This window comes from Asanoa sp. NPDC049475 (genome assembly GCF_040676915.1).
Classification (GTDB): domain Bacteria; phylum Actinomycetota; class Actinomycetes; order Mycobacteriales; family Micromonosporaceae; genus Asanoa.
Genome location: NZ_JBFAPY010000009.1, coordinates 170348 through 226941, shown reverse-complemented (window position 1 = coordinate 226941; position 56594 = coordinate 170348). Strand labels below are relative to the sequence as shown.

The 56594-nt window shown below is 70.9% G+C and carries 53 protein-coding genes and 1 tRNA gene (2 of these 54 running past the window's edge); 33 read left to right on the top strand and 21 right to left on the bottom strand.

Going from position 1 to position 56594, the window contains the following annotated elements; genetic code table 11:
* Nucleotides 1–316 carry the end of a carbohydrate ABC transporter permease gene (locus AB0J88_RS33125; RefSeq protein ID WP_364356911.1) on the top strand. The gene continues 518 nt to the left of window position 1, outside the view, so 316 of the gene's 834 nt are visible here — the last part of the coding sequence; the start codon falls outside the window, past its left edge; its stop codon occupies nt 314–316.
* A 5-nt stretch (nt 317–321) separates the two neighbouring features.
* Here the strand turns inward: AB0J88_RS33125 and AB0J88_RS33120 are convergent, their stop codons facing one another.
* Nucleotides 322–1104 (bottom strand): GntR family transcriptional regulator, encoded by a 783-nt coding sequence (locus AB0J88_RS33120; protein WP_364356914.1) that lies wholly within the window; start codon nt 1102–1104, stop codon nt 322–324.
* Nucleotides 1105–1293: 189 nt separating this feature from the next.
* On the opposite strand from AB0J88_RS33120, the gene AB0J88_RS33115 reads away from it, so the two are divergent.
* Genes AB0J88_RS33115 through AB0J88_RS33100 form a run of 4 tightly spaced genes read left to right on the top strand, consistent with a single transcriptional unit; the run spans nt 1294 to nt 6526 of the window.
* Nucleotides 1294–3183 (top strand): primary-amine oxidase, encoded by a 1890-nt coding sequence (locus tag AB0J88_RS33115; protein ID WP_364356917.1) that lies wholly within the window; start codon nt 1294–1296, stop codon nt 3181–3183.
* Nucleotides 3184–3212: 29 nt separating this feature from the next.
* On the top strand, nt 3213–4229 hold the full coding sequence (locus AB0J88_RS33110; RefSeq protein ID WP_364356920.1) for an SIS domain-containing protein: 1017 nt from the start codon (nt 3213–3215) through the stop codon (nt 4227–4229).
* Entirely contained in the window at nt 4226–5122 is an 897-nt protein-coding gene (locus tag AB0J88_RS33105) for a BadF/BadG/BcrA/BcrD ATPase family protein (RefSeq protein WP_364356922.1), read from the top strand. The genes AB0J88_RS33110 and AB0J88_RS33105 overlap by 4 nt, the downstream gene beginning before the upstream one ends.
* A 9-nt stretch (nt 5123–5131) precedes the next feature.
* Entirely contained in the window at nt 5132–6526 is a 1395-nt protein-coding gene (locus tag AB0J88_RS33100; RefSeq protein ID WP_364356924.1) for an aldehyde dehydrogenase family protein, read from the top strand.
* 48 nt (nt 6527–6574) lie between these two features.
* Here AB0J88_RS33100 and AB0J88_RS33095 read toward each other — a convergent pair whose 3' ends face one another.
* The 3 genes from AB0J88_RS33095 to AB0J88_RS33085 all read right to left on the bottom strand — a co-directional run bounded on the left by AB0J88_RS33095 (nt 6575) and on the right by AB0J88_RS33085 (nt 8201).
* Nucleotides 6575–6946 carry a YciI family protein gene (locus AB0J88_RS33095; RefSeq protein ID WP_364356927.1) on the bottom strand — a complete coding sequence of 124 codons (372 nt, stop codon included), beginning with the start codon at nt 6944–6946 and terminating at the stop codon, nt 6575–6577.
* A gap of 49 nt (nt 6947–6995) precedes the next feature.
* Nucleotides 6996–7154 carry a hypothetical protein gene (locus AB0J88_RS33090; protein WP_364356930.1) on the bottom strand — a complete coding sequence of 53 codons (159 nt, stop codon included), beginning with the start codon at nt 7152–7154 and terminating at the stop codon, nt 6996–6998.
* Nucleotides 7155–7292: 138 nt separating this feature from the next.
* Nucleotides 7293–8201 carry a sigma-70 family RNA polymerase sigma factor gene (locus AB0J88_RS33085; RefSeq protein ID WP_364356933.1) on the bottom strand — a complete coding sequence of 303 codons (909 nt, stop codon included), beginning with the start codon at nt 8199–8201 and terminating at the stop codon, nt 7293–7295.
* Nucleotides 8202–8287: 86 nt separating this feature from the next.
* Between AB0J88_RS33085 and AB0J88_RS33080 the strand changes: the two genes are divergently transcribed.
* The 3 genes from AB0J88_RS33080 to AB0J88_RS33070 are packed head-to-tail and all read left to right on the top strand — an operon-like array spanning nt 8288 to nt 10365.
* A complete protein-coding gene (locus AB0J88_RS33080) occupies nt 8288–8680 on the top strand; it encodes a VOC family protein (protein WP_364356936.1) in 393 nt (130 codons plus the stop codon).
* 18 nt (nt 8681–8698) lie between these two features.
* The gene (locus tag AB0J88_RS33075) at nt 8699–9133 is read left to right on the top strand and encodes a YdeI/OmpD-associated family protein (protein WP_364356939.1); all 435 of its coding nucleotides are present in this window, start codon (nt 8699–8701) and stop codon (nt 9131–9133) included.
* A gap of 56 nt (nt 9134–9189) precedes the next feature.
* Nucleotides 9190–10365, top strand: a complete 1176-nt coding sequence (locus AB0J88_RS33070; protein WP_364356942.1) for a glycoside hydrolase family 3 N-terminal domain-containing protein — start codon at nt 9190–9192, stop codon at nt 10363–10365.
* A 464-nt stretch (nt 10366–10829) separates the two neighbouring features.
* Here the strand turns inward: AB0J88_RS33070 and AB0J88_RS33065 are convergent, their stop codons facing one another.
* Together AB0J88_RS33065 and AB0J88_RS33060 are read right to left on the bottom strand one after the other, a co-directional pair.
* Nucleotides 10830–11282, bottom strand: a complete 453-nt coding sequence (locus tag AB0J88_RS33065) for a nuclear transport factor 2 family protein (RefSeq protein WP_364356945.1) — start codon at nt 11280–11282, stop codon at nt 10830–10832.
* Nucleotides 11227–12264 (bottom strand): hypothetical protein, encoded by a 1038-nt coding sequence (locus AB0J88_RS33060; RefSeq protein WP_364356948.1) that lies wholly within the window; start codon nt 12262–12264, stop codon nt 11227–11229. The genes AB0J88_RS33065 and AB0J88_RS33060 overlap by 56 nt, the downstream gene beginning before the upstream one ends.
* A 172-nt stretch (nt 12265–12436) precedes the next feature.
* On the opposite strand from AB0J88_RS33060, the gene AB0J88_RS33055 reads away from it, so the two are divergent.
* Both AB0J88_RS33055 and AB0J88_RS33050 read left to right on the top strand, forming a co-directional pair.
* On the top strand, nt 12437–13150 hold the full coding sequence (locus AB0J88_RS33055) for an MBL fold metallo-hydrolase (protein ID WP_364356951.1): 714 nt from the start codon (nt 12437–12439) through the stop codon (nt 13148–13150).
* 107 nt (nt 13151–13257) lie between these two features.
* Nucleotides 13258–15495, top strand: a complete 2238-nt coding sequence (locus AB0J88_RS33050; RefSeq protein WP_364356954.1) for a tetratricopeptide repeat protein — start codon at nt 13258–13260, stop codon at nt 15493–15495.
* Between the two features lie 48 nt (nt 15496–15543).
* Here the strand turns inward: AB0J88_RS33050 and AB0J88_RS33045 are convergent, their stop codons facing one another.
* The gene (locus AB0J88_RS33045) at nt 15544–15708 is read right to left on the bottom strand and encodes a hypothetical protein (RefSeq protein ID WP_364356957.1); all 165 of its coding nucleotides are present in this window, start codon (nt 15706–15708) and stop codon (nt 15544–15546) included.
* Nucleotides 15709–15884: 176 nt separating this feature from the next.
* The gene (locus AB0J88_RS33040; protein WP_364356960.1) at nt 15885–16532 is read right to left on the bottom strand and encodes an NAD(P)H-dependent oxidoreductase; all 648 of its coding nucleotides are present in this window, start codon (nt 16530–16532) and stop codon (nt 15885–15887) included.
* Nucleotides 16533–16650: 118 nt separating this feature from the next.
* Here AB0J88_RS33040 and AB0J88_RS33035 point away from each other — a divergent pair, with 118 nt between their 5' ends.
* On the top strand, nt 16651–17115 hold the full coding sequence (locus tag AB0J88_RS33035) for a MarR family transcriptional regulator (RefSeq protein ID WP_364356964.1): 465 nt from the start codon (nt 16651–16653) through the stop codon (nt 17113–17115).
* Here the strand turns inward: AB0J88_RS33035 and AB0J88_RS33030 are convergent.
* Nucleotides 17087–18118, bottom strand: a complete 1032-nt coding sequence (locus AB0J88_RS33030; protein WP_364356967.1) for a hypothetical protein — start codon at nt 18116–18118, stop codon at nt 17087–17089. The genes AB0J88_RS33035 and AB0J88_RS33030 overlap by 29 nt on opposite strands.
* A gap of 506 nt (nt 18119–18624) precedes the next feature.
* Between AB0J88_RS33030 and AB0J88_RS33025 the strand changes: the two genes are divergently transcribed.
* From AB0J88_RS33025 to AB0J88_RS33015, 3 genes are read left to right on the top strand one after another with little or no spacing between them, the layout of a single operon-like run.
* Complete coding sequence (locus tag AB0J88_RS33025; RefSeq protein WP_364356969.1) at nt 18625–18816, top strand: hypothetical protein; 192 nt, start codon at nt 18625–18627, stop codon at nt 18814–18816.
* A gap of 17 nt (nt 18817–18833) precedes the next feature.
* Nucleotides 18834–19010 (top strand): hypothetical protein, encoded by a 177-nt coding sequence (locus tag AB0J88_RS33020; RefSeq protein WP_364356972.1) that lies wholly within the window; start codon nt 18834–18836, stop codon nt 19008–19010.
* Complete coding sequence (locus tag AB0J88_RS33015; protein ID WP_364356975.1) at nt 19007–19510, top strand: NAD(P)H-binding protein; 504 nt, start codon at nt 19007–19009, stop codon at nt 19508–19510. The genes AB0J88_RS33020 and AB0J88_RS33015 overlap by 4 nt, the downstream gene beginning before the upstream one ends.
* Before the next feature lie 101 nt (nt 19511–19611).
* Here the strand turns inward: AB0J88_RS33015 and AB0J88_RS33010 are convergent, their stop codons facing one another.
* A complete protein-coding gene (locus AB0J88_RS33010) occupies nt 19612–20484 on the bottom strand; it encodes an oxidoreductase (RefSeq protein ID WP_364356978.1) in 873 nt (290 codons plus the stop codon).
* Between the two features lie 61 nt (nt 20485–20545).
* On the opposite strand from AB0J88_RS33010, the gene AB0J88_RS33005 reads away from it, so the two are divergent.
* From AB0J88_RS33005 to AB0J88_RS32985, 5 genes are all read left to right on the top strand, one after another.
* Nucleotides 20546–21484: a LysR substrate-binding domain-containing protein gene (locus tag AB0J88_RS33005; RefSeq protein ID WP_364356981.1), complete on the top strand. Its 939-nt coding sequence runs from the start codon at nt 20546–20548 to the stop codon at nt 21482–21484.
* Between the two features lie 60 nt (nt 21485–21544).
* Nucleotides 21545–22039: a nuclear transport factor 2 family protein gene (locus AB0J88_RS33000; protein WP_364738109.1), complete on the top strand. Its 495-nt coding sequence runs from the start codon at nt 21545–21547 to the stop codon at nt 22037–22039.
* A 205-nt stretch (nt 22040–22244) separates the two neighbouring features.
* Nucleotides 22245–25016, top strand: a complete 2772-nt coding sequence (locus AB0J88_RS32995) for an AAA family ATPase (RefSeq protein ID WP_364356987.1) — start codon at nt 22245–22247, stop codon at nt 25014–25016.
* Nucleotides 25017–25125: 109 nt separating this feature from the next.
* Nucleotides 25126–26205: an aldo/keto reductase gene (locus AB0J88_RS32990; RefSeq protein WP_364356990.1), complete on the top strand. Its 1080-nt coding sequence runs from the start codon at nt 25126–25128 to the stop codon at nt 26203–26205.
* Between the two features lie 21 nt (nt 26206–26226).
* Nucleotides 26227–27087, top strand: coding sequence for an MBL fold metallo-hydrolase (locus tag AB0J88_RS32985; RefSeq protein ID WP_364356993.1), 861 nt, complete (start codon nt 26227–26229; stop codon nt 27085–27087).
* A gap of 383 nt (nt 27088–27470) precedes the next feature.
* Here AB0J88_RS32985 and AB0J88_RS32980 read toward each other — a convergent pair whose 3' ends face one another.
* Nucleotides 27471–27809 carry a DUF6225 family protein gene (locus tag AB0J88_RS32980; protein ID WP_364356996.1) on the bottom strand — a complete coding sequence of 113 codons (339 nt, stop codon included), beginning with the start codon at nt 27807–27809 and terminating at the stop codon, nt 27471–27473.
* Nucleotides 27810–28066: 257 nt separating this feature from the next.
* On the bottom strand, nt 28067–28354 hold the full coding sequence (locus tag AB0J88_RS32975) for a hypothetical protein (RefSeq protein ID WP_364356999.1): 288 nt from the start codon (nt 28352–28354) through the stop codon (nt 28067–28069).
* A gap of 786 nt (nt 28355–29140) precedes the next feature.
* Between AB0J88_RS32975 and AB0J88_RS32970 the strand changes: the two genes are divergently transcribed.
* Nucleotides 29141–30349 (top strand): right-handed parallel beta-helix repeat-containing protein, encoded by a 1209-nt coding sequence (locus AB0J88_RS32970; protein ID WP_364357002.1) that lies wholly within the window; start codon nt 29141–29143, stop codon nt 30347–30349.
* A gap of 221 nt (nt 30350–30570) precedes the next feature.
* On the opposite strand, the gene AB0J88_RS32965 is transcribed toward AB0J88_RS32970, so the two are convergent.
* A tRNA-Pro gene (locus AB0J88_RS32965) sits at nt 30571–30644 on the bottom strand.
* A 105-nt stretch (nt 30645–30749) separates the two neighbouring features.
* Here AB0J88_RS32965 and AB0J88_RS32960 point away from each other — a divergent pair.
* The gene (locus AB0J88_RS32960; protein WP_364357005.1) at nt 30750–31646 is read left to right on the top strand and encodes a cysteine synthase family protein; all 897 of its coding nucleotides are present in this window, start codon (nt 30750–30752) and stop codon (nt 31644–31646) included.
* Here AB0J88_RS32960 and AB0J88_RS32955 read toward each other — a convergent pair.
* Nucleotides 31615–32898 carry a serine hydrolase gene (locus tag AB0J88_RS32955; protein WP_364357008.1) on the bottom strand — a complete coding sequence of 428 codons (1284 nt, stop codon included), beginning with the start codon at nt 32896–32898 and terminating at the stop codon, nt 31615–31617. The two genes, AB0J88_RS32960 and AB0J88_RS32955, sit on opposite strands and share 32 nt — an antisense overlap.
* Nucleotides 32899–32985: 87 nt before the next feature.
* Nucleotides 32986–34188 (bottom strand): acyltransferase, encoded by a 1203-nt coding sequence (locus AB0J88_RS32950; RefSeq protein WP_364357011.1) that lies wholly within the window; start codon nt 34186–34188, stop codon nt 32986–32988.
* Between the two features lie 196 nt (nt 34189–34384).
* Here AB0J88_RS32950 and rho point away from each other — a divergent pair, with 196 nt between their 5' ends.
* Nucleotides 34385–35722: a transcription termination factor Rho gene (gene rho / locus AB0J88_RS32945; RefSeq protein WP_364738106.1), complete on the top strand. Its 1338-nt coding sequence runs from the start codon at nt 34385–34387 to the stop codon at nt 35720–35722.
* Nucleotides 35723–35841: 119 nt separating this feature from the next.
* Nucleotides 35842–36396 (top strand): hypothetical protein, encoded by a 555-nt coding sequence (locus tag AB0J88_RS32940; protein ID WP_364357017.1) that lies wholly within the window; start codon nt 35842–35844, stop codon nt 36394–36396.
* Between the two features lie 55 nt (nt 36397–36451).
* On the opposite strand, the gene AB0J88_RS32935 is transcribed toward AB0J88_RS32940, so the two are convergent.
* A complete protein-coding gene (locus AB0J88_RS32935) occupies nt 36452–37555 on the bottom strand; it encodes an FAD-dependent oxidoreductase (RefSeq protein WP_364357020.1) in 1104 nt (367 codons plus the stop codon).
* Nucleotides 37556–37663: 108 nt separating this feature from the next.
* Between AB0J88_RS32935 and AB0J88_RS32930 the strand changes: the two genes are divergently transcribed.
* A complete protein-coding gene (locus tag AB0J88_RS32930) occupies nt 37664–40540 on the top strand; it encodes an EAL domain-containing protein (protein WP_364357023.1) in 2877 nt (958 codons plus the stop codon).
* On the opposite strand, the gene AB0J88_RS32925 is transcribed toward AB0J88_RS32930, so the two are convergent.
* Entirely contained in the window at nt 40537–40878 is a 342-nt protein-coding gene (locus AB0J88_RS32925; RefSeq protein ID WP_364357026.1) for a hypothetical protein, read from the bottom strand. The genes AB0J88_RS32930 and AB0J88_RS32925 overlap by 4 nt on opposite strands.
* A 194-nt stretch (nt 40879–41072) precedes the next feature.
* On the opposite strand from AB0J88_RS32925, the gene AB0J88_RS32920 reads away from it, so the two are divergent.
* Nucleotides 41073–42539: a von Willebrand factor type A domain-containing protein gene (locus AB0J88_RS32920; RefSeq protein WP_364357029.1), complete on the top strand. Its 1467-nt coding sequence runs from the start codon at nt 41073–41075 to the stop codon at nt 42537–42539.
* Between the two features lie 89 nt (nt 42540–42628).
* Here AB0J88_RS32920 and AB0J88_RS32915 read toward each other — a convergent pair whose 3' ends face one another.
* Nucleotides 42629–43690 (bottom strand): Gfo/Idh/MocA family oxidoreductase, encoded by a 1062-nt coding sequence (locus AB0J88_RS32915; RefSeq protein ID WP_364357032.1) that lies wholly within the window; start codon nt 43688–43690, stop codon nt 42629–42631.
* Nucleotides 43691–43744: 54 nt separating this feature from the next.
* Between AB0J88_RS32915 and lpdA the strand changes: the two genes are divergently transcribed.
* From lpdA to AB0J88_RS32900, 3 genes are all read left to right on the top strand, one after another.
* Nucleotides 43745–45133 carry a dihydrolipoyl dehydrogenase gene (gene lpdA / locus AB0J88_RS32910; RefSeq protein WP_364357035.1) on the top strand — a complete coding sequence of 463 codons (1389 nt, stop codon included), beginning with the start codon at nt 43745–43747 and terminating at the stop codon, nt 45131–45133.
* Between the two features lie 91 nt (nt 45134–45224).
* Nucleotides 45225–48218: a pullulanase-type alpha-1,6-glucosidase gene (pulA, locus tag AB0J88_RS32905; RefSeq protein ID WP_364357038.1), complete on the top strand. Its 2994-nt coding sequence runs from the start codon at nt 45225–45227 to the stop codon at nt 48216–48218.
* A 340-nt stretch (nt 48219–48558) separates the two neighbouring features.
* Complete coding sequence (locus tag AB0J88_RS32900; protein WP_364357041.1) at nt 48559–49899, top strand: MFS transporter; 1341 nt, start codon at nt 48559–48561, stop codon at nt 49897–49899.
* A 312-nt stretch (nt 49900–50211) separates the two neighbouring features.
* Here the strand turns inward: AB0J88_RS32900 and AB0J88_RS32895 are convergent, their stop codons facing one another.
* The 3 genes from AB0J88_RS32895 to AB0J88_RS32885 all read right to left on the bottom strand — a co-directional run bounded on the left by AB0J88_RS32895 (nt 50212) and on the right by AB0J88_RS32885 (nt 53825).
* A complete protein-coding gene (locus AB0J88_RS32895; protein WP_364357044.1) occupies nt 50212–51576 on the bottom strand; it encodes a glycoside hydrolase family 43 protein in 1365 nt (454 codons plus the stop codon).
* A gap of 495 nt (nt 51577–52071) precedes the next feature.
* A complete protein-coding gene (locus AB0J88_RS32890) occupies nt 52072–52716 on the bottom strand; it encodes a M15 family metallopeptidase (protein ID WP_364357047.1) in 645 nt (214 codons plus the stop codon).
* On the bottom strand, nt 52713–53825 hold the full coding sequence (locus tag AB0J88_RS32885) for an acyltransferase (protein ID WP_364357050.1): 1113 nt from the start codon (nt 53823–53825) through the stop codon (nt 52713–52715). The genes AB0J88_RS32890 and AB0J88_RS32885 overlap by 4 nt, the downstream gene beginning before the upstream one ends.
* A gap of 143 nt (nt 53826–53968) precedes the next feature.
* On the opposite strand from AB0J88_RS32885, the gene AB0J88_RS32880 reads away from it, so the two are divergent.
* The 5 genes from AB0J88_RS32880 to budA form a co-directional block, all read left to right on the top strand.
* A complete protein-coding gene (locus tag AB0J88_RS32880) occupies nt 53969–55009 on the top strand; it encodes a LacI family DNA-binding transcriptional regulator (protein WP_364357053.1) in 1041 nt (346 codons plus the stop codon).
* 67 nt (nt 55010–55076) lie between these two features.
* On the top strand, nt 55077–55253 hold the full coding sequence (locus tag AB0J88_RS32875) for a hypothetical protein (RefSeq protein ID WP_364357056.1): 177 nt from the start codon (nt 55077–55079) through the stop codon (nt 55251–55253).
* The gene (locus AB0J88_RS32870) at nt 55253–55792 is read left to right on the top strand and encodes an NUDIX domain-containing protein (protein ID WP_364357409.1); all 540 of its coding nucleotides are present in this window, start codon (nt 55253–55255) and stop codon (nt 55790–55792) included. Before AB0J88_RS32875 ends, AB0J88_RS32870 begins: the two co-directional genes overlap by 1 nt.
* Nucleotides 55777–56154: a DinB family protein gene (locus AB0J88_RS32865; protein ID WP_364357059.1), complete on the top strand. Its 378-nt coding sequence runs from the start codon at nt 55777–55779 to the stop codon at nt 56152–56154. Before AB0J88_RS32870 ends, AB0J88_RS32865 begins: the two co-directional genes overlap by 16 nt.
* A 51-nt stretch (nt 56155–56205) precedes the next feature.
* Nucleotides 56206–56594, top strand: the 5' portion of a protein-coding gene (gene budA, locus AB0J88_RS32860; RefSeq protein WP_364357062.1) for an acetolactate decarboxylase. 382 nt of this gene lie beyond the right edge of the window; only the first 389 of its 771 coding nucleotides appear in the window; the start codon lies at nt 56206–56208; its stop codon lies beyond the right edge, outside the window.

Below are 56594 nucleotides of genomic sequence, written 5' to 3'. Positions count from 1 at the left end.
AGCCGCGCGCATCGACGGCGCGGGGGAGCTGCGTACCCTCTCGATCGTCCTGCCGCTGGTGCGTCCGGGGCTGGCCGCGGTCGCGTCGGTGACGATGCTGCCGATCTGGAACGACCTCTGGTTCCCGCTGATCCTGGCGCCCAGCCAGGAGAACCAGACGGTGACGCTCGGCGTGCAGCAGTTCGTCGGCCAGTTCCTCAACGACTACCCGGCGCTGCTCGGTGCGCTGACGCTCGGCGCGGTGCCGCTGGTGGTGCTGTTCGTGGTCTTCTCGCGGCAGTTCATCCAGGGCCTGAGCCAGGGCATCGGAAAATGACGGTTCTAGCGTGGTCCCCATGCCGGCCGGGTCGGCGCGCTGCGCAGGAAGAAGGTCCGCAGCCGGTAGCGGTCACCGCGGTAGCGCACCACCGAGGAGAACAGCGGCCGGTCGGTCGGGCTGAACACGAGCTGGCGCATCACCAGCACCGGTTTGCCGATCTCGAGCTGGAGCTGCTCGGCGAGGTAGGCGTCGGCCTGCTGCGCCTCGACCGTCGCGTCGGCCTTGACCGGGTCGAGGTTGGCGGCGGCGAGGTGGTCGTAGAGCGAACCGGTGCGGAAGTCGACGTCGGTGATCCCGGGTACGAACTCGGCCGGCACCTGGGTGAGGTCCAGCGCGATCGGGACGTCGTTGAGGAGCCGGACCCGCTCGAGGACGAACAGCGGGGTCCCGGGCGCGATCGAGAGGAGCTCGGCCTGGTCCAGGTCGGCCGCGACGACCTCCTGCCGCAGCACCGTGGAGCTCGGCGCGAGGCCCATCCGGCTGGCGGTCTCGCTGAACGACTCCAGGCTGTTCGGCCACTCGCGTGCGGTGGCGCCGGCCGCCACGTACCAGCCGCGGCCGTGCGACGAGCTCAGCGCGCCCTCCTCGACCAGGGTGGTCAGCGCCTTGCGCAGCGTGACCCGGCTGATGCCGAGCCGCTCGCACAGCTCGCGCTCCGGAGGGAGCCGGCTGCCCGGTTTCAGCGCACCCGTAGCGATCTGTTCTTTGATCAGGTTCACGGCCTGGATCCACAGCGGTTCCGGGTGGTCGGCGCGGATCGACGTGGACATCGCAGCCTCGGTCACCTCCGCATCATCGCGGAAGATCACGGTTTGTGCAAACCACAGAAGACCAGAGGGTTCCTGCGGTTCGGCCATTTTCCAGGGATTCGTCCTTGTCTCGTGATTGCTTAACTGGCCACCCTGTACCAGCGAGGCAAAATTGGTATTGTGTGGTCGACATTGGGTATCCCACTGGTCAGAGGAGGATTCGCCGTGGTTGAACCATCGAGGGCGCTCGGACCGCTTCGAGCCGAGGAGATCTCGGCCGCCCGCGAGCTCCTTGTCCACAGTGGCCTGCTGACCTCCACGACCCACGTGGCGTACCTCGGGCTGCTGGAGCCCGACAAGCGGCTGCTCCTTGACGCCGCGCCGCCGCGGCGGTTGCGCGCGATGCTGATCGACATGGCCGACGGCACGTCGCACGACGTCGTGGTGTGCCCTTCCGAGGATCGGGTGGTCTCTTCGGCCCGGCTCGAGCCCGCCCGCGACGGACAGGTGCCGGTCGTGATGCTCGAGTTCGCGATGGTCGAGGAGATCGTGCACCAGGACCCGCGCTGGCTCGCCGCCATGCACCGCCGGGGCCTGACGGACCTCTCGGTGCTGCGGGTGCAGCCGCTGTCGGCCGGCGCGGCGATGACCGAGGCCGAGCGCGGCCGTCGCCTCCAGCGCACCTTCACCTTCCTGCAGAAGCACCCCCAGGACCTGCCGTGGGCGCACCCGGTCGACGGCGTAGTCGCGTACGTGGACGTCATCGCCCGGGAAGTCGTCGACGTGGTCGACGCGGCGCTGCTGGCCGTCCCGCAGGAGGACGGCAACTTCCACCTGGCCGAGTTCAACGGCCCGACCCGCGAGGGCTTCCGGCCGATCGAGATCACCCAGCCGGACGGCCCGAGCTTCACGATCGACGCGGACAACGTGCTCGAGTGGCTCGGCTGGAAGCTCCAGGTGTCCTTCGACTCCCGCGAAGGCCTGGTGCTGCGCGACATCTCGATCGCGGGGCGGCCGGTCCTCTACCGGGCGTCGATCGCCGAGATGGTCGTGCCGTACGCCGATCCGAGCCCGCAGCGCTGGTTCCAGACGTTCTTCGACGGCGGCGAGTACCTGCTGGGCAACTTCGCCAACTCGCTGGAGCTCGGGTGCGACTGCGTCGGCGACATCACCTACCTCGACGCGGTCGTGGCCGACAACGCCGGCCGGCCGCGCACGATCCCGCAGGCGATCTGCATCCACGAGGAGGACGCCGGCGTGCTCTGGAAGCACACCAGCAGCTTCACCGGCTCCAGCGACGTGCGCCGCAACCGCCGGCTCGTCGTCTCCTTCTTCGTGACCGTCGGCAACTACGACTACGGCTTCTACTGGTACTTCTACCTCGACGGCACGATCGAGCTGGAGGTCAAGGCCACCGGTGTCGTGTTCACCTCGGGCCACCCCGGCGGTGACTACGCGTTCGCGAGCGAGGTCGCGCCGGCGCTGGGCGCCCCGCACCACCAGCATCTGTTCAGCGCGCGGCTGGACTTCACCGTGGACGGACCCGCGAACTACGTCGAGGAGGTCGACGCGGTCGCGGTGCCGCGCGGGCCGGACAACCCGACCGGGACGGGCATCACCCAGCGGGTGACCCGGCTGCGCCGGGAGAGCGACGCGCCGCGGCTCGCGGACGGCAACCGTGGGCGGGTCTGGCGGATCGGCAACCCGTCGGTGCCGAACCGGCTCGGCCGCGACGTCGCCTACGTGCTGCACCCGGAAGGCCAGCCGGTGCTGCTCGCCGACGCCTCGTCGGATCTGCACGCCCGGGCCACCTTCGCCACCGGGCACCTGTGGGTCACCGCGTACGACCCGGCCGAGCAGTATCCGGCGGGGGACTTCGTCAACCAGCACCCCGGCGGCGCCGGGATGCCCGCCTGGATCGCTGCCGACCGGGACGTCGACGGCACCGACATCGTCGTGTGGCACACCTTCGGGCTGACCCACTTCCCGCGGCCGGAGGACTGGCCGGTCATGCCGGTCGACACCACCGGTTTCGTCCTCAAGCCGGCCGGGTTCTTCGGCCGCAACCCGACGCTGGACGTTCCCGCCAGCGGCGGCGACCACTGCCACGCCTGATCAGCCCTTCACACGTACGGAGAACAGCTATGTCAACGCCGGAGGGTCACATCACCTTCGCCGCCGCCCGCGCACAGCAGGTGGGCGTGCTCGAAGGCGCGCTGCGACGGTTGAGCACCGAGGTCGCGGCCAGGCAGGCCGACGGTTGGTTCCGCGGCCCAGGCCCGGTCTTCGTCGCCATCGGCGCGAGCTTCGCCGCGGCCTGCGCGCCGACCTGGACCTTGCGCTCGAGGGGCATCCACTCGTGGCGGCTCAGCGCCGGGGACCACCCGGTGCCGTATCCGGCCAGCCGTCACCCGCTGCTCGCCGTGTCGCAGAGCGGTCGCAGCGCCGAGACCCTGGCCGTGCTCGCGTCGGTTGACGAGCCGCTGCGCTACGCGGTGACCAATGTGGACCCGTCACCCATCGGCGCCGCAGCGGCCCGGCACCTGTCGTTGGGCGACCTGCCCGACAGCTACGCGTCGACGATCGGCTACACCGCGACCGTCGCCGGGCTCGGCATGATCGCCGAGGCCTGGGACGGCGGGCGGGTGGACCCGCAGTGGGCACTGTTGCCGGAGCGGATCAGTGCTCTCGAAGCGGTGCTCTCCGAACGGGCCGACGATCTCGCCGCGACGTTCGCGGGCGCAAGGTCCGCGGACTTCGCCGGCGCCGGCCCGTCGGTCGGCTCCGCGGAAGCGGGAGCGCTGCTCTTCCGCGAGGTCGTGCGGCTGCCGGCGACGGGGATGAGCACGCGGCAGTACCTGCACGGCGCGATGGAGTCGGCCGGCGGCACCGCGCACGTGCTCATCGGCGAGCAGCGGGAGATCGCGGTCGCCCGCACGCTGTCGGGCGCCGGGAACCCGGTGATCCTGGTGACGACCGACGACGTGCCGCCGTCGCCACTGCTGCAGGTGGTGCGGCTGCCCGCGGTGCCACCCAACCAGCGGGCGATCCTCGAGGCGATCGTGCTCCAGGTGCTCGTCGGCCGGGCCGCGGCCCAGGCCGGCGTCGACATCGAGGAGTTCGTGTTCCACCACGACGACACGAAGGTGCCGGTGTCGTGAGCCTGTTGGTCGGCCTCGACATCGGCGGCACCAAGACCCATGTGCGGGTCGAGACCGTCGACGGCTCCCGGTTGGTGGACGTGGTCGAGCCCAGCGGGGACTGGGCGGCCTCGCCGGTCGCCGCTGCGGCCGGTTGGATCGCGGGCGTGGTTTCCCGGCACCTGCCGGCCGGGTCCGCCGTCGCTGCCATCGGTGCCGGTGCGCAGGGGTGTGACACCGAGGAGCACTGCGCGTCGCTCGGGCGGGAGTTGGCGGCCGTCACCGGGGTTCCGGCGACGGTGACCAACGATGCCGCGCTGCTCGTGCCCGCCGCCGGTCTCGTCAGTGGCATCGGCGTGATCGCCGGCACCGGCTCGATCGCCGTCGCGGTGCGCCCCGACGGCAGCCTCGGCTTCGCCGGTGGGTGGGGCTGGGTCCTCGGCGACGAGGGCAGCGCGCCGGCGCTCGTGCGGGAAGCCGTGCGGGCGGCGCTCACCCGGCACGACGCGGGTGGCCCGCGGGACGTACTGCTGCCGATGTTGCTCGAAGGCTTCGGGGTGTCCGGCGCGGCCGGGCTGGCCCGCACCGTCAACGACAACACCGACCCGACGCACTGGGGCTCGCGTGCGCCGACCGTGTTCGCCGCGGCCGCGTCGGGCTCCTCCGACGCGCGCCGGGTGATCGCCGAGGGCGGGGCATCGCTGGCCGGACTCGTCGACGTCCTGCTCGCGTCGGGCGCCGTCGGCGACGTCGTGGCCGCCGGCGGGGTCATGACGAGCCAGCCGTCGCTGTTCGCGGCGTTCCGGGACGCCCTCGCCCGGTCGCGCCCGGACCTGACCGTCCATCTGCTCGACGCATCGCCGGTCGCGGGGGCGGTCGCCCTGGCCCGGCGCCATTCCCTTCCTGCTTCGTGAGGAGTTGTGATGTCCACCCTTAGCTCCTTGGACAAGGCCTCGGGCGAGAGCCTCGGCGCCGTCCCGGTCTCCGCGCCCTCCGACGTCGATGCCGCGGTGTCGCGGGCCGCGGCGGCGCAGCCCGCGTGGGCCGCGCTCACCTACGCCGAACGGGCGGCGGTGCTGCGCCGGGCCGCCGCCGCACTCACCGACCGGGCCGCGACGACGCGCGACCTGATCGTCCGCGAGACCGGCTCGATCCCGGGCAAGGCCGACTACGAGATCGGCGCCGCGGGTGCCGAACTGCTGGAGGCCGCCGCCCTGGCCGCCCGGCCGATCGGCGAGGTGCGCCCGTCCAACCACGCCGGCCGGTTCAGCCTGGCCGAACGGGTGCCGCTGGGCGTGGTCGCGGCCATCACGCCGTGGAACTTCCCGCTCGTGCTGGGCATGCGGGTGATCGCGCCCGCACTCGCGCTTGGCAACACGGTGGTCCTGAAGCCGTCACCGGAGACACCGCTGTCCGGCGGGGCTTTCCTGGCCGAGCTGTTCGCGGCGGCCGGCCTGCCCGAGGGCGTGTTCCAGGTAGTGCAGGGCGGCGCGGACGTGGGTGAGCGCCTGGTCGCCCACCCGGCGACGGCGATGGTGCACTTCACCGGGTCGAGTGCGGTCGGGCGGTCGATCGCTGCCACCGCGGGTGGGTTGCTCAAGAAGGTGTCGCTGGAGCTGGGTGGCAACAACGCGCTCGTGGTCCTCGACGACGCTGACCTTGAGCAGGCGGCGATGATCGGTGCCTGGTCGAGCTTCCACTACCAGGGCCAGACCTGCATCACCGCGGGCCGGCACGTGGTGCATGCGGCTGTCGCCGACGCGTACGTGGCCGAGCTCGCGCGCCGGGCCGCCGCCATCGTGGTCGGTGACCCGCACACGGGGCAGGTGGGTCTGGGTCCGATGATCAACGAGCGGCAGCACGCCCGGGCCGCGACCATGCTGGCTTCGGCGGTGGCGGACGGTGCGACGGTGATGACCGGTGGCGCGTCGGACGCGCCGTTCTTCCGCCCGACGGTCGTCACGTCCGTCGCCACCGACATGCGGCTGTGGCAGGAGGAGATCTTCGCCCCGATCGCCCCGGTCCTGGTGGTGGCGGACGAGGAGGAGGCCGTGCGGGTCGTCAACGACACGGACTACGGCCTGGTGAACTCGGTCGTGACCGCGGACCTGCGGCGCGGCCTGTCGATCGCGCGGCGACTGCGCGGCGGCATGGCGCACGTGAACGACGCGACGCCCCAGGACGAGGCCCTGGCCCCGTTCGGCGGCATCGGCCTGTCCGGCCTGGGAGGCCGCTCGGGCGGCGACGACAACCTGGAAGAGTTCACGCAACGACGCTGGCTGACCACGACCGACCTGCCGGTGCACTACCCGTACTGACGCTTTGGCGAGGCTTCCGCGGGCCGTTGACCCGCGGAAGCCGTTCCGTCATCGCCGGGCGGCGCGGTCGAGCATGGCGTCGAGTCTGGGGTCCGGCAGAAGCTCACGAACCTCCTGGGCGCAGCGGCACGCGACCGCGATCTTGGCCGCCCACGTCAGCGCCTCCTCGCGGGAGGGCACGTCGACGACCACGAACCCGCCGATGACCTCCTTGGTCTCCGGGTACGGGCCGTCGGAGACGATCCCGTCCGTGGCCACGACGCTCGCCCGCTGACTCTGCAACCCGGCGCCGAACACGAACACGCCGTCGTCCAAGGCCTCCTGGACCACCGCGTGCGCGGCCTTGCCGACCTCGGGCACGTCCTCCTCGCGGATGTGGTCCATCGCGCCGTCGTTGAACGAGATCAGGTACCGCGTCATGCCATGACTCCTTCGTCCCGGCGGCCACGTGCGGCCGCCTCTTCCTGCTCTACGAACGACTCGCCCCGGATCCGACATGCCACGGCCAGTGCGTTGCGAGGTGGGTCGGATCGTCGTCCGGCGACACGACGAACACCTGGTCGCCGCTGTCGTCGAACACCAGGAGCGGCCCGGCCCGGGACGCCAGCGCCACCACCGCGGCCAACACCGCGGCCAGCGTCAGCCAACCACTCGAACCCGCCGTCCCCGGCCACGGTGTGCAGGGGCGTCACCAGCAGGTGCCAACTCACAGCACGCATCGTGCCACCCCGCTGTCGCACTCGGGGTGACCGTCGTGCCGGCGGGACTACTCCCGCCGGTCAACCGGCCCGACGTTCGCCTCCGGGTCGGTGCTGTTCCCCGCCAGCTCGTCGGGACCTCGCTGACCCATCCTGAGAAAGACGATGTCGAGCGCGCGGAGGCGGTCGGGATCCGCGTCGATGGCGATGCCGGTGATCTTGTCGTTGTCGACGGCGAACGTGAAGACGGCCTTCGCTAGGCCGCGGTGCGCGTACACGGCCGCCGGAACGCCGTCGACCAGCGCCAGTCGGGCGGCCTGAGCCCGTCCGGCGAAGACCGCCGCCACCGCGTGGGCGCCGCGAGCCTCGCCGGTCACGGCGTCCGGATGGAGCAACGCGAGCAGGGCGTCGAAGTCTCCGTTCCGGGAGGCGGCCAGGAACGCCGCGATCAGTTCCCGCTTGCGGGATCGTGCGGCGTCGGACGCGGCGGCGGCTCCCTGCACCCGGCGTCGCGCCCGGCTGGCCAACTGGCGGGCCGCCACGGGTGAGCGGTCGATGATGCCGCCGATCTCACCGAACGACACGTCGAAGACGTCGTGCAGGACGAAGGCGAGCCGCTCGGCCGGCGTCAGCGTGTCCAGCACCACCATCAGCGCCACGCCGACCGAGTCGGCCAGCAGCGCCTCGTCCTCGGGGTTGGCCGCGCCGTCGGCGGGAGCCTCCGGCAAGGCCTCCGTCGGTTCCTCGGGCCGCGCCCGCCGTGCTTCGAGCATGTTGAGGCAGACCCGGGCGACGACCGTGGTCAGCCAGCCGGCCGGGTTCTCGACCCCGCTCACGTCCGCGCGGCTGACCCGCAGCCATGCCTCCTGCACCGCGTCCTCGGCGTCACCGCGCGTGCGGAGCATCCGGTACGCCACAGCCCGCAGGCGCTCCTGGTTCTCGTCGAACCGTTCCCTGAGCCAATCGTGTTCGGTCATCTGTCACGTTCCTTCGTCGCGGCCTGTCATACCAGTTGACCGGCGAAACCGAACCGGTGTGACAGCGCGAACCCCAAGGAGAGAAAGTGTCACTTCCCATGAGCGCGTTCATGCTCGGCGTCCAGGACCTGGAGCGCGCCAAGAAGTTCTACGCCGAAGGGCTGGGCTTCCAGATCGACAAGGACACCCGCGGCTTCGTCTCGTTCACCCTGGGCGAAGGATGCCCACAGCTGGCACTGTACGAGTGGGAGGCGGCCGCCCAGGACGCCGGTGTCTCGCCGGAGGGGTCCGGCTTCCGCGGCGCCTCGTTCCACCTCAACCCCGACTCCCGGGAGGTGGTGGACGAGACCATCCGCAACGCGGTGGCCGCCGGCGGCAGCGAGGTGAGGGCCGCCGCCGAAGCCCGGTGGGGCGGATACTTCGGCTACCTCAGCGACCCGGATGGTTACCTGTGGAAGGTCACCACGTACGCCTCCTGACCGGTTAGGACCAAAGCGATGAAATTTCGCACCCTCGTCGAGCCGCCCGAGCCCATGCGGGGCCTGGAAGTCCCACCCGCGGTGGTGGAGGCGCTCGGCGGGGCCGCGCGGCCGCCGGTGACGATCACGGTGAACGGGCACACGTGGAAGAGCCGCGTCGCCATCATGCGCGGCCGTCACCTGCTCGGCCTCAGCAACGCCAACCGGCAGGCCGCCGGTGTCGCGATCGGCGACGAGGTCGAGGTGGAGCTCGAGCTCGACACCGAGCCACGGGTCGTCGTCGAGCCCGAGGACTTCGCGCGGGCGCTGGACGACGACCCGGCCGCCCGCGCCGCGTGGGACACGCTTTCCCACAGCCAGAAGCGCGAGCACGTACGCGCGATCGAGAGCGCCAAGAAGCCCGAGACCCGTGCGCGGCGGATCGAGAAGGCGGTCGCCACGCTGCGGGGCTGACGCGAAGCCGATCGATATGCCCGCTGTGTCCGATGATCACCCGTACCGTGTATCGGGTGAAAGATGCATCCGTGACCCGGCGGCGGCTGCTCGCGGGTGTCGGCTCGGCCGTGGTCGCGGGTCTCGCGGGCTGCGGCGCCAACGCCGAGACGCCCCCGCGGCAGCCGGCGTCACCGTCACCGCGCCCCGCGTCCTCACCCAGCATCTCGAACGAGGCCGCCCTCCGCCGCAAGATCGCCAGCCTGCTCGTGGTCGGTTTCCGGGGCGAGACGGTCGACAGCAACGACTGGATCGTGCGGGCGATCCGGGACGGCCTCGGCGGCGTCATCCTCTTCGACCGCGAGATCGGCACGAACGCGCCGCGCAACATCACCTCGCCGGCGCAGGTCACCGCCCTCGTGAAGAGCTTGAAGGACGCCGCATCCGGCCCGCTGATCGTGTCGATCGACCAGGAGGGCGGCCAGGTCGCCCGCCTCAACCCGAGCAACGGCTTTCCCGCGACGCAGTCGGAGGCCGAGATCGGTGCGCGGAACTCGCCGGCCGTGACCCGGGCCTGGGCTCAGCAGATCGTCGGCAGCCTCACCTCGATCGGCGCGAACCTCAACTACGCGCCGGTGGTCGACCTGAACATCAACCCGAACAACCCCGCGATCGGCCAGCTCGGCCGCAGCTTCTCCGCCAACACCGACGTCGTCGTCTCCAACGCGACCGAGGAGATCCAGGTCCACCGGGCGGCCCGCGTCAAGACGTCGCTCAAGCACTTCCCGGGCTTCGGCACCGCGACCGGCAACACGGACTTCGACGTCGTCGACGTCAGCAGCACGTGGACGCGGGCCGAGCTGGCACCGTTCCAACGGCTGATCGGCGCCGGCCTGGCCGACTCCGTGCTGGTCGCCCACCTGCTCATCCGGCAGCTCGACCCGAACCTGCCGGCCTCGCTGTCGCGGGCGGTCGTCACGGACCTGCTCCGCGGCCAGCTCGGCTTCCAGGGCCCGACGGTCAGCGACGACATGCAGGCCGCCGCGATCCTGAACCGGTACGGCCAGGACGAGGCGGTCACGCTGGGCCTCGTCGCCGGCCTCGACCTGCTCGTCTTCGCCAACCAGCAGGTCTACAACCCGAACATCGTCGACGAGACCCTCGACAACGTCGTCAACCTGGTGCGCACCGGCCGTCTCACCGAGGCCCAGATCGACCAGGCGGTGTCACGCGTCGACACGCTGCGCCCCTAGACGAGTAAGTCCTAACTACCGCTAATGGGTGTGGCCAGGGGAGCCGGTGGTCCGGTTTGTGACGCAGAGATCAACGTCCGTTTGGCGTGGCTGTGTGTGAAGGTCGGTGACCGGCTCGGAGCGCCGTGGCGGGTTGGTCCGTCGGTCTAGGGGTGTGTCGGGACGGGGCTGGTTGTTGGTGGCGCGGGCCGTGATCGGGTGTGGCTGGTCTGGTCTCGGATGGGGCGGGGTCGTGATCGGGTGTGGCTGGTCTGGTCGTGGGACGGCGTGTCGACCAGATCTGGCGCACACGATCAACGTTTCGGTCCCGGATCTTCCAGATAGCTCACACCCGATCATGGCCCAGCGCTTAAGGGCCACGGCCCACGGGCCACGGCCACGACTGACGGGGCACTATGGCCCACGGCCCACGGCCCACGGGGCCACGGCAGGCCTGCAACGCGGGGCTGTTAGGACTTATTCGTCTAGTCGGTGATCGGCGCCGCGTGCGCCTCGGCGTTGCCGGCCGCCGCCACCGTGTCGAGCGCTCGCTGCAGCGTCACGGTGTCCTCCAACGTGCGGATCTTCGTGATCTTTCCCCAGCGCATGTGCAGGATCTGGATCACGGTGTTCTCATAACCGGTGCCGTCCGGCAGCGGCCCGGAGACGTTCGCCACGGTGGCGATCCGGGTGAAGCGCGGGCCGCCGGCCACGATGATCTCGGCGAGCTCGAAGCGGGCCTGCGGCATCAGCCTGAACACCCGCTCCCACCACAGCCGCATCGCCTCGACCGTACGCCGCTCACCCGAAAGGGCGTGGGAACCGTAGAAGCGGTAGCTGAACTCCGGAGCGAGCGACGCGAGCATCGGCTCGTAGTTCCCCTTATTGATCTCGTCGAAGACGGAGCGGACCTTCGAAGCGACGATGCGTCGGTACACGAGAGCCTCCGTGGGCTGGCCGGGTGGCGATGACGTAGCCGATCGTCGTGACGCCCAGCGCCACACCCCAGCCGAGGAACACCAGCGGGGTGGCGCTCACCGCCCACCCTTCGCGCACCTCGGACCAGTGCGTGTCGCCGCTGCGGACCTGGCTCACGAGCACCGCGACGCTGAGCACGCCATAGGCGACCAGCGTGAGCGCCACCGCGCCGGCCGGGATCACGGCCAGGAGCCGGGGAACCGGTCGCCCCGACAGTATGGGCGTATAGCGCGGGAACTGTTGCCCCCACCGCTGGATCAACCCGAGCACGAGCAGGCCCGCGAGCGGCGGGACGAGGGTGACCGCCACACCCGTCCCGGTCGCGAGGTTCAGATGGATGTCGTTCAGTTGCCGGCGCGGAATTCCGAACGGAACGCCGAGCACCCACAGCCCGTGCGGCACAGCCCAACCGAGCACCGGCAGAGCGACCGCCGCGTACGCCCAGCGACGGGTCCATCGCGGCACCGGCCGGTATCCGCTCTCCCGCGGACCGCGCCGGGGAGCGGCGGCGTTGGCTAGGCCGGCGAAGAGGAGACCGCCGATCGCCAGCGCGACCCGGGCGCCCAGGTCGCGCCAGTCCGAGGGGCGTCCGGCCAGCGCCGCGGGGATCTCGAAGGCCAAATGCAGCGGAAACGCGAGAACCAGGAGCAACGCGGCCGCCGCCCAACAGCCGGCGACCGGGTAGCGGCCGGGGAACCGGACCGCGCACAAGGCCAGGACAGCGAGGGCGACACCGACCGCCACCGCTCCCCATCCGGCCGAGAACGGCAGTGTCCCGACCTGGTCCGCGCCGCAGCCGCCCGTCGGGTCGCCCAGATCGGTGCGGTCGCAGGCGGTGTAGGCCCACCGGCCACCCGCGATCCAGTACGCCCGCAGAGCCAACTCGGCCAGGACGAAAACGACGCAGGCCGTCGCCCACCGGTGGAGCCGGGAAGTGGTCATGGAGCAATGCTCGGTGCCGGCCGGTCGGAGCGTCCTCCCCATGGCGGGGGACGCGCTAACCCCGGCGGGGGAGGGCCGACATCGGGACGTCCGGTTGTATGAAGGTCCGAACGAAGGGACCAATGTGACTACCGACCTACCGGTGGCGGCGGAGTGGTTTCGCTTCACCGCTGTGAGCGAGCGCATCACCCTGATCCAGGAACCGCACGTCCGCAGCCTGTTGCGCGCGAACCTCTGGCATCTACGTGGCCGCGACCGCGATCTGCTCGTCGATTGTGGACTCGGCGTCACCGCACTGGCACCGCTGCTGCGCGAGCGCTTCGGCCGCGTACCCGTGCTGGTTCTCACCCACGCGCACCTCGACCACATGGGATCGGCGCACGAGTTCGACGAGGTCTGGGCGCACCCGCTCGAACACGTCGACGACCCCGCGCCCGGCTCCCTGCACGGCCCGACCCTGGCCGCCCAGCTCGACCTCGACGAGGCGCTGCCGTCCGCGCTGCTGACGGCCCGTCCGCACGGCGATTACGACCTCGGGACCTACCGGGTGCGACCCGCGGCTCCCACCCGCTCGCTGGCCGACGGGGACATCCTGGACGTGGGCGACCACCCGCTGACCGTCCTGCACCTGCCGGGCCACACCCCCGGCAGCGTCGCCCTGTTCGACGAACACGACGGCACGCTGTTCAGCGGAGACGTCATCTACGACGACGTCCTGCTCGACTCCCTGCCCGGCAGCGACCCGTCTCAGTACGCACGCTCGCTGCGGCGGTTGCGCGATCTGCCCGTGCGCCTGACGCATCCAGGACACGATCACAGCTTCGGTCAGGACCGCCTGCACCACCTCATCGACGAGTACCTGCGTGATCATCAGCGCACCAGGTAGTCCACGAGGTAGGACGGCACGTTGCCGAGCGTGGCCCCGTCGCGGGATCATCGAGGGCCAGGCTGGCCGGAGACCGGAGGTACATGCAGGCGCTCGATCCACGCGGCGTGACGACCGCAGAGGAGTTCGTCGTCCTGCTGCGCCGCGTACGGGACCGCTCCGGGCTGTCGTACCGGACGATCGCGAAACGGGCCGAGTCGGCCGGCGCGGTGCTGCCCGCCAGCACGCTCGCGACGATGCTCGCCCGGCAGACCCTTCCCCGCCGGGAGCTCGTGGCGGCCGTGCTGACCGCGTGCGAGGTGCCGCCGGCGACGGTCGAACGATGGATCGCGGTGTGGGAGCGGCTGGCCGAGGGCGCGGAGCCGGAGCCCGCTGAGCGGCCCGGCCCGGTGCCGTTCCAGTTGCCACCCGCGCCGCCCGTGCTGGTGGGCCGGGACGACGAGCTCGGCCGGCTCGCCGAGGGGTTGGCCCAGCCGCCTGGGGTGTGGCTGCTCACCGGTGCCGGCGGCGTCGGCAAGTCCGCCATCGCGTTGCTGGCGGCCCACCGCGCGGCCGGGCAGCACCCGGGCGGCTGCCTCTACGTCGACCTGCGCGGCGCCAGCGCCGACGCCGTGCCGAGCGAGCCGCACGACGTGCTGCTCGGCTTCCTGCGAGCGCTCGGCGTGCGCACGGCACCCTCCACGGTGGACGAGGCCAGCGCGCTCTTCCGCAGCACGACGGCCGACCGCGCCATGATGGTCGTGCTCGACAACGCCGCGTCGGCGGCGCAGGTGCGGCCGTTGCTGTCCAGCGGTCCGCGGTCGACCACGCTGGTCACCAGCCGCTGGCGGATGCCCGACCTCGACGTGACCGGGCGCCTCGCGGTGGAGCCGCTGCCCGCCTCGGCCGGGCGGGAGCTGCTCGCGCGCCTCTGCGGGCCGGAGCGGGTGACCGCCGAGCCCGCGGCCGCCGCCGACATCGTCCGGCTCTGCGGCGGGTCGCCGCTCGCGCTGCGGATCGTGGGCGCGCGGGCGGCGGGCCGGCCCGGAACCCTCGGCGTCCTCGCCTCGTCTCTCGGCGACCAATCCCGCCATCTCGACGAGCTCGAGGTCGGCGACCTGTCGGTGCGCGCGGGCCTGCGGGTCGGCACCCGGAGCCTGCCGGCGGACGCCGCGACCGTGTTCCGCCTCGCCGCGGTCCCCGAGTGGATCGAGCTCAGCGCGGCCGCCTGTGCCGCGATGATGGAGACCCCGCCCGTGGTCGTCGAACGCGCCCTCGATCTCCTCGTCGACGCCCACCTCGTCGAGTGCCCGGCACCGGGACGGTTCCGCTACCACGACAGCGTGCGGATCTTCGCGCGCGAGCAGGCTTCGGACGTAGATCCGCCGACGGTCGCGCTCGCGGTGCGCGAGCGGCTGGCCGCGGTGATGTTCAGCGCCGCCGCGAGCGCCGCTCGCACTCTCTTTCCGCACGACCCCCTGCCGTACGCGGAGCTCGGTGGCACCGCCCAGCCGCTGATCGCTCCGGACGCCACCACCGCGCAGGCCTGGCAGTGGCTCGAACAGGAGCGGGTCAACCTGCGCATGCTCGCCGGCCAGGAGCTCGCGGCCGGCCGCGCCCTGCCCGCGATCCGCGACCTGGGCGTCGCCGTCGCCAAGTACCTGGACTATGGCGGCCACTTCGTCGACCAGGCCCGGCTCGGCCAGCTCGCGATCGCTGCCGCCCGGCGACTCGGCGACCAAGCGGGCACGGCGAACGCGCTCAACATCCTCGCGATCGCGATGCTGCGGCACGAGCGCCGGCGCGAGGGCATCGAGCTGCTCGACCAGGCGCTGGCCATCAGGCTGGAGCTCGGTGACCGGGCAGGGCAGGCCGCCTGCTTCAACAACCTGGGCAACGCCCACCGCGACGAGGGCGACCTCGAAGCGGCGCTGCGGTGCCTGGAGCGCAGCCTGGCGCTGCGCAAGGAGCTGAGCGACCGCTACAAGACCGGGTCCACACTGGACAACATCGGCATCGTGCTGCGCCGCCTCGGGCGGTTCGAGGAGGCGCTCGACCACCACCGTGCCGGCCTCGCGATCACCCGCGAACTGGACGACCGGCTGCGGGAGGCGTTGGTCCTGACCAACCTCGCCGAGACCGAGCATCAGGCCGGCCAGCAGCGCCAGGCGCTCGGACACGCGGAGCAGGCGTTGGCCATCAGCCGGGAGCTACGCCACGACCGCGGGTGCGGTCTGGCCCTGCGCGTGCTGGGCGACATCCACGCGAGCCTCGGCCGGGCCACGCGGGCGCAGGCGTGCCACGACGAGGCGGCGGAGTTGCTGCACGAGCCGGCGATCGGCGCGCCCACGCCGATCGCCGGCTGACATGCGCGCCGGACGGCCCCCGAACCACCTGCCCGTCCGGCGAGTCGGTCACCAGGGAAGCGTTCTCTGGCCGTACGCGTAGTCGATCGGAGAACCGCCGGCGCCCTCCCGCGCCCACACCCGGACCTCCGCCACACCGGTGGCCACCGCTGCCGGCGCCGCGGTCGAGCCGACCAGTACACCCGGTGCCACGGTGAGACGACGAACCCGCACCAGACCCTCCCACTGCCTCGGTGACGCTGACGCCCGCGCGCCGCACGGGCCGGCGATCGACGTGGAGGCGCCGACCGCCGGCTGACACGTGCGCCGCTGGTGCGGAAATCGTCGTTGCGCGGGACACCTCGGGGAAAGGCTCTCGAACAACCTCGAACGAATCCGAACGGTCTTTCTCAAGCAGGCACGGGCAGGGCGCCGAGCGCCCGGCCGGCCTCGCGGGCCGCCTGCAGCGCGCCCGCGTGCATCCGGGCGGCTTGTTCGGTGAACGGGTCCAGGGCGGGGTTGACGCCGACGAGGGTGAACTCCCGTTCGACGACGGTCAGGTCGGCGCCCCAGCAGTCGGCGAGGATGCGACGCAGGTACGGGGTCGAGTGGTCCCAGCCCTCGCGCGGGGTGCCGCCGCCGTACGCGCCACCGCGGACCGTCGCCAGGACGACCGGCTTGCCGGCCAGGAACGGTGCGTTGTTCGCTCGCGGGTCGGTGCAGACGAGGTCGACGTACGCCTTGAAGTGTTGCGAGACGCCGTAGTTGTAGAGCGGCACGGCGAACAGAATCGCGTCCGCGGCTTCCAGTTCGTCCACCAGCGTCGCGGCGAGACCGACGGCGTCGCGCTGCTCGGCGGTGCGCGCGTCGAGCGGGGTCATGCCGGCGGTGACGGCCGCGGCCCAGGCGGTGGCGGGCAGGGTGTCGACGCCGATGTGGCGGCGCTCGATCGAGTCGCCCGGGTGGGCGGCGAGCCATTCCTCCTCGACGATGTCGGCGATCTCGCGGCTCGCGGAGCCGTGGGTACGGATGCTGGCGTCCAGCCGGAACAGCGTCATGTCGTGGTCTCCTTTTGGTTCAAGCTTGAAGTTGACGCTACTCCCGCCCGACTTCAAGCTTGAACTGAATATGACGTGACTCACTTCACGGCTGAAGCCAGGTCGTACGCTGAAGGGCGTGCCGGACGAACCGCGGTGGCTGACCGACGACGAGCGCGACGCGTGGATAGCCCTGGCCAGGCTCGTCTTCAACCTGCCCGGCGCCCTCGACGCCCAACTGCTGCGCGACAGCAAGCTGACCCTGTTCGACTACTTCGTGCTCAGCAACCTGTCCATGGCACCGGGCCGGACGATGCGGCTCAGCGACCTGGCCAGCCACATCGGCAGCTCGCTGTCCCGACTCTCGAACGTCGTGAAACGCCTGGAACAACGCGACCTGCTGCGCCGATCGCCGGACCCGGAGAGCTCGCGCTACACGAGGGCCGAACTGACCGACGCGGGATGGGACGTGGTGGTGGCCGCCGCGCCGGGCCACGTCGCGGCGGTGCGCCGGTACGTCATCGACGGGCTGACCGAACAGCAGGTCGAGGTGCTGCGCGAGGTCGCCTGCCACGTCATGCGACAGATCGAGAAGGCCCCTTGACGGCGGAGTCGTTGTCCGCCGCGTTGGCGAGTGAGCGGGTTGGTGTAGGACACGGGGGTCTGGTGAGCCGGAAGTACGAGGCTGATGCGATGAGCAGCCCGATCCCCCACAGCGTGTAGCCGCCCAGCTCCAGCAGGATCTGTCCGAACGAGCCGTCGATGTCGCCGCGTATCCAGGCGCTCATGCCCGCGATGCCGAAGTACGCGCTCAGGCTGGCGCCCATGAACAGGCCGACGCCGAGCACCAACCAGCGTGGCACCGATCGCCCTGCCAGCGGACCCGACCAGGCCGGCCAGACCCGACCCCAGTGATGAACCACCGCCAGCGGCAACAGCGTCCCGGCCAGGCTCATCAACCCGAGAAAGATCACCATCGCGGTGACCGAGATCCCGTTGGCCCTGCTGGCCGCCGACGGCCACGTGCCGGCGACCGCGTCGTCCAGCCACCCGACCATCCGGGCCAGGTAGCCGGCGACCGCCAGGTACGCGCCCGCGTAGGCCCAGCCGGGCGACTTCTCGTCGCGGTGCTCCGGCGACCTGCCGTGCGTCCGTCCGCACGACGCACACGGCCGCGCGGCCGCTCGTCGTTGACGCGCCGCGAGGCTCAGGCAGAGGACCCCACCGACGGCGCCGGCACCCGTGGCCAGCAGCCGTGTCACGTCATCCGAGGTGGCATCCCCGAACAGGACCGAGGCGAGCATCACCGGGAAGAGAAACGAGTACGCGCACAGGGCGACACCGGCGACGGCGTTGAGGGCCGCGATCGCGTAGTGTCGGCCGGCGCCCAGCGTCCCCGCGGCGCCGACGACTGCGGCCCCACACCCCACGAGGGCCACCACCGCGATGGCCACGGGAAGCCAACCACCCGGAAAGTACGACTCCCGAACGCCAAGGCCATGCTCGGCGTCGACGACCCACCAAAGATGCAGCCCGGCGTAGCCCGCCTGCCAGACCGATGCGACAATGCCGATCCGCGCGCGACTACCGCCGATTGACCTGCGCATGTATCTCCCCTTTCGGACACCGCCCGGTAGACGCGGTCCAGTCTTCGCACATGCGGGTGCGACCGGCTCCCCTGCCCGAGCCAAACGCATCCCCCGCACAGGGGAGCCACTGCCAAACCGCCAGCCAGGACCCCGACCGCGCAGAACACAGTGAGCGCCACGCTGCTTAGGGAGAAGCGGTGCCTGGAAGCCGAGAACGAGATCGTGCGCCGTACTTCGCCGCGGCATCCATCAGATGTGCCGCGCCGCGGGTCACGCCGAGTTACGGCCTAAGTCCGGTTCGGCCGTAAGCCGCGCTGCGGAAGATCGCTGGGCCATGGCTCGTTGACGACCACCCAGCGCTTTTCGCATGCTGACCGCGGGCTGCTGCCGCCGCACTGACGATTCACCTTTCGGCGAACCGGTCCCCAGATGGCCCCAGGGAGGGCACCGCCCTGCCCGAACTGGGGCCGGGCCTGCTGGCACTTCTGCACCAAATGGGCGGGGTCACCACGATCGGGCCGTGCGTGCGCACCGTCCAGCAGAACCAAGGCACCGACCCGCTGCTGGTCGGCAACCGCAACGCCCTGGTTTTCTACGCGGTCGGCAAGTACATCGGCCAAGCCGTCTACGATCACAGCGACGAACACGGCGGCCTCGTCCTCGGCGACATCAACGGAATTCCAGCCACCGTGTTCAACCCGGTGACCGCCGCGTAGAGATCAACATCGGGCAGGTGCGCGGCATCCCGAGCGCTCCCGAGACATTCCGGATCACGGAGTACGTGGTCGTATTGCGCGACGCGGCCGGCGCCATCCCACCGCCGATCGAGCGGCTCCTCGCTGGCCGGGACAGCTGGCTGTGCAAGAACCCGGCGGCTCGCGACGCGATCGCGGACTACGGATCCTGGTGACCGGTGCAACCGGCTTCCTCGCGGGTTGGTGCGTGATCGAACTGCTGCGCCGCGGTCATCTGGTTCGCGCGACCGTCCGCGACACCGCCGACGCGGACCGCGTCCGCGCCGAACTGCGCGCGTTGGCGCCGCAGGCACACCTCGACCCCACGACGCTGGAAACGCTGGAGCTCGCGACAGCCGACCTCACCGCCGACGACGGATGGGAAGACGCGGTGTGCGACTGCACCGGGGTGCTGCACGTGGCCTCCCCGTTCCCCGAACGCCCACCCCGCGATCCCGACGACCTGCTCCGCCCGGCGCGGGACGGCACCATCCGGGTACTCAGCGCAGCCGACCGGGCAGCGGTCCGGCGGGTGGTCGTCACTCCTCAACCTCGGCCATCGCATACCGATCCGAGACACAATGGACTGAGGTCGCCACCCCCTCGGCCGGCACGCCTACGTGCGGAGCAAGACCCTCGCCGAGCGGGCCGCCTGGCCAAACAGCCACCAACCTGAAGACCGAGCTGACCGTACTTTGCCCCGGCACCATGCTCGGACCCCCGACGACACCTCGGCTGTCGTACTCCGTCCGCCCGATCGCACCCGTCGGTAAATACTCACGGGCGGGGCAGGGCACCGGAGGAGCCGTCCGCGCCGTGGAAGGCGGTCGCGCGAGAGATGGGAGCCCATTCGCGGATGCCGGCCGAGACCGTCTCCAGGTGGGCCAGGATCCCGTCGACCGCGTCCGCGCCCAGGGGCAGCCGGCGGGGGGTCGATCGGGCGGCCAGCGCGGTCAGGATCGCGGCGGCCGCTTTCGCCGGGTCGCCTTCCTGGGCGCCGTGCGAACGGTCGAGGAAGGAGCGGGTAGCGCCGACCGTCGCCGCGTACGCCGGCAGTGGTGTGCTGCGTGCCATCGTCGATCCGAGCAGCCCGGTGCGGAAGTTGCCGGGCTCGACGACCAGCACCCGGATGCCGAGCGGCTCGACCTCGGCCGCGAGGGACTCCGAATAGCCCTCGAGGGCGAACTTGGTCGCGCAGTAGGCCGAGAAGCCGGCGTTGCCGACCATTCCGCCGTAGGACGACAGCTGCACGATCGCGCCCTCGCCACGCGCGCGCATGCCGGGCAGCACGCCGCGGACCAGCGCGGCCGGCCCGAACACGTGCACCTCGAACAGGGCACGCAGGCTCTGGTCGGAGTCCTCCTCCGCGGCCCCGACGTGCCCGCGACCCGCGTTGTTCACCAGCACGTCGATCCGCCCGTAGCGGCGCTCCACGTCGGCGACGCACGCCGCGATAGCCGCCGGGTCGGTGACGTCAAGCGCGAGCGCCTCCACCCGGTCCGGGTTCGCGGCCACGAGGTCCTTCATGCGCTCTGGACGCCGGCCGGTGGCCACCACCACGTCCCCGGCCGCGGTCGCCGCCGCCGCGATCGCCCGGCCGAGCCCGCTCGTGGCGCCGGTCACCAACCACACCCTGTCCGCATCGCTCATAGAGCCAACAGTTGCGCCCGGCCCCGCCGCCGTCCAAGACCCGCTGTGATAGCCAAGAGGAATGGACGTACACCTGCGCGACCTGCGCTACTTCGTGGCGGTGGCCGAACGGCTCCACTTCACCCGGGCCGCCGAGGACCTCTACGTGAGCCAGCCCGCGCTGTCCAAGCAGATCCATGCACTGGAGAGCCAACTTCGCGCGCCCCTCTTTGACCGGGACCGCCGGGTCGTGCGGCTCACCCCGGCCGGCTCCGCGCTGTTGCCCGCCGCGAAGGCCGTGCTCGCCGCCTGGGCGGACGCCGAGGCGGGGCTCGCCTCAGTCGCGTCCCGGCGGGAGATCGTGGTCGGCATGAGCACCGGGCTCGGCCGGTCCCTGCTACCCGCAGTGCGGGCTCGGTTCGCCCGGCTGGCGCCCGGAGCCGACTTGATCATGCGGCAGGTGGCCTGGGACGACCCGACCGGCGGGCTCGCCGCGCCCGCCGGTCGATCCGCGGCGAGTCCACGCCCGTCGGGGACGCGCGAGGCCGACGCCGCGTTCGTCTGGTTGCCGCTCCCTGGCCCGGACCGCTTCCAGTGGATCGAGGTCGCCACCGAGGAGCGGGTGGTCGCGCTCCCCGCCACACACCGGCTCGCCGGGCTCGACACCATCCCGTTCGACGCCCTCCTCGACGAGCCGTTCCTCGCCCTCCCGCCGCAGAGCGGCGAACTGCGCGACTTCTGGCTGGCCGTCGACGGCCGGGGCGGCCGAGCGCCGATCGTCGGCGGCGAGGTCTCCACAGCGGAGGAGACCGCGGAGGCGGTCGCCTCTGGGGTGGGCGTCGTGCTGGTGGCCGCCGGCAACGCCCCACTGCTGGCCCGTGCCGAGACCGCCCTGGTGCCGGTCACGGGCCTGCCACCGGCCCGGCTGGTGCTGGCCTGGCGGCGCGACGACGACCGTCCACTGGTGACGGCGCTGCGAGCCGCGGTGGCCGGCTGGGTCGAGCACAGCATCCCGTCATAGCCAACGGTTATTGCCACGGGTCTTGGACCGGGCCGCCGCCCCGGCCGCAGGATCGTCCACATGCGAATGACTCTGCGCACCACGACACTCCACACCGCCGCTCTCGTGGTTATCTTTTTCGGCTCCGTGGCATGCGGTGCCGACCCGGAACCGCGGGCCGAGAGTTCGAACCCGGGCGTGACGGCCCCCGTGCCCTCGCCAGATCTTGATCTGTCCGAGACGGAGCGGGACGGCGCGACGGACGTGGCACGACGGTTCGCCGTCGCCGCCAATGCCGGCGACCAGGCCGCCGTTGCCGCGTTGTTCGCGCCCGACGCGCGGTTCGACAGCGTGGGGCGGATCTACCCGGACCGGGACGCGATCATGGAACGGTTCCTGATCCCGGAGGTGCTCGACGCGGGCGGCCGCTACGAGCCGGTTGAGCAGCGGTGGGAAGGCAACCGACTGGTGGTGACCTACCGGTACGACACAGGGTCGGGCGGCACGGAGAACTTCACCTACGCCTACCTGATCCGCGACGGTGTGATCCGTGACGTGATCGGACGATACGTCTGAGCCGCCTCGACCGGGACGTGCCCTCGAAGCGCTGGCGCTCCGCTCACGCAAGGCGAACTCCCCGACGGAAATCACCGACGAACTCCTGGTCGTCGCCACCCGCACGGCCGTCGACGTCGTGAGCCGAACGCTTACCGCCCCCGCTGGCAGTCCGGCGGATTAGGCTCGAACCACCTGCGAACCCCGCTCCACGGGAGATGTCCGGATGAATGCAGGACATGGGCTTCACGGTCGGCGCGCCGAGTGTGCGGTGCTCGACCAGCTCCTCGGCGAAGTACACGCCGGCCAGCACGTGGTGCTGGTGTTGCGCGGCGAGTCCGGTGAGGGCAAAACCGCGCTTCTCGACTATCTGGGCGACAAGGGCGCGGACGCGCGGATCATCCGGGTCACCGGCGTACAGTCCGAAATGGAGCTTGCCTACGCCGGTCTGCAACAGGTCTGCGTCACCATGCTCGACCAGGTCGACGCGCTGCCGGCGCCGCAGCGCGACGCGCTGCGGGTCGCGTTCGGGCTCGTCGACGGGCCCGCGCCCGACCGGTTCCTGGTCGGGCTCGCGGTGCTCACCCTGCTCTCCGAGACCGCCGGCAGCCGCCCGCTGATCTGCCTGATCGACGACGTCCAGTGGCTCGACCGCGCCTCGGTGCAGGCTCTGGCGTTCGTGGCGCGGCGGCTGGGCGCCGACCCGATGGCTCTCGTGTTCGCGCAGCTCGAGCCGAGTGACGACCATGAGCTGGAGGGGCTGCCGGAGCTGGTCGTGACCGGTATCGACGACCAGAACGCCCGCGACCTGCTCGCCTCCGTGGCGCCGGCGTTGCGCGACGAGCGACTGCGCAGCCGCATCCTCGCCGAGGCCCGGGGCAACCCGCTGGCCCTGCTCGAACTGCCCGCCGAGCTGTCCGCCACGGAGCTCGGTGGCTGGTACGGCTCGTCGAAGACCTGGCAGACCGAGAGCCGGACCATCCGGATCGAGCGGGCGTACGTGCGGCGCGTGCGGGCGCTGCCCGCACCGACCCAGCAGTTCCTGCTGCTGGCCGCCGTCGAACCCGTCGGCGACCCGACCGTGTTGTGGCGGGCCGCCGAGGCGCTGGGTCTCGGCGAAGACGTCGCGGCGCCCGCCGAGGCCGCTGGGCTGATCACCCTGGCGACCCGGGTACGGTTTGCCCACCCGCTGGTGCGGTCCGCCGTGCACCGGTCCGCCGACCGTCCGGACATCCAGCGGGCCCACCGAGCGCTGGCCGACGCGACCGACCCGCGGACCGATCCGGACCGGCGGGCGTGGCACCTCGCGGCCGCGGCGACCGCGCCGGACGAGGCGTTGGCGGGCGAGCTCGAGCAGTCCGCCAACCGGGCGCGGGCCCGGGGCGGGGCCGCCGCCGCGGCCGCGTTCCTGCGGCGGGCCACCGAGCTGACGCCGGATCCCGGCCTGCGTGGCCGGCGCGCGCTGGACGCGGCCCAGGCGGCGTTGGCGGCCGGCGCGGTCGACGCCGCCGACGAGCTGTTCGCCGCGGCCGAGCTGGCCGGCCTCGACAGCCTGCAGACGGCCCGCCTCGAACGACTGCGCGCCAAGGTCGTGTTCGCCCGCAGCCGGGGCACGGAGGCGCCCGTCCTCCTGCTCGACGCGGCCCGCCGGTTGACCCCGCTGGACGTGCCGCTGGCCCGGGAGACCTATCTCGAGGCGCTGCTCGCGGCGGTCTTCGCCGGCGCGGGGCGGCTCGAGCCCGACCAGGGCATGCGTTCCGTCGCCGAGGCGGCTCGCGCCGCGCCGGCCATCCCCGGCTCGCGCAATCCGGTGGACCTCCTGCTCGACGGGCTGTCGGCCCAGTTCATCCAGGGGTACGCGGCCGGGGCGCGGACGTTGCGGCGGGCGGTCGAGGCTATCCGGTCCAGCGACGGTCTCACGCTGGTCTGCCTGACGGCCACACTCGTCGCGGCGGAGCTGTGGGATGGGCCGGCCTGGCTCGACCTGTTGGGCCGCAACGTGCGCGGCGCCCGTGAGACCGGCACGCTGAACCTGCTGCCGCTGGCCCTCGACTACCTCGGCAGCTTCCATATCCAGGCCGGTGACTTCGTCGCCGCGACGGCCACGACCGAGGAGGCGGCCGCGCTCAACTCAGCCCTGCACGTCATGCCGCCGCCGTACACCCCGATCATGTTGGCGGCCTGGCGCGGCGACCAGCCCGGCGCGGGGAAGGTCATCGAGGCCAGCATCCAGGACGCGTTCCCGCGCGGGGAGGGCAGCGCCCTCGTGCTGACGGAGTACGCGGCCGCGGTGCTCAACAACGGTCTCGGCCGGTACGCGACGGCGCTGGCGGCGGCCCAGCGGGCGACCAGCGGCGACCAGCTGGTGGCCAAGTCATGGGCGTTGCCCGAGCTGGTGGAGGCGGCCGCGCGGCTCGATCGGTGGGACGTCGGCCAGGCGGCGCTGCGGGAGCTGACCGAGCGGACCCGGGCCAGCGGGACGCCGTGGGCGCTGGGCACGGAGGCCTGCGCGCGCGCGTTGCTGAGCCACGGCCCGGACGCCGAGGACCTCTACCGCACGGCGATCGACCGGCTCGAGGAATGCCACATGAACGCCCACCTCGCCCGGGCCCACCTGGTCTACGGCGAGTGGCTGCGCCGCTGTAACCGGCGCGCCGAGGCCAGGGGCCAGCTGCGCCGCGCGCACGACATGCTGTCCCACATGGGCGCCGAGGCGTTCGCCGAACGGGCCCGCAACGAGCTGCGGGCGACCGGCGAGACCGTGCGCCGGCGCACCTCCGACACCACACTGGATCTCACGCCACAGGAGTCGCTGATCGCGTCGCTGGCCCGCGACGGGCGCACCAACCAGGAGATCGGCGCCGAGCTGTTCATCAGTCCCCGAACGGTCGAGTGGCACCTGCGCAAGATCTTCGCCAAGCTCGCCATCGGGTCGCGCCGGGAGCTGCGGGACGCCCCGCTGGACGGGGGAATGGTCGCCGCGTCGGCGGCGAAATAGCCCCCGCCGGCGTGTTCATGCCGCCATCCTGCCGACGTTGGCAGGATCGGGCAACGCGCTGGCAGCATCGATCTACCCGGCGCCGGCGCCGGAGGTGTGGACTCGGCACATGCCACTCGACAGTTTCGTCACGCTGGGCCGCTCCGGCCTGCGAATCAGCCCGTACACGCTGGGTGCGATGACCTTCGGTGAGGACCACGGCTGGGGAGCCCCGGTCGCCGAGTCCGAGGCGATGATCTCCGAGTACCTGGAACGTGGCGGCAACTCGATCGACACCGCCAACATCTATACCAACGGACACTCCGAGAAGATCATCGGTGACTTCCTGGCCGCTCGGCCCGGGCTGCGGGAGCGGATCGTTCTCGGCTCGAAGTTCTTCGGCAACCTGTTCCCCGGCGACCCGAACGGCGGCGGCGCCGGGCGCAAGGCCGTGGTCGCCCAGGCCGAGGAGTCGCTGCGCCGGCTGGGCACCGACTACCTGGACATCTACTGGTTGCACAACTGGGATCGTGGGGTCCCGATCGACGAGACGCTGCGCGCTCTCGACGACCTGGTCACGGCCGGCAAGATCCGATACGTGGGGCTGTCCGACCTGCCCGCTTGGAAGGCGGCAGAGGCGCAGGTCGTCGCGCACTTCCGCGGGTGGACGCCGGCGATCGGGATGCAGCTCGAGTACTCGCTGCTGGAACGCACCAGCGAGGGCGAACTGATCCCCATGGCGGCCGAGCACGGGTTGGGAGTGCTGCCGTGGAGTCCGCTCAAGAGCGGCTGGCTCTCCGGGAAGTTCGCCCGCGGCACCGACACCGTCGACACGCTGCGCGGCGGCCTGATCGGTGGTCCCGGGGAGCAGGACTGGCGGGTCATCGACGTACTGCACGAGGTCGCCGCAGAGGCGGCGCTGACTCCCGCCGCCGCGGCGCTCGCCTGGGTCGCGGCCCGCCCCGGCGTGACCTCCGTGCTGATCGGGGCGCGGCGCCTGGACCAGCTCAAGGCCAATCTGGACGCGGTCGACGTAGAGCTGCCGGCGGAGCTGACGGAACGGCTCACTGAGGTCTCCGAGCCGGCCCTGAACTTCCCGGCCGTCAACAACCGCGACCTCGCGCCGGCTCTCGCCTTCGCCGGCGCGACAGTCGACGGTCGCCGTACCACCGTGCCGCTGATGCGCGGCGCCGGCAACGTTCGCTACTGACACCCGATAAGGGAGAAGACCATGCAGTACGCCGTGCACCACATCCGCAGGCCGGGCCTGACGCGGGACCTGCCGTTCGGCCCCGAGGATCTGTTCTGGGTCGTCAACACGGCCACCCTGATCTACGGCGAACACGACGCCGTGCTCGTCGACACCTACGCCACGGTGGACCAGAACCGGGCACTGGTCGACTGGGTGCGGTCGTTTGACCGCCGGCTCACGCACGTCTTCATCACCCACCCGCACGGCGACCACCAGTTCGGCGTCGGGCAGGTCCTCGAGGCCTTCCCCGGCGTACGGGCGGTGGCCACCAAGGAAACCGCCGCCGGATCGGTGGCCCAGGCCGGACCGGAGTCGGTTGAATCGTTCTGGGAGCGGTTGTTCCCCGGCCAGATCCCGCAGCCGCTGCCGACTCCCGAACCGCTGGACGGCACCACCATCGAACTGGAGGGACACGAACTGCGGGCGATCGAGACCGGCTTCACCGACACCGCCGGGTCCGCCGTCCTCTGGGTGCCCGACCTGCGGTTACTGGTCGCCGGCGACGTCGCGTACAACGACACCCACCAATACATGGCGGAGACCACCACGGCGACCCGGGCCGAGTGGGCGGCGACCGCCGAAGGGCTGCGCGGACTGAACCCCGCCGCGGTGGTCGCCGGCCACACGAACCCGGACCGGCCGGACGACCCGGCCATCCTCGCCGAGACCGCGGCGTACCTGCGAGACTTCAACGCCCTCGACGCCACCACCGGTACCGCCGAGGAGTTGTACGGCGCGATGCTCGAACGGTACCCGCGGCGCGCCAACCCCGGCTCACTCTGGGGTGGCGCCAAGCGGGCAAAGCAGCGCGGCAATCGGACTCTCCCCGGGCGCACTTAATGCCGATGGGTGTGCACAGTGCCGTCCGTCAGCAGAAATCGTCGGCGTGGTCCACGGCCCACTGCGCGAAGGTCCGCGCCGGGCGGCCGGTGACGTCCTCGATGGTCGTGGAGACCGGGGGGGTGCCGTGTCCTCGCAGCGCTCGGCGCGCTCGGCGTCGCCAGCATCAACCAGGCGTACGCCAAGACGGGCGCCGAAGACGCGGTCCGGTTCGTCGAACCGATCAGCCGAGACGGACCCGGCTGGCGCGCCGTGGTCGACCTCCCACTCGGCACCACCGTCGACCAGGTCGCCGACCGACGCAAGGAACGTGCCTCCGCACTCGGCCGCCCGCTCGGCTGCGTCTGGCCTGAGGGGCAATCTCGACGTCCACCCCGGCCGCCCTACTCGGCATCACCTAACGGCCTTGCCGGGGCTCTAGCCTCGCCGGTAGGACCAAAGCCAGTCCCCATATACCAGTCTGAGGAGTAGTCCACCCTGATGACGAGGTCGCCCGTGGAAAAGTCGTCCTCGTCGTCCACATCGGCGCCCGTAACCACGAACTGGTCGTTGCCCCACGGATCGAGGTTCAGCGTGCTTGGCCCGTCGGACACCTCCACCCGCAGTGTCAGCTCCGCCGGAAGGCCCTGCAAGGCCTCGCGAAGCTGGCCCACGGTCCACCGTTGGACGTCATGTCGGTAGCGTCCACCGGAATCCGAACCTGACACGAGCCGACGATACATCGTCGATCTCCACCAGTCTCCGCAGAGCTTTTGTGAGCGCCCGCTGCAGACTTCGGACCACTACTGAGTCGTCAGCGGGCCTCACAGCATCCGGACTTTGCCGGGGCCCTGGCTGGCACCCTTCCGGCAACGCACCTGCGCGATGTGCCCAGGCCGGCGCCGTCCAGCGTGTCTGGCGACGGCATCGTCCGGCCCCAAAGCTCTCCTCGCGCCGCTGAGCGTCGGGGACAGGCCGTTCCTGTTTCATCAGCGCTGGGTCAGGAAGCCGGTGATCCATCGCACCAGCCCGAGGGCGTCGACGGCAGGTCATGCGTCGTAACGAACGCTGTCAGACGCGAACGGTCCCAACTTGCCCAGGAGCGTGGTGTCGATGTGGTGAACGCACGACCGACCAGGCACGGATCATCGGCCGCTTCCGCGGCGTCGCACTCGCTGGCGAGGTAGCGGGCGAGCTGGGCGGTGGCGAGCAGGTAGTTGGCGCGGATGGTCTCCGGATGGTTGGCCGCGCGCAGGGTGCGGTCCCAGTCGCGCAGGTAGCCGGTCAAGGTGGGGGAGAGGCCTTCGCAGATCTTACGGATGTCGATGGTGGGCGTTTTCGAAACGCTCCGAGTCAAGGGGTCCAACAGCGGCGTGCCAGACCTGACATCGATGACTGGCCTGCGGAAACCCTCACGCTGTCGGGACGGCGGGATTCGAACCCACGACCCCCTTGACCCCCAGCTCTTGGATGGGGGGCGGCGTACTCGGCAACGTTCGCCCAGTCGTGTGGAGCGTATACCTGGCGAGTAAAGGAGTCGTCGTGAAGCGTTCGATGTCGACGCCGAGGCCGGCTATCGGGGTAGCTCTCGCGACGCAGGTCGGACCTGCGGTAGGTCACGCAAAGCACGGGAACGCCTTGCAACGGATTGATGATCTGGGCGTTGGTGAGGCTGACGCCGACCGTCAGGGCCAGCGCTGCGCGCCTGGCAACCCGGCCACTCGTGTTGTGGTTGCAGGGATCCGTGTAGACGACGACACGCACGGCCCGCACGGTCGCGCCGGGCCGCCGACTGGCTGAGACCCCGAGTTCGTGTGGCACGTAGCTGCGTAGCCACCAGGTCAGGATCTCGTGGCATCGACGGCGTCCCATGCATTGGCGGTTCGGGGTCAGCGTCCGCGACCGGTGGCCCGCCGGGCTGGCCCAGGCCCGTCCTCCGCTCGCGGTCGGTGGCGGGTCAGCATGCGGCGCCTATGAGGTCTTTCGCCTGTTTCACCACGAACATGAACTTTCCACCCTATCGTAACGTTTCCAAGCTAAGCCACAGTGGCGCCCTGGCGCCGAGGAGATGGTTATGAAGAGGACGATTCTGGTCGCCGCGTGCGTGGCCATGGCAACGGCGTTCGCAGCAGTGCCCGGCCAGGCGGCGGCGACCGTGCGCGTTGTGGATGACAACGGGGCGCAGTGTCCAGGTGCGCCCTTCACGACGATCCAGTCAGCGATTACCGCAGCCTCGCCCGGAGACACGATCAGGGTCTGTGCCGGAACGTACAACGAGGTCGTCACCGTGAACAAGGCGAACCTGCGGTTGGTCGGACCGGCGACCGCCCCCTTGGGAACATCGTGCCGGAACGCCGGAGCCCCTAATCCGTCCAGACAGGCGATCATTCAGTCCACGGGCGGTTCAGGCACCGTCCGCCTGCAGGAGAACGGCATCAGGTTCTCCGGATTCACCGTTCAGAACAACACCGCCAGTTATGGCATCGTGACCAGTGCGGCACACTCTGGCCACCAGATCCGGCAAAACATGATCCAGGACAATGTACTCGGGGTCTACTTCAACGCCAGTGGGGCGCAACTCTCCGAGGTCGAACAGAACTGTATACGTCGGAACAACGCACCTGGTTCCGCAAGCGGTAACGGAATCTACTCGGACGCGGGCTTGAAGAACGCGGACATCGAAACAAACACCTTCTCCTTCAACGAAAACTCTGGTGTCCTCCTGGACGCGGTGGCGGCCGGCGGAGTCGCCAATGTCCGCGTGAACGCGAACACCTCGTTGGAGGACCGGGCCTTCGCGTTCATCTTCAAGTCCACCAATGTCGCCGTGCGGAGTAACGTCATCCGGGACAACGTTGACGCCCCCGGGATCTTCCTTGGCGATGGCAACACGAACGTGCAGATCGTCTCCAATGTCATTCAGAGGGGTTTCCTGGGCGTGCGGGCCAACGCTTTTGGCCTTTCGCCCAACGTGAACGTCACGATTTCCGGCAACGTCATCAGCAATTCCGAGTCGAGCGCCGTCGGTCACGGCATCAGCGTTGCACCGAACTCCCTCGCGAACTCCACCATCTCTGCAAACGTCGTCACCGGCAACGCGGGCGACGGTATCCGCATCGATGCCGGGGGCAACGGGGGCAATCGCCTGGTCTCGAACGTCGCGCTCGGGAACGGCATGCGCGACTGCCGTGACAGCACCACCGGCTCGGGCACCGATGGCACGGCCAATACGTGGATCTTCAACATTGGTCCGAAGGCGACGCCTCCGGGCATCTGCCTCTAGCCTTGGGTGGTTCGTACCTGGCTCCGTGACGCTGAGGGTTCCTAAGCGCGCGCGGTCGCATGCCGGTCTTGTATGCGACCGCACGCGCCGAACTCATTGTCGAGGCAGGCTTTTCGCCAGCACGCCCGGCTGTTCACAGCGGCGCACTAGACACCACATCGACTCCGAGCTATGAAAAGAGAGCTCCCGCAACTCGCCGACCTGCGGAAACCCTAACGCTGTCGGGACGGCGGGATTCGAACCCACGACCCCTTGACCCCCAGTCAAGTGCGCTACCAAGCTGCGCCACGTCCCGTTGCCAATCGGGGTGTTGCGTCCCGCATGGCAGCCGCTACAGAGTAGCGCACGGGCGGGCCGCGTGTTCCGCGTGGTCCGTGGTGTCGAGGGGCTGGAGGGGTCGATGGGCGGTTTGGGGGCGATCGGGAACACTCCGCTGGTGGCGTTGGACCTCGGCGACGTGCCTGGCCAGGTCTGGGTCAAGGTCGAGGCGGCCAATCCGACCGGGTCGTACAAGGACCGGATGGCGCTCGCGATGATCGAGGCCGCCGAGCGGGACGGGCGCCTGCGGAAAGGGCAGACCGTCGTCGAGTACACCGGCGGCAGCACCGGCTCCTCGCTCGCCTTCGTGTGCGCGGTCAAGGGCTACCCGCTCAAGATCGTGTCCTCCGATGCCTTCGCCACCGAGAAGATCAGGACCATGCGGGCCTTCGGGGCCGAGGTCGAGTTGATCCACAGCCCCGGTGGGATCACCCCCGAGCTCATCCCGGCCATGGTCAGGAGGGCCGCGGAGATCGCCCGCGAGACCGGGGCCTTCTGGACCGACCAGTTCAACAACACCGACATGACCGACGGATACCGCAGGATGGGGGAGGAGATCCTCGAGCAGCTCGAGACCCTCGACGCTTTCTGCTCGTACGTCGGCACCGCCGGCGCCTTTCTCGGCGTCAGCCGCGCGCTCAGGAAGCGGTGGCTCCAGATGGAAAGAATCGCGGTCGAGCCCGCCGAGTCAGCCGTGCTCTCCGGCGGGCCGCCGGGGACCCACCACATCGAGGGCGGCGGCATCGGTCACTGGCCGCCGCAGCTCAGACCCGACGACGTCGACGAGGTGATCGCCATCCCTGACGCCGAGGCGTTCGCGACCGCCCGCCGAGCGGCCAGGCAGCACGGCATCTTCAGCGGCCCGTCCACCGGCGCCAGCCTGGCGGCGGCCGCCAAGGTAGCGGCCAGGAACCAGCGCGTCGTCACCGTCCAGGTGGACAGTGGACTCAAGTACCTGTCCGGACCGCTCTACGCCTGAACACGACCACCAGCGCCAGGCCGGAGACGACCAGCAAAGCGCCAAGCGCCGACAATGACACCACCGGTGCCCCGGTGATAGGCAACCCGCCGACCGGCGGCGGCGACTCGATGTAGTCGTAGACCGCCCGCGCCAACTCACGCACCGTCGCTGCCCCGAGCGACTCCGGCCCCGCGGTCAGGAAGGCGACCGCGATATCCGTACCCGGGATCAGGTAATAACCCACGTCGTGCGACACGTCGATCAGCTCTCCGGTCTTGTGCGCGACCGGAACCCCGGACGGCAGTGCCGCCGGGATCTTGCTGTTGAGCGTCTGCTCGAGCATGAAGCTCAACAGCAGATCCCGGTTGACCTGGCGCAGCACGTTGCCGGACCAGACCGCGCCCAGCAGGGAGACGACGTCGTCCGGCGAGGTGAAGTTCTCCGGCGGCGCCGGTGCGAGCATCTTGCGCGCCAGCACCGTCTCCGTCTGGTTCATCGAGTCGGCCAGCGCGTTGACCGGCCCGAACCCGCCGAGGTAGTCGATCAGCACATTCGTGGCCGTGTTGTCGCTGTACTTGATCGTGTACTGGGCCAGCCGGAACAGCGTCACGTACTGCGGGAACGTCTCGTGCTGGAGCTCGCCGGTGCCCCCGACGACGTCCGTCGGCAAGACCAGAACGGTGTCCGTGTACGCGGCCTGCCCGCAGTCGATGCGCCGCATGAGCTCGGTGATCACCCACAGCTTGATCAGGCTCGCCGCCTTCGGCCGGAACCGCCCGGCCACCGAGATCTGCTGCTCGCCGAACCGGCCCGACAGGTCACGCACCGACACGCCCGCCGTCACGGGCGCGGCGTCGACGATCGCCTGCAGCTTCGACGTCAGTGGGCGCAGCCGCCGACCCAGCGCCGGCGACACGGGCGGCTGCGGGCTGGTCACCGTCGGACCGCTCAACGACCGCCGGCCGATCTCCAGAAAACCGGTCGAGCGCCCGACCAACGGCACCCGGAAGCGATAAGCGGTCCCCTCGTACGTGATCCGCCCGCTCGCGAAACCCCCGGCGACCCGCATCGTCGGGTTGTAGACGCGCCCGGTGTCGACCGAGCACGACCGGTAACGGACCGTGCGCGAAGCCGCGTCGACCGAGAAGATCCCGTCACCGGCGGGCATCCAGACGAGGTCGGTGGGGCGGGACGAGGCGGACGCCGGCGTCCCCGGCAGCGGCGCGACCAGGGCGACCAGCACCATCAGCGCCGCGTACCAACGCGCCATTCCGACCCCCGAGAAAGCAACGACGCAACGTGTCAACAAGCACACGAAGAGTAGTTGAGGGTCCGGCAGGCACGCCGCAGAACCGGATCAATAAACCAGGACGAGGTACGCCGTGAAGGCCGCGGCGACGGCCACCGCGAAGGCCCGGTGTCGCCCGGTGACCACCGCCGCCGGCCGCTCGAACCGTCGCACCAGCACGACCAGCAGGCCGAGCGCCGCGGCCAGCACCGGGAACCAGCCGAGCCGCTCCGCGACCCACCGGCCCGACGACGGTGCGTCGGTCAGCCCGGCGAAGTCGCCGAGGTGGGCCGCGCCGGCGCTCACCGCGACCAGCGCCGTCTGGTGCCAGCAGAAGATGGTCATCGCGCACAGGTTGAGCACCGCGACGACCGTCCACAGCGCGTTGTGCCGGTGCAGCAGCCGGTCGAACCGCTCCCGCAGCAGGATCGCCGCCCCCGACTGCACCGCCGCGAGCGCCGGCACGAGCAGCGACGGCGGGTTCGAGTTCGAGCGGCCCGAGCCGGGCACGGTCACCATGCTCGCGGGATACCGGAGCACGACCACGAGGGTCGCGAACAGCGCGGCTCCGCCGAGCAGCAGCCGCCACGCGGTCGTCCGCGTGATCCCGCCGCGCGCCCACGCCACGCCGAGCTGATAGGTGAACATCCACGCGGGTACGACCGTCAGGTAGCCCGCCCAGTCCGGCACCACGTGCAGCCCGTAGCGTGCGACGTCGGTGACGGCGACCGCTCCGGCCAGTGGCAGCGCCGCCGCCCAGCCCCAGCGCCGGTCCAGCCACATCGCCACCGGGGTGAGCGCCGTCACGACGGCGTAGATGCCGATGAACCAGAACGGCTGCACGAGCAGCACCGCCCAGGTGCGCAGCGTCGCGGGTGCCGCGCCGGCCAGCGCGGCGATCGGGAGAGCGGCGCTGACCAGCGCGACGGCGGCCACCACCGGCCACGCCAGGCGCAGGAACCGCCGCCGGAGCCAGGCCTGGTCGCTCCCGCCGCCGGCGCGCCACCGGGTCAGCGAGGAGCCCGCCGCGTACCCGCCGACGAGGAAGAACACGCCGAGCATCTGGAGGATCCAGGTCATCGGCGCGAGCCAGGCGGCGGCCCGCAGCGGGCTGTCGACGACGAGCCCGCCGCCGGCACCCGGGCTGAGGCCGCCGACCAACCAATGTCCACACACGACACCGAGGATCGCCAGTGCCCGCAGGCCGTCTATGGCGCGTTCACGCGCGATCAGGGCGGGGGCGACCGGGGTGAGGGATACCGTCGCGGTCATGCTCTCGACGCTAGGTTCGGCGGCGCCGGGACTCGATCCAGCGGCCAACCGGATCCGTGGTGGTGCCAACCCCACCCGTAAGGGGATTTCCCCAGGTGCTTGCGGTGTGTAGTGGGGGCGCGCTACCGTTCAGCCAGGCTAAAGGCGATCCGCCCTCAGCCGTCGCGTTGTTTTCCGCAGCACGACACCCCCGTGGATGTGCGCAGCTTTCCTGCTGCCCCCCGGGAGGCCGTTCATGATCGAGGCGTCGCCCGATCGCTCTCGACCGCTCCCGACCTCGAACTCGTCGGGAACGACTACCTTTCACGAGGAGACGCGCGTGCGCGCTACCCCCAATGCTCCACAAGAGACGCCCGCTGGACTCGATCCCGTCGACGGGATCGTCGACCAGCGTGGCGAGCAGTACTTCCTGCGCACCCAGGGCTACGCGCCCGGACCGCAGGACGCCTATCTTCCGCCGCCGCTGGTCCGTCGGCTCGGGCTGCGTCCCGGCGACCGGATCGTCGGCACGCTGCGCGCCGGCGACGGTCAGGCCCCCAAGAAGTCTGGTGGCCGCCAGGGTCAGGGCAAGGCGCAGAGCAAACCGCAGGGCAACCGCCCCCGTCCGGTCGAGACCGTCGAGACCGTCAACGGCCGTGACCCGGAGCTCGCGCGCCGGCGGCCGGAGTTCTACGACCTGACCCCCGTGCACCCGCACGAGCGGCTCCGCCTGGAGACCGACCCGCGGCTGCTCACCACCCGGGTCATCGACCTCGTCATGCCGATCGGCAAGGGCCAGCGCGCGCTGATCGTGTCGCCGCCGAAGGCGGGCAAGACGATCGTGCTCAAGGCCGTCGCCCAGTCGGTCCTGCGGAACAACCCCGAGTGCCACGTGATGGTGCTGCTTATCGACGAGCGGCCCGAAGAGGTCACCGACCTGAAGCGCTCGGTCAAGGGCGAGATCATCGCTTCGCCGTTCGACCGCCCCGCCCAGGACCACACCGCCGTCGCGGAGCTCGCCGTCGAGCGGGCCAAGCGGCTCGTCGAGCTCGGCCGCGACGTCGTGATCGTGATGGACTCGCTGACCCGGCTCGGCCGCGCCTACAACAACACGGCCGGCGGCAACAGCCGTACGCTCTCCGGCGGTGTCGGCGCTTCCGCCCTCGCCCCGCCGAAGCGGCTGCTCGGCGCGGCCCGGGCGATCGACGGCGGCGGCTCGCTGACCATCATCGCGAGCGCGCTGGTCGACACGGGCTCGCGCGGCGACACGCTGATCTACGAGGAGTTCAAGGGCACCGGCAACGCCGAGCTCACCCTCGACCGGGCCAGCGCCGACGGACGGATCTTCCCCGCGGTCGATCTCAACGCCTCGGGTACGCGCAACGAGCACCTGCTGATGCAGCCGGACGAGCTCGCGGCCGTGCACCTGCTGCGCCGGGCGCTGGCCGGCCGGGAGACGGTGCAGGCGCTACCGCAGCTTCTCGACCAGCTCGCCCGGACCGGCAGCAACGCCGAGTTCCTCCTCCGCACCGCCGGCCACGCCCGCGTGGGCTGAGCTTGCGACGGGTCGGTATCAGGAGCGCAGGGCCTCGGCCCGTTCCACCGCTTGGCCGGTCTGGGCCTGCGTGCGGGTTCCGGCGCGGACCAGATTGACGTTCGCGTTGTCGTGATCGGGTGAGAGTCGATCCGCCGCTTCTGGAACGTGACGGCGGGGGCGAAATCCGCGCCGCGATGTCGGTATGCCACCCGGCTGCGGCGATGGAAAGAGAATTGATCGTGATGCCTGCCGCAGGTCACACTTCGGGTGTGCGGCGGTGTCTTGGCGATGGTTGGTCGATCGAACTGGCTGGTGTGTGGACGCCGGAGCGCACACACGACGGCGTCACCATGTGGCGTGCGGCCGGCCGCACGATGCGAGTCTCGCCGGGAGATCCATGGCGGTGCGCCGATGGGGCGGACATCGTCGCCTCGATCGAGGCCGAGCTGCCCCCGAATCCAGTCGGCAAGGTGGGTGAGGGCGGCCAGGACGGGGTCGGGCATCGTGCTGCCTGGCTCTACTGCCTAGGCGGCGATGTCGAATTCAACCTCTGCGGCTACAACTTCGCTGACGGAGCCTTCCTGGAGACGGTCTTCATCGGCGCCGACACGGCCGACCCGGGTTGGGCCTTCGCGGCTTGGCGTTCGGTTACTCGATCCGAAGAGCCATCGGGCAGCCTGCCGGCCGGGTAGTGAGCGACAACGGGGGAGCGGGTCGTGGGCGCCATCCGTACATAGCTCGGAGGGCCTATGCCAGCGATGGATACGCGCCTGCCAACGTCTCGGCCGCGCCCAGGTCGGCTGCGCCGGAAGCTGAGGCCAGCAGCGCCCGCAGTTCCCGCACCGCCGCCCGACCCGCGCGGTTGGCGCCGACCGTGCTCGCCGACGGGCCGTAGCCGACCAGGTGGATTCGCGGATCGGCGACCACCCGGGTGCCGTCCATGACGATGCCGCCGCCCTCGCCGCGTAGCCGCAGCGGTGCCAGGTGGTCGAGGGCCGCCCGCCAGCCGGTGGCCCAGAGGATCACGTCCGCGGCCTGTCGGGTGCCGTCGGCCCAGACCACGCCGTCCGGGACGATCCGCTCGAACATCGGCCGGCGGACCAGCACCCCGCGCTTGCGCGCCTCCGCCATCTGGGGCGTCCACGGCAGGTCGGTCACGCTGACCACGCTGCGCGGCGGCAGCCCCTCCTTGACCCGCGCCTCGACCTTGGCGATCACGGCTCGCCCGTACTCCTCGTCGAAAGGTCCCTCGCGGAACACCGGCGGGCGGCGGGTGACCCAGGTGGTGTGGGCGCCGGCTTCGGCCAGCTCCAGCAGAGTCTGCACGGCCGAGGTGCCGCCGCCGACGACCACGACCCGCCGGCCGGCGAACGCCTCGGGGCCGGGGTAGTCGACGGTGTGCAGCTGTCGGCCCCGGAACGTCTCCTGACCTGGGTAGACGGGCCAGAACGGCCGGGTCCAGGTGCCGGTGGCGTTGATCAGTCCGCGCGTACGCCAGACGCCGTGATCGGACTCGACGAGCAGCCGCCCGTCGTCGCCGGGGCGCACCGCGGACACCTTGACCGGCCGCCGCACGTCGAGCCCGAACCGCCGCTCGAAGGCCGCGAAGTAGGCGGGCACCGCGTCGGCGGCCCGCTCGTCCGGCGCGGGCGGGTCGAAGCGCATCCCGGGCAGGTCGAAGATCCCGTGTACGGTCGCCATCCGCAGGCTCGGCCAGCGGTGCTGCCAGGCACCGCCGGGACCCGGGTTGGCGTCCAGCACCACATGGCGCAGGCCGGAGCCGAGCAGGTGGTACGCGCTGGAGAGCCCGGCCTGCCCCGCTCCGATCACCACGACGTCGATATCCGGCACGTGTGAGGTAACGCCGCACCGCGCTCAAGGCATGCCGGACAGGGCGGATCTCACACCGGCCACCGGCGATCGACGGTTAAGACGGACAATCTCGGGCAAAGTGGTGGCGTGACGCTGACCCGGGTGTCGTACCTCGTGGCCATCATCCTGGTCGCCCCTGTGCTCTATCTCTTCTCCGGGACTCGAGTGGCGGCGGTCCTGGTCGCGGGCGTGTTCAGCGTCGGCATGGTCGTGCTGCGCATCACCCGCGGTCCGCCGCGGAACCGATCCGCGTGGATCTTGATAGCCGTCGCCGCGGCCTTCATGACGGTCGGCGACGCGATCTTCGCCGTCGCGACCACCGGGGTCATCGAGGCCGCGGAGTTCCCGGGGCGCACGGACCTGTTCTTCCTGCTCGCCTATTTCCCGCTCGCCCTGGGCGTGCTGCGGCTGGCCGGGCCGCCGGCCTACCGGTCGGCCCCGACGATCATCGACATCTGCCTCCTCAGCCTCGCGGGCTCGCTGCTCATCTGGATCACCGTGCTGCGACCGGCGCTGACCTCCGAGGCGGAGAGCACCTTCTCCGTCTCGGTCGCCATCGCCTCCTGCGTCGGTTACGTCGCGGTGCTCGCCTCCGCGATCGCGGCGCTGACGGCCTCGCGCGGCCGGCACAACGTGCTGGTGATCGCGATCGGTGTCGCCGCCTTCCTGGTCGCCAACCTGGTCTTCATCCGGGCGCGCGTGCTCGACTCCTGGGGCACCTCGGTGGCGGCCGGCTTCCTGCTGCTGGCCGGCGTCGTCGCGGCCGGCGTCGCGACGTTGTTCCCGGATCGGGAACCGCGCACGACCAGCCGCTCCCGCCGCGTCCTGCGCCCGACGACGCTGGTCACCATCGCGGCCGGGCTGCTCGTCGCCCCGACCGTGCTGCTCGTCGAGGCGACCACGGGCGGCGTGAACACCGCCACGGCCATCGGGGTGATCGCCGCGATCGAGGCTTGTCTCGTGCTCGCGCGCCTGGCCGTCTCCGTGGCCGAGAGTCGCCGGAAGGCCGCCCGGACCGCGATGAGCCGATCCGGGCTGCGCCGCCTCGCGCTCGCCGCCAGCGAGGACGAGATCCTCGCGGCGCTGCGCGACGCGCTGCACGGGATGCTGCCGGCGGGTGCGCGGTCGGATGTCCGGCTGGTCCGGGGGGACCCTGGTGGCGGCGCCGCGACCGAGGGCGAGCTCGTCTACCCGCTCGACAGCCGGCTGGCCGACGTCGTCGCCGAGGAGCGGGACGACGCTCCGCGCCGGACGGCGTACGTCATCGCACCCCCGCGCGACCTGGAGGACATCTACCCGTCGATCGTCACGCTGCTCGACCAGGCTGGCGTGGCACTCGCCCGGATCGACCTGGCCCGCCGGCTCAACGAGCAGGACCGGGAGCGGTTCTTCCAACGGATCGTCTCCTCGACCGAGGAGGTCATCCTGATCAGCCGGGGCGAGCGGATCGAGTACGTGAGCCCCTCGGCGGACCGGATGTTCGGGCGGGACGTACACGGAGAGCGCTTCGACGACCTGGTGCGGACTCCCAGGGGCGCGCGGCGCCGCTGGTCCGACGCCGAGAACGGGCGTGAGGCGCTGATCGAGCGTCCGCACGGCGCCGACGCGACGGTGCTGGTCTATCGCCGGAACCTCGACGACGACCCGACGATCCGCGGCGTGATCACCAACCTGCACGACGTCACGGCCGAACGGGAGCTGCGCCGGGACCTCGAGCACCGGGCCACCCACGACCCCCTCACCGGCCTCGCCAACGCGGCCTTGTTCAGGGAGTCGCTGCGGGCGGGCGTCGCGGGAGCGGTCCTGGTCGTCGACGTCGACGACTTCAAGATCGTCAACGACACGTTCGGCCATCACGTGGGCGACGAGCTGTTGGCGATCGTGGCCGCCCGGATCAACGCGAGCATCAGGGACGTCGACCTGGCGGCCCGCATCGGCGGTGACGAGTTCGCCGTGCTGCTGCGCGATGTCGACGCCCACACAGCGGTCGCCATCACCAGGAGTCTCTCGGACGCACTCGCCCAACCGGCAGCCGTGGCCGAGTCCATGGTCAACACGGGGTCGAGCATCGGGCTGGCGTTCGCGACCGCCGGCGACGACGACCACACGTTGCTGCGCAACGCGGACACCGCGCTGTACGCCGCGAAGGCGAGCGGCAAAGGACGCTGGCGCGAGTACTCGCCGGGGATGCCGGCCCCGAGCCGGCAGCGTCCCGAGGTCCGCAACCGGATGGCCGTGGCGCTGTCCAGCCGGCGGCTCACGCTCCACTACGAGCCTGTCGTCGACATCCAGTCGGGCCGGGCGGTCGGGTTCGAAGGGCTCCCGCGCATGGCCGACGGTGGCGCACCGATGTCGGCGACAGCGATCGCCCATGCCGCCGACGCGATCGGCCGCGCGTCCGAGCTCGGCGACTGGGTCCTGCGCCAGGCGCTGCACGACCTCCCGCGGCTGAACGCCGCCAACGGCGACGGCCGCTTCGTCGGAGTCAACGTCGTCGCACGACAGCTGCGGCTGCCCGACTTCGCCGACCGCGTGCGGGGCGCCATCGACGAGACCCGCGCGGACCCTCGCCACCTCGTGCTCGAGCTCGCGGATGTGGATCTGGGTGCGGACGCCGACCTGGCCTGGAGCCAACTGACCGAGCTCGGCGACGCCGGTGTCCGGGTGGCGATCGACGACTACGGCACGGGGAACGCGTCGCTGAGCCACCTGCGCCACCCGGCCATCGACATCCTCAAGCTCGACGCCTCGTTCCTGGCGGACTCCGGCTCAGCGCGGTCGCGGCGCCTGCTCGAAGCGGTCACGGGCGTGGCCACCGTGATGCGGCTGGAACAGGTGGCCCAGGGCGTGCGGGACGACGCGGGCCGCGTCATGCTGCGCGAGCTGGGCTGCGCGTACGCCCAGGGCCCGCTGTTCGCCGGCGCGCTGCCCGTCGACGCGGCGGCCGCCTGGTCCAGGTCCTAGAGCTTCTCGGCGCAGACGACCGTCCACGCGTTGGGGTTGAGCTCCCCGGCCTCGGCACAGGGGACCTCGCCGTAGGTGACCCGCTGGACCGGGCCGCCGGAGCTGCGGGTCAGCTCGATCACGCAGTCGCCGAAGACCAGCGGCGGGATGCCGTCACCCGGCCCGCTGCGCGGCACCGTGGTCTGGCTCGCGGTGGGCCGGGCCAGGATGCTCACGCCCGCGCCGGGTGTCAGGCCGATCTCGAGAGCCGGCACCGCCTCGTCCCCGCTGGCGGAACAGGCCACCAACGCGCCCAGGAACAGGCAGGCGGCGACGAGTATCGATGCGATTCGCCTCACGCGCCGCACGGTACCAAGGTCTGGCAATGGTCTCGGCGCGGACGCGTATCGGTCTCGGTGGCGATTCGCGGAGATTACGGAAGGACACGCCGCGATCACGGTTGTCGCGCTTAGGCAACGGCTCGGCCACGACGGGAGCGTGCCGTGCGCTTCGTCTGTCCAATGGAGAGGACCTGACGAGCGGGGAGGAACAGATGAAGCGCACGACGGTACGCCTCGCGGCGGTGCCGCTGGTCGCCTTGCTGGCGTTGAGCGGCTGCGGTGGTGACCTCGGCGGCGGCAGCTCGACCGGCCGCGAGGCGTCGGCACCGAACTACTCGGAGCGGGAGGAGGGCGGCGACCGCTCTCCCCTCGAGAATCCACAGTCGACGTTCGCGGTGGACGTCGACACCGCCTCCTACGGCTATGCCCGCCGTGTGATCCGCGACGGCAACCTGCCGGATCCGACGATGGTCCGGCCGGAGGAGTTCGTCAACTCGTTCGACCAGGACTATCCCGAGCCGCGTGGCGACGGCTTCGCGGTGTTCGCCGACGGCACCCGGCCGCCCGCGGCCCACCGCGCCGAGGGCGACGTGCGCATCATGCGGGTCGGTCTGCAGACCCGCTCGGAGACCGAGTTCCGCCGCCCGGACGCCTCGCTGACCTTCGTCGTCGACGTATCCGGCTCGATGGCCGAGCCCGGCCGGCTCGATCTGGTCCGCGACGCCCTCCAGACGCTGGTCGACCAACTCCGGCCGACCGACGCGGTGGCCATCGTGTCGTTCAGCGACAAGGCGCGGGTGCTGCGCGAGATGACCCGGGTGTCCGAGAAGGCCGACCTGCGCGCGGCGATCGACCGGCTGCGTCCCGAGGGGAGCACCAACCTCGGCGCGGGGCTCAAGCTCGGCTACCGGGTGGCCCGCGACGGGTTCCGGGAGGGCACGTCCAACCGGGTGATCGTGCTGTCCGACGGCCTGGCCAACACCGGCGACACCGAGGCCGACTCGATCCTGCGCCGGGTACGCGACGAGGCCGCCAAACAGATCGCCCTGCTCGGCGTGGGCGTCGGCAGCGACTACGGCGACGCGCTGATGGAGCAGCTCGCCGACGACGGTGACGGTTTCGCGGTCTACGTGAGCGAGCCGTCGCAGGCACGCGACGTGTTCGTCAACCGGCTGCCGGCAACCCTCGAGGTCCGCGCGCTCGACGCCAAGGTCCAGGTGACCTTCGACCCGAAGTCGGTCAAGGACTACCGGCTGATCGGCTACGAGAACCGCGCGGTGGCCGACGAGGACTTCCGCAACGACAAGGTCGACGGCGGCGAGGTCGGCCCGGGCCACAGCGTGACGGCGCTCTACGAGGTGCGCCTGGCCGGCGACCGTGACCTCGGCGCCGAGGTGGCCAGCGTCCGGGTGCGCTGGCTCGACCCGGACGACCGCACCCCGGCCGAGGCCTCCCACCGCGTCAGCGTGGCCGACCTCGACCGCGGCTTCGAGGAGGCGGCGCCCCGGCTGACCGTCGACTACGTGGCGGCTTACCTCGCCGAGACCCTGCGCGGCGGCGAGCCCGCGATCCCGCTGTCGGACCTGCGCCGCATCGCGGACCGCTCCGCCGACCGCACCTCGGACGCGGCGGTGAGCGAGCTCGCCGACCTGGTCGCGCGGGCCGAAGGGCTTCGCTAGACCTGGTCGCGCGGACCGAGGCCGAGCTGCGGCGGATCGCTCCGTCCGCAGCTCGGCCCTCGCGGTGGTCGGGCGCGCCGAGGGCTCCGTCAGAACGTGTCGAACGGCTCCGGGCGGGCGCAGGTCGTCTGCACCGCTAGTCGTTCGCCGCGTTCGGCCGCCGTGTGGATCGTCTCCATCGTGTCGAGCACGTGCAGGGCCAGCGCAGCCGAAGCCCGGTGGTCGCGGCCCGCTTCGATGGCCGCGACCATCTCGGCCACGCCGAGCCCTCGCGAGTTGGCCGACCACGGGGTGCGTAGCGGCTCCTCCCGCCAGTCGGCGTCGCCCGTGCCGCGGGCCAGCACCGGCCCGCCGAAGTTGTTCGGGTCGTGCACGACCAGCGTGCCGTCGCTGCCGTAGATCTCGATGCCGTGCGGGATCGTCGAGGCCGGCACGTCGAAGCTGAAGACCGCGGTCACGGTGGCCCCGCCCGAGAACTCGAGCACCGCGCTCACGTGAGTCGGCACCTCGACCGGGATCTCCCGGCCCTGGGGCGTGCGCCGGGTCGCCGAGCCGGAGGTGGCCACCGCGCTCACCGCGGCCACCGGCCCGAGCAGGTTGACCAGCGCGGTCAGGTAGTAAGGCCCCATGTCGAACAGCGGCCCGCCCCCGCGCTGGTAGTAGAAGTCGGGCTGAGGGTGCCACCGCTCGTGGCCGGGGGAGAGCATGAACACCGCCCCGGAGCGCGCCGTCCCGATGGCGCCCTCGTCGAGCAGCGCTCGGGCGGTCTGCAGGCCCGCGCCCAGGAAGGTGTCCGGCGCGCTGCCGACCCGCACGTCATGCGCGGCCGCCTCGGCCAGCAGCCGCTGCCCGTCGGCGGTGGTCAGCGCCAGCGGCTTCTCGGCGTAGACGTGCTTGCCCGCCCGGACGGCGGCCAGCCCCACCGCCACGTGGGCCGCCGGGATGGTGAGGTTGACCACAAGGTCGATGGAATCGTCGGCCAGCAGGTCGTCGACGCTGCCGGCGGACGGGATGCCGTGCTCCTCCGCGCTCTGCTTGGCCCGCTCGACGTCGAGGTCCGCGCAGCGTACAACCTCGGTTTGGGGCAGTTGGGGCAGGTTCTGGAAGTAGATTCCGCTGATCTTGCCGCACCCGATCACACCGATACGCATGCGGCGGATGGTAGTCGCGGGCACCGACACTTCCAGAGTCCTAGGCTTGCCACTATGACTGAGCATTTCGATCTCGTCGTTCTCGGCGCGGGCCCGGGCGGCTACACCGCCGCGGTCCGTGGCGCCCAACTCGGCCTGCGGACCGCGGTCGTCGAGGAGCGCTACTGGGGCGGCGTGTGTCTCAACGTGGGCTGCATCCCCTCGAAGGCGCTGCTGCGCAACGCGGAGCTCAACCACCTCTTCACGACCGAGCGCAAGACGTTCGGCATCAACGTGACCGGTGAGGTGACCTTCGACTACGGCGCGGCGTTCACGCGCAGCCGCAAGGTCGCTGACGGGCGCGTGCGCGGCGTGCACTACCTCATGAAAAAGAACAACATCACCGAGATCAACGGCCGCGGCACCTTCGTCGACGCGCACACGCTGGCCATCGGCGACCAGACCGTGACGTTCGACAACTGCATCATCGCGACCGGCGCCTCGACCCGACTGATCCCCGGCACCGAACTGTCCGACCGGGTGGTCACGTACGAGGAGCAGATCCTGAGCTCTGAGCTGCCGTCGTCGATCGTGATCGCGGGCGCGGGCGCGATCGGGGTCGAGTTCGCTTACGTGCTGCACAACTACGGCGTCAAGGTCACCATCGTGGAGTTCCTCGACCGGATGCTGCCGCTGGAGGACGAGGAGGTCTCGGCGGAGCTGCTCAAGCGCTACAAGCGGCTGGGCGTCGAGGTGCTGGTCTCCACCCGGGTGGAGTCGGTGTCGGAGTCCGCTGATGGCGTCAAAGTGACCGTGTCGAGCACCGAGGGGCAGACGCGGGTGCTCGAGGCCGACAAGCTGATGCAGGCGATCGGCTTCCAACCCAACGTCACCGGCTACGGGCTGGAGAACACCGGCGTGTCGCTCACCGATCGCGGTGCGATCGCGGTCGACGCGCGCGGGCGCACCAACGTGTCCGGGATCTATGCCATCGGTGACGTGACCGCCAAGCTGATGCTCGCGCACGCCGCCGAGAGCATGGGCATCATCGCCGCCGAGACGATCGCCAACGCGGAGACCATGGAGCTCGACTTCGTGATGATCCCGCGGGCGACGTTCTGCCAGCCGCAGGTGGCCAGCTTCGGCTACACGGAGGCGCAGGCGCTGGCCGCGGGCTACGACGTGCAGGTCGCGAAGTTCCCCTTCACCGCCAACGGCAAGTCGAACGGCCTCGGCGACACGGTCGGCTTCGTCAAGATCCTCTCGGACGCCAAGTACGGGGAGCTGCTCGGCGCGCATCTGATCGGGCCTGAGGTGACCGAGTTGCTGCCGGAGCTGACGCTGGCGCAGCAGTGGGATCTGACCGTGCACGAGGTCGGGCGGAATGTCCATTCCCACCCAACGCTGAGCGAGGCGGTCAAGGAGGCCATCCACGGTCTCGCGGGGCACATGATCAATATGTGAGGCGCTTTTCCCGCGACTCGCCGGCAGCGGGTTGACGCAGCGTCGCCGGACGACTCCAATGCGAGGAGCTTCGATGCTTCTTGGAGGTCCGATGCGTGCGAGGTTGCTGCTCTTCGTTGTGCTCGGCCTGGTGGCGTCCATGGTCGGCGCTCCGGCCTTCGCCGATCACACGCCGCTGCCGTCGCAGGTCACGCTGGTCGGGTCGCTCCAGTCCGAGCTGGGCTGTCCCGGCGACTGGCAGCCGGAGTGTGCGCAGACCGCGCTCGCTCCGGTGGCCGGCTCGCCGGGCCTGTTCCGTTCGTCGTTCCCCGTGCCGGCGGGTGCTTTCGAATACAAGGTGGCGCTCAACGGGTCGTGGGACGAGAACTACGGTGCCGGCGGGGCGCCCGGTGGGGCCAACATCCTGCTGACCGCGCCGGGTGGTCTGCTGACCTTCACCTATGACCACGCGACGCACCGGATCGTCGACGACGCGCCGCGCGCCCTGGGGGCCGAGTCGGCGGCCCACTGGGTGCGGCGTGACCTGATCGCCTGGCAGCCGCCGGCGTCGGCGGTGCGCTTCGCGCTCTACGCCGCGCCGTCGGGCGGGATGACCGTCGTCGACGGAGCGGTGGTCGGTGGTTCCGCTCATCCATTGGGGATACGCGCGGCCGGGTTGCCTGACGGCGTACGGCGGGACTTTCCCCACCTGGCATCCATGCGCGCGCTGACGGTGCCGTCCTCGGTGCCGGCCGCGGCGGTCCTGACCGGGCAGGTCGCGGTGGCGGCATTCGACGCCTCGGGTGCGTTGGTCGACGCGACGGGAGTGCAGATCCCGGGCGTGTTGGACGACCTCTATCGCGGGGCCGCGTCGCGGACCCTCGGAGTCACGTGGTCCTCGCGCGGGGTCCCGTCGTTCGCGTTGTGGGCGCCGACGGCGCAGTCGGTGTCCCTGCTGGTCGACGGGGTCGCGGCGCCGGTCCCGATGCGGCGCGACCGCGACGGCGTCTGGTCGGCTTCGGGCTCGCGATCGTGGCGCGGGTCGTCCTACGTCTACTCGGTCCGGGTCTTCGCACCGACCACCGGCCGTGTGGAGACCAACGTCGTCACGGACCCGTACTCGGTCGCGCTGACCGCCGACTCCACCCGCTCCGTGCTGGCGTCGCTGTCGGATCCGTCGCTGGCCCCAGCCGGGTGGGCCACGTTGCGCAAGCCGGCCGCGTCCCCGTCGACGGAGTCCCACGTCTACGAGCTGCACGTGCGCGACTTCTCGATCGGCGATACCTCCGTGCCGGCCGCGCAACGCGGCACCTACGCGGCGTTCACGTCCCGGTCGAGCGCCGGGATGCGGCACCTGCGCTCGTTGGCCTCGGCCGGCGTGAGCCACCTGCACCTGCTGCCGGTGTTCGACTTCGCGACCGTGCCGGAAGTGCGTGCCGATCAGCAGGTGCCGGGCTGCGACCTGGCCGCGCTGCCGCCCGCGTCCGAGCAGCAGCAGGCGTGCGTCGAGCCGGTCCGTCCGACCGACGGGTTCAACTGGGGCTACGACCCGTGGCATTTCACGACGCCCGAGGGCTCCTATGCGGTCGATCCCTCCGGCGCCGCGCGCACCCGGGAGTTCCGTTCGATGGTCGCCGGCATCAACGGCGCGGGGCTGCGGGTCGTGATGGACGTGGTCTACAACCACACCACGGCGTCCGGCCAGGCGCCCAAGTCGGTGCTGGACCGGATCGTGCCCGGCTACTACCAGCGGCTCACCCTCACCGGGCAGCAGGAGACGTCGACCTGCTGCGCCAACACGGCGACCGAGCACCGGATGATGGAAAAGCTGATGGTCGACTCGCTGGTCACCTGGGCGCGGGACTACAAGGTCGACGGCTTCCGCTTCGACCTGATGGGCCACCACTCCAAGGCCAACATGCTCGCGGTGCGCCGCGCCCTCGACCGGCTCACGTTGTCGCGAGACGGCGTCGACGGCCGGTCGATCCTGCTCTACGGCGAGGGCTGGAACTTCGGCGAGGTGGCCAACGACGCCCGCTTCGTGCAGGCGACCCAGGCCAACATGGCGGGCACGGGCATCGCCACCTTCTCGGACCGACTACGCGACGCGGTCCGCGGCGGCGGCCCGTTCGACGAGAACCCGCGCATCCAGGGCTTCGGCTCGGGCCTCTACACGGACCCGAACGGCGACCCGGTCAACGGCAGTCCCGACTCGCAACTTTCGCGTTTGTTGCTGGCGCAGGACCAGATCAAGGTGGGCCTGGCCGGCAACCTTCGCTCGTACCGGTTCACGTCGCGCACCGGTGCGGTGGTCACCGGGGCGGGGGTCGACTACAACGGCCAGCCGGCAGGCTATGCGGCGTCACCGGCCGACACGGTGACCTATGTGGACGCCCACGACAACGAGACACTCTTCGACAACCTGCAGTACAAGCTGCCCCAGTCCCTGCCGATGGCCGACCGGGTCAGAATGAACACCCTGTCCCTGGCGACGACCACGCTGTCGCAGGGAGTCGGCTTCTGGCACGCGGGCACCGACCTGTTGCGCTCGAAGTCCCTGGACCGCAACTCGTACGACTCGGGCGACTGGTTCAACCGCATCGACTGGTCGGGCACGTCGTCGACCTGGGGTTCGGGACTGCCACCGCGTGGCGACAACGAGGCCAAGTGGTCCTACATGCGGCCGCTGCTGGCGGACCCGGCCATGAAGCCTTCCCCGTCCGACATCGCGGCAGCCTCATCGCTCGCCGCGGAGTTCCTGCGGATCGCTGGTTCGTCGCCGCTGTTCGCCCTGCCGTCCGCTGCCGAGATCCAACGACGGGTCAGTTTCCCGGTGGGCGGCCCAAGCCAGACGCCGGGCGTGATCGTCATGGTCCTGGACGACACGAAAGGCAAAGACCTCGACGGCCGATGGGAACGCCTCGTGGTGGTCTTCAACGCGACCCCAACCGCGACGACGCAGGTGGTCCCGGGCGCAGCAGGCCGCCCGTACACCCTGCACCCGGTGCAGGCGAACGGCACCGACCCGATCGTGAAGTCGGCCCACTACACAGGCGGCGGCACCTTCACGGTCCCGGCACGCTCGGTGGCGGTGTTCGTGTCGTAGCCTCGGCCCCGTGCCCGCATCGCCCTTGCTACATGTGACCTGGCCGGCCTTCGCGGCCGAGCTCGCGACTGCGCTCGACGAGCATGGCCTGAAGGACAAGGTGGGGCGGCTGCGCGTGGTCGAGGTGTGCGACTGCGGCGACGACTATTCTGCAGGGCAGCCAGACCTATGTGCCGGCGATCCCCTTCGGGACGATTCGCTGGCTCACGTCTCGGCCGAGGCAGCGGGACATGCTGTCGGCCGTCAGCGGATTTGGTCCGTGCGGACCTCGGCCGTCCGGCGTCTGCCCTGCTAGATAACTCGCTCGCGAATTGTCGTACCCCCTCGGCACACTGACCCCATGCTCCGCGACGTCCTGCCACAACGACCCGAGGCCCGGCGGTTGCTGGCCGCCACCTTCTTCTCGGCCACCGGTCGCGGCTTGACGCTGCCGTTCATGTTCATTTACCTGACCGAGGTGCGCCACGTGCCGTCCGGCACCGCTGGTCTGGTCATCGGCTGGATGGCCGTGTGCGCGCTGACCATCGGCCCGCTCGGCGGCTGGGCGGTCGACCGCTACGGCGCCCGGCGCATCGTGTTGCCGATGCTCCTGGTCGAAGCGGCCGGCGTCGGCAGCGTCGGCTTCGCACACACGGCCTGGCAGGCGCTCCTGTCGGTCACCCTGATCGGCGCGGGCGGCGGCGTGATCTGGGCGGCCAACACCACGATCCTGTCCTCGGTCACCGACGGCGTCGAGCGGCAGAAGACCTTCGGCCTGAGCTTCGCCCTGCTCAACCTTGGCATCGGCGCCGGCACGGTGATCGCGGGCGCGATCGTCGACCTGGACCGCCCTGGCACGTTCCAGCTCATCTACCTGATCGACGCGGCCCTCTACCTGGTCCCGTTCGTCAACCTGCTGACCATGCCCGGCGTCGGCCGCCGCCTGGCCCCCGACAGCGCCGACACCACGCGGACGCAACAGCGCCAACCGGGCTACCGAGAGGTCTTCGCCCACCGAGGCTTCCGCCGGCTGCTGCTGTTCAGCATCGTGCTCACGATCAGCGGCTACGCCCAGATCGAAGTCGGCTTCACCGCCTTCTCGATCGACGTGGCCCACGTGGGCCCACAGGTCGTCGCCTACGCCTTCACCGCCAACACGCTGGTCATCGTCCTGTCCCAACTCTTCGTGGTGCGCCTGATCCAGGGCCGCAGCCGCACCCGCCTGCTGTCACTGGTCGGCGCCATCATGGCCGCCTCCTGGCTGATCCTCGCCGCCGCGGGAGCGGTCGACGACCGCAACAAGGCAGTCGCGGTCGTGGCGGTCATCGCGTGTGCGGCAGTCTTCGCCTTCGGCGAAACCCTGCTGTCCCCGATCAGCCCGACACTGCTGAACTCGCTGGCAACAGACGAACTACGCGGCCGCTTCAACGCCCTGGGCTCCATGGTCTGGGGCATCAGCGGCATCGTCGGCCCGATCACCGCAGCACCACTGATCGGCGGCGGCCACAGCTCGATATGGCTAGCGCTAACAATCGCGGGCTGCCTAACAGCAGCGGTGCTGGCAGCCTCCCTACGCAAGGTCATCACCGCAGACCAGGACGGCCGCGTCCCGCCGGCAACCCCGCCTGAGCCCGCCGCCGCGGCGGCCTCAGCCGAGGTCGAAACCCCGATCACCACGTCCTCCGGGGCCGGCAAGGCTTAGGTTCGACCCGGGCCGGCGCATCCGGGCGGGTTTAGATCGAAGCCCCAGCCGAGCACCAGATTGCGACCCCGTCCGCCCTGCCGCCGCGCCCGCGTGACGGTGCGTCCAACCAAGGTGGCCCGGATCCGGTCCGCAGCGCCCCGCAGTTCGAGGCGTACCTGATCTACGGGTGCACCGGTAGCGAGGTCGAAGGGCGACCGACGATCGGCCCGGACGGCATAAGGGTCTGGCCTTTGCTGCCCGGGCGGTAGGTGGGGTGCCCGCTGCCCGACGGCGACCCGCACGACGCCGCCGGGTCCACGCCCTCCAGCGTCAGGAAGTGACCCGGAACGTCGCGTCCTGGCGTTCGGTCGCCGTGCTGATCGGGTCGATTCGTAGCAGATAGTTGTAGTGCCGTAGATAGCGCGTCGGCACGTTGTAAGAGCGGAACGATGACCAGGCCGCGTCGGCCAGCCCGGCGACCCGGTAGAAGGTGGCGTCAGCTCGGAAGGTTGCTGTGTTGTCGTTGGCGTCGAGGCGGATCTCGTAGTTGTAGTGCCGCAGGTACGACCCCGGGTAGTTGACCGACTCGAAGGACACCCCGGTCGAGTCGGCCAGGCCGGCGACCATGCGCCACATCTGGTCCTGGTACGGGTCGAACGGGTACGGGTCGAGCCGGCCGATTCGGTTCGCGTGCCGCACGTACCGGTCCGGGAAGTTCGACGACTTGAGCCGCACCCAGGCCGGTGTGCCCCACCGGGAGACCGCACCTGCGTACTCTGTGGCGCTGATGCCGATGATCGAGCCGTGTTTGGCGTTCAGCGGCGGCGTGTAGTCCCGCTGGTTCATCACCGACCACGAACCGCCGCCGATGTTGCTTGTCGACCAGGCGTAGTAGTCGTTGTTGATCGGCCCGAACGAGTCGCCCCACAGCCGCCAGCCGCCGTCGTTGGCCTTCAGCAGCAGCGGCGCCTCGATCGCCGTGCCTTGCCGCAACCCGCCCGTGTACGTGCTGAAGCTGTTCGGAGCCCCGGTGGAGGAGCGCGCACCATACAGATAGCCGTCGTTGAGGTTCTTGTAATAGAGGTAGGTCGTGGCGCCGTCGACGACGATGTCGCCGTCCAGCACGCCGAAACCAGGGTTGAAGAAGATCGAAGGCGCGCTCACCGTACGGAAGTCCGAGGTGTAGTTGACCATGAACAGGTCGCGGCCGCCGTTGACCGCGGAGTAGACGATGCCGTACTGGCCGCGCGACGCGTCCCAGAACGCCGTCGGTGCCCACGTGTGCGTCGACAGGGTGTGCATCTGGATGCGCCGGTACCCGGTGAACGCGGTCAGGTTCGTCGAGTCCCAGACGTGTAGGTACTGGTTGTTCAGGCCGAAGTTCGTGCCGTTGAGATCGGTGGCGAGCACGACGAACGTGCCGTCCTGTTTGCGCAGCACGAACGGGTCGCGCAGGCCGAGCGTGCCAGCCGCCGGCGTGACCACCGGGTTGTTCTGGTTGAGCGGCGTCCAGTTCCAGCCGTCCTGGCTCACGGCCAGGTGCAGCCCGTAGTTGGCGCCCTGCATCTGCGGCGACTCGGTGAAATAGGCCATCAGGTACGCGGTGTTGGCCGCGAGCGCCGCGCGCGGCAGGGCGAACATTCCGGCCGCGGCGGCCAGTGTGCCGGCGGTGAACGCACGTCGGGTCAGGGACATCAGAATCACCAATCTTCCGGCGGTACGAGGCATGTGAGCGCTAACACCGCCGCGCGCGCAACAGTGTCCAGCGCAGCAGCATTGATCCGATGTGGGGTCCCTGCGCCACCCGGTTAGCGCTCACATCGATATCCGCAGATTGCCAGATCGGCCCGGCCACTTCAAGACGACGGCGAAGCCAGGTTTTGTCGTACCCGGCCGCTACGGTTCCCCCGTTCGCGACGCACCAGGACGGACGAAGATCGCGCGACGCACCAGGAAGGACGGACCTCGGGCGAGTGCCGGGACGGGCGCAGATCGGGTGACGCACCAGGAGGGAGCGCGATCGGGCGAGTGCCAGGAACGAGCGAGACTCGGGCGAGTGCCAGGAGCGAGATCAGGCGAGGCACGAGGAACGACAGACCGAGATCGGGCGACGCACCAGGAACAGCGAGATCGGGCGAGTGCCAGGAAGGAGGGGAGCGGGCGACGTATGTGGAACGAGGGGGATCGGGCTCAGCCCAGGTCGACCGGGCCGTAGCGGGTCCGGTCCGCGCCGGTGCCGAGAGCCCAGTACCGGTCCCCGTACGACCAATGCCACCACTCGGTGGGATAGTTCGCGAACCCGGCCGACCGCAAAGCCGCCCCCAACACAAACCGGTTGCGCCGGGCCGCGGCCGAGATGTGCGCCGCGGCCGTGAAGCACGCGTTGCCACTCGCGACCGGGCTGTCGTTGACGGCGGTGCCCATGTCGAGCTCACGCCCGTCCGGCCCGACCAGCGTCAGGTCGACCGTGCCACCGGTGCTGTGCGGCGCCACCGACGGAGGGGAGACATACTTGCTCGCCTCGACATAGACCCGTTCCTCGTCCCACGAGGGATACCGGGACCGCAGCTCCGACTGGTAGTCACCGAAGTACTCGCGCTGCAGGCGCAACGGCCGATAAGCCTCCACGATCAGCAACCGCAGGCCGGCCGGCAGCGACCGCTGCGCCGCGAGGAGGCGGGACACCGCGCCCGATCGCATGTGGGCGTACGCGCCGGCCGGGTCGGCCAGCCGGTCGTCCACGCGGAGCTCGTCCACGCCACGCAGGTCGACCATCGCCTCACCGGTGTCGAAGACCGGCACTGCGGCCACCCGTGGGTCGGAGATCAGGATCATGCGGACGCTCCTAGACGTCGAGAAGGAAGGGCGAACATCCACCGGGCACCGACCAGGGTCAGTCCACGATGGATGCCCAGCGAGAGAACGATCACCACCAGCGTCGCGACCACCGGATAGCCCACGGCGACCAAGAACTGAGCGCCGTCACCGAGGGAGGAGAGAGGCCCGACCAGCAGACCGTGCAGCACCGCCAGCACCGGCATGTGGATCACGTAGATCGGCAGCGTGATCCGGCCCAGCCGCCCCAGCCGCGCACCGAGCGTGGGACGCGCGGCCACCAGCCGGGCAGCCGCGGTCACCCCGAACGCCACCGCCACCGCGGACACGACGAGCCATACCCCGAACCACTCCTGCGCGCCGAGCGCGGCCATCACGGCGAGGGCGACCGCGTACGCCAAGCCCGTGAGAACCAGCCGGCGCCGGGTCGCGGACGCCGCCAACCGCGAGACGAAGGGCCGGAAATGCAGGCCCGCCAGGAAGAACACCAGGTTCTGGTAGACGCCGCCGCGGTCACCCGGGGTGGGCAGAAAGCTGACGGCGGCGGACAGCACCGCCGCCGGCACCAGCACCGCGGCCACCGGCAGCCGCCGCACCGCCTTGGCGAAGGCGAAGTAGAGCGCGAGCGCGTACAGGTACCAGAGGTTCGACGGCGTGATGGTCAACTGCGTCAGCAGACCCAGCGGCGACCGTGCCCGCTCGGTCGGGAAGGAGACGGGCACGAGGGCCAGCACGGCGGTGTGCACGAGCAGCCACACCGCGTACAGGTAAAGGAACGTGGCGATCCGCCCGCGGGCGACCACCCGCCACGGCCGCACGAGGGCACCGGTCGCGAAGAAGCCCGAGATCGTGAAGAACAGCGGCATCCGCAGCGGCAGCAACTGCTCGCCCAGTGTCCCCCACACCCCGGGCACGGGCAGGCCGATGTGCCAGTCGACCAGCAGGTAGTCCTTGACGACCACGTGCCACAGCACGACCAGGATGATGCAGACACCCTTGGCCGCGTCCGCCCACGCGAGCCGTGGCGACGACCCGCCGGCCGCCCACGACGAGGCCCAGACGGTGCGGGCTCCAGCGCGGGTGAGCAGGCGCGGCGACGGCGTTTCCACAGGTCAGACGGTGACACCCGCGTGTCCGCGATCGATCCACGGGATGTCACGGGCACGTAATGACGCCGCGTGACGACGGCCACACCGGCACCCGGGCGGTGGATGCCGCATCGATCGCTGGCTGTGGCACCCTGGTCACACCTATGACTGAGCTGCCCGGCGGTGTGCGGATCAAGGACGTGGCCGCGGCGGCCGGCGTCTCGGTCGGCACTGTGTCCAATGTGCTCAATCGACCGCATCTGGTCGCACTGCCGACCCGCCGCCGGGTGAGCGCCGTCATCTCCAAGCTCGGCTTCGTGCGCAGCGAGTCGGCCCGCCAGCTCCGCGCCGGCTCCAGCCGGACCGTCGCCATGCTCGTGCTCGACGTGGCCAACCCCTATCTGACCGACGTCGTGCGCGGTGTCGAGGACGAGGTAGCCGCCGCCGGGCTCGTGGTCATGCTGGCGGGCAGCGGTGGGCTCCTCGGCCGGGAGCAGCGCTACCTGGAGATGTTCCAGCAGCAGCGCGTACGCGGCCTGCTGTGGAACCCGACCAACCTCGCGCCGCCGGGGACCGACGCGTTCGACCGGCTCGGCATCCCGATCGTCTTCCTCGACCGGCACCTGGAGCGCACCCACTCGAACGTCGCCGTCGACGACGTGGCCGGCGGCCGGATCGCGGCCGAGCACCTGCTCGCGCGCGGCCATCGGCGCATCGCGGTCGTCGGCGGCCCGGCCACCCTGGCACAGATGGAGGACCGGCGGGACGGCGCGTACGAGGCGATCCGCCGGGTCTCCGACGGCGCCACGTCGTTCCTGTCGATCCCGACGCCCGACCTGACCCTGCGCTCCGGCCGCGGCGCCGCCGAGCACCTCCTGGCCATGCACCCCACCAGCCGGCCCACGGGGGTCTTCGCCGCCAACGACCTGGTCGCCATCGGGCTGCTCCAAGGCCTGCTCGCGCACGGCGTCCGGGTGCCCGAGGAGGTGGCCATCGTCGGCTACGACGACATGGAGTTCGCCGCCGCGGCGGCGGTCCCGCTGACCTCCGTGCGCGCGCCCCGCGCCGACCTCGGCCGGCACGCGGCCCGCCTGCTGCTCGAGGAGATCGCCGAACGCGAGAACGGCACGCCGGTCACGGCCCGGCACCTGCGCTTCGAGCCGAGCCTCGTGCCCCGCGCCTCGACCGCCCGTCATCACTGCTAAGGCACCGCACCGCGGCCCTTGACGGTGCGGGGGCGGCGGTCGATGCTTCGTGATGATGGACGGCGAGGTGACTGTCGACGCGGCGACGCACGACGGGTCGCCGCTGCCGAGCGACGCCGAGGGTGGGTCGGTGACCCTCGACGCCGAGCCGGCCGGCCGCAGGATGGGCCGCGGCCTCCAGGGCCTGCTGCCGGCCGGAGCCAATCCGGGCAAGTCACCCCGCACGCGTACGATTCCGGGGTGATGTCCCGTGCGCACGTCGCCGAAGTGGTCGCCGCCTATCTCGCCCGGCACCCGACCGAGGCCCCCCGGCTGGCACCGTTGACCGACGCCCAGGCCGACGTCGACATCGTCTCGCGAAAGACCTTCGTGCCCGGCCACCTGACCGCCTCCGCCGTCGTGCTCGACCCGGCCGGACGGATGCTGCACATCCGCCACAACGTGTTCAACAGATGGCTCCAGCCCGGCGGCCACCTCGAGCCCGAAGACACGACGCTGCTCGGCGCCGCCCGCCGGGAGGTCGAGGAGGAGACCGGCATCCCGGGAACGCTGCTGAGCCTGGCCGACGAGACGCCGTGTGACATCGGGGTGCACGCCATCGCCGCCAACCCGGCCCGCTACGAGGACGCGCACCACCACTTCGACGTCCGCTACCTCTTCACGACGGTCGCCGAGCCGGCCACCCGCATGCGGTCCGACGAGGTCCACGGCATCGCCTGGCTGCCACCGGACGAGGTGGCGGTCGACTTCCGGGAGAAGGTGCGGGCGTGGGTGACGCGCTGACCGGGTTGTTCCGGGACCTCGCCGTCAACTTCCACACCCGGGTGAGCACCTTCTTCGCCTCCAATGAGGACGGTGCCGACATGTTCGATCCGAGGCACGTTCCCGACGACCTGCCGGCGACGGCGGCCGGGGAGCTGGCCTTCCTCGACGACGCCTACGGCCGCTGGCACACGGCCGTCGCGGCGCTCGGCCCGGACGACCTGGCCCGCCCGCTCGGCCCGCGCGGCGCCTATTTCGCCGCCGAGCCGATGGCCGCCCTGATCGTCCACGTCAACCGCGAGACCATGCACCACGGCGGCGAGATCGGCGTCCTGCGCGACCTCTACCGCAGCGGGTGGTGTCGGCAGGACCGCACGGGGTAGGCGGTGTGGGACCGGTCCGAGAATCCGGACACGAGTCCCAGAGGTGACCTGATGGACAGCGAAGCATACGACCGGTTCCGGGCGTGGGGCCGCGCGATGATCCACGCCGGGCATGCCGACGAGCTCTACCAGACGTCGACGATGGGCGCGCTGCTGGACGGGCTCTACGACGGCGACGTGACGATCGCCGAGCTTCTGCGGCACGGCAACTTCGGGCTCGGCACCTTCAACCACCTCGACGGCGAGATGGTCGTGCTCGACGGTGCCTGCCACCACCTGCGGGCCGACGGCAGCGCGCGGCTCGCCGAGCCCACCGACCTGACGCCGTTCGCCGCGGTCACCTGGTTCCGGCCGGAGGCCACGCTGCGGATCACCGCCCCGGTCGACCGCAAGGACCTGCTGGACCGGATCGACCGGGCGTTGCCCACCACCAACCTGCC

Bases quoted from the DNA above. Each gene is read 5' to 3' on its own strand.
- AB0J88_RS33000 (WP_364738109.1), top strand. From the start codon at position 21,545: ATGCGAATGACTCTGCGCACCACGACACTCCACACCGCCGCTCTCGTG.
- AB0J88_RS33085 (WP_364356933.1), bottom strand. From the start codon at position 8,201: ATGACCGAACACGATTGGCTCAGGGAACGGTTCGACGAGAACCAGGAG.
- AB0J88_RS32915 (WP_364357032.1), bottom strand. From the start codon at position 43,690: ATGCGTATCGGTGTGATCGGGTGCGGCAAGATCAGCGGAATCTACTTC.
- AB0J88_RS32880 (WP_364357053.1), top strand. From the start codon at position 53,969: ATGACTGAGCTGCCCGGCGGTGTGCGGATCAAGGACGTGGCCGCGGCG.
- AB0J88_RS32955 (WP_364357008.1), bottom strand. From the start codon at position 32,898: ATGGCGCGTTGGTACGCGGCGCTGATGGTGCTGGTCGCCCTGGTCGCG.
- rho (WP_364738106.1), top strand. From the start codon at position 34,385: ATGTGCGCAGCTTTCCTGCTGCCCCCCGGGAGGCCGTTCATGATCGAG.
- AB0J88_RS32920 (WP_364357029.1), top strand. From the start codon at position 41,073: ATGAAGCGCACGACGGTACGCCTCGCGGCGGTGCCGCTGGTCGCCTTG.
- AB0J88_RS32985 (WP_364356993.1), top strand. From the start codon at position 26,227: ATGCAGTACGCCGTGCACCACATCCGCAGGCCGGGCCTGACGCGGGAC.
- AB0J88_RS33005 (WP_364356981.1), top strand. From the start codon at position 20,546: ATGGACGTACACCTGCGCGACCTGCGCTACTTCGTGGCGGTGGCCGAA.
- AB0J88_RS32995 (WP_364356987.1), top strand. From the start codon at position 22,245: ATGAATGCAGGACATGGGCTTCACGGTCGGCGCGCCGAGTGTGCGGTG.
- AB0J88_RS32890 (WP_364357047.1), bottom strand. From the start codon at position 52,716: ATGATCCTGATCTCCGACCCACGGGTGGCCGCAGTGCCGGTCTTCGAC.
- AB0J88_RS33100 (WP_364356924.1), top strand. From the start codon at position 5,132: ATGTCCACCCTTAGCTCCTTGGACAAGGCCTCGGGCGAGAGCCTCGGC.
- AB0J88_RS33095 (WP_364356927.1), bottom strand. From the start codon at position 6,946: ATGACGCGGTACCTGATCTCGTTCAACGACGGCGCGATGGACCACATC.
- AB0J88_RS32870 (WP_364357409.1), top strand. From the start codon at position 55,253: ATGTCCCGTGCGCACGTCGCCGAAGTGGTCGCCGCCTATCTCGCCCGG.
- AB0J88_RS33110 (WP_364356920.1), top strand. From the start codon at position 3,213: ATGTCAACGCCGGAGGGTCACATCACCTTCGCCGCCGCCCGCGCACAG.
- AB0J88_RS32970 (WP_364357002.1), top strand. From the start codon at position 29,141: ATGAAGAGGACGATTCTGGTCGCCGCGTGCGTGGCCATGGCAACGGCG.
- AB0J88_RS33010 (WP_364356978.1), bottom strand. From the start codon at position 20,484: ATGAGCGATGCGGACAGGGTGTGGTTGGTGACCGGCGCCACGAGCGGG.
- AB0J88_RS32900 (WP_364357041.1), top strand. From the start codon at position 48,559: ATGCTCCGCGACGTCCTGCCACAACGACCCGAGGCCCGGCGGTTGCTG.
- AB0J88_RS33040 (WP_364356960.1), bottom strand. From the start codon at position 16,532: ATGACGCTGTTCCGGCTGGACGCCAGCATCCGTACCCACGGCTCCGCG.
- pulA (WP_364357038.1), top strand. From the start codon at position 45,225: ATGCGTGCGAGGTTGCTGCTCTTCGTTGTGCTCGGCCTGGTGGCGTCC.
- AB0J88_RS32960 (WP_364357005.1), top strand. From the start codon at position 30,750: ATGGGCGGTTTGGGGGCGATCGGGAACACTCCGCTGGTGGCGTTGGAC.
- AB0J88_RS32895 (WP_364357044.1), bottom strand. From the start codon at position 51,576: ATGTCCCTGACCCGACGTGCGTTCACCGCCGGCACACTGGCCGCCGCG.
- AB0J88_RS33030 (WP_364356967.1), bottom strand. From the start codon at position 18,118: ATGCGCAGGTCAATCGGCGGTAGTCGCGCGCGGATCGGCATTGTCGCA.
- AB0J88_RS32950 (WP_364357011.1), bottom strand. From the start codon at position 34,188: ATGACCGCGACGGTATCCCTCACCCCGGTCGCCCCCGCCCTGATCGCG.
- AB0J88_RS33075 (WP_364356939.1), top strand. From the start codon at position 8,699: ATGAAATTTCGCACCCTCGTCGAGCCGCCCGAGCCCATGCGGGGCCTG.
- lpdA (WP_364357035.1), top strand. From the start codon at position 43,745: ATGACTGAGCATTTCGATCTCGTCGTTCTCGGCGCGGGCCCGGGCGGC.
- AB0J88_RS32980 (WP_364356996.1), bottom strand. From the start codon at position 27,809: ATGTATCGTCGGCTCGTGTCAGGTTCGGATTCCGGTGGACGCTACCGA.
- AB0J88_RS33060 (WP_364356948.1), bottom strand. From the start codon at position 12,264: ATGACCACTTCCCGGCTCCACCGGTGGGCGACGGCCTGCGTCGTTTTC.
- AB0J88_RS32990 (WP_364356990.1), top strand. From the start codon at position 25,126: ATGCCACTCGACAGTTTCGTCACGCTGGGCCGCTCCGGCCTGCGAATC.